Raw genomic sequence first — 42,620 nt, forward strand, 5'->3', positions numbered from 1 at the left:
AAATTGTTTCGCCATCCACAACCGAGTTACACACATTTAGCCTCCTAGAAAGGCATTACGATATCTCGGCGGGCGTTCGTGTCACGGACGCTAATTTCTAAGGGGATAGATGAGATGCTCACCACCAATAGTTTTTCAACAGTATCGGCGCAAAGCAGCCGTTCGTGATCCCATCGCCCTGTTTCGGGCCGAGCATCCAGAGGCGCGAATTCCCACCTGATCCAAAACCGTTTCGCGCCCACCACCGTCACCTCACCGCCAGCGTCCGCGCCGTCAGCTTGTTCCCATCAGGATCGCGCAAATACGCCACAAACGCCCCATTCGGGCGCTCCGAGGGCGGGCTTTCGATCGCCGTGCCGCCATGCGTGCTACCGGCGGCATGCCACGCCAGAACATGCTCCCGGCTCGCAGCACCGATCCCGATCGTCCCGCCGTTGGCTGCCGTTGCCGGCTTGCCGTCGATCGGCGTGGTGATCATCAGCCGTCCGCCCTCATGGGCATAGATCAGCCGCCCTCGCGCATCCATCTCGCCTTGCTTGCCGCCCAAGGCAGCGAAGGTGGCATTGTAAAAGCGTCTGGACCGCTCCAGGTCGTTGCTCCCGATCATGATGTGGGTGAACATGCTTCCTCTCCAGTAAGCTTGCCATTCAGGGCAAATGCGGCTCGGACATAAACCCGCCGCTGCCGATCAGGGCTGCAATCGTTGCCGCAGCTTTGTGGCGCATCTGCGGCCCCTTCACAAGGGCGAGGTATGACGGGCGGCAATGACCATAAAGCTCGCTTTTGTCGCAACGATGCCGAAAACCGAGGCGCCGGCCAGCATGCCCGCAATGGCGTAAGGCCGCAGATTGAAAATCAAGCCAAGAAACCCGGTTATCGCGAGGCCACAGAGGAATTGGCCGGCGAGCAGCGATGCCACGGAGCCCGTTCCGTGCACAAAGAAGAATACCACGACTGACATCGGAACGCCCACAAAGACGGCCAATGCGCTTTTCCACGCTGAGCCGCCAGCGATCTTTCCGCCAAGTGCGCCGCCAAGGAGCACCGCCAGAAAGAAGACGATCGGGATACTGAGTTTCTCTTCCAACGTCATGGGGGCTTTCCGGGGAATGGTTGCTGTCGATGCTCGTTGGCAACCTAAGATGCAGTGGTGCGGTTAAGAAACCGCACTAGTTTCTAGCCACTACCTTACAACGCCGAAACCCTGTTCCGCCCCGAGCGCTTCGACAGATACAACCCCTCATCGGCACGCTTCAGGATATCGCTGGACGACCGGTCCGGCAGGCCGAATTCGGCCACGCCGCCGCTGATCGTCGATTCGTAGCGCAGGCTTTCCCGGAGGGTGGCGGGAATGCGTTCGCGCAGCCGCTCGGCGATCTCCAGCGCGTCGGTCTGGCGGGTGCCGGGCATAACCAACACGAATTCGTCGCCGCCGAAGCGGGCGACCATGTCGTCCTGGCGCAGGTGCTGGCGGCAGAGACGGGCGATCTCGATCAGCGCCGTGTCGCCGGCGTGATGGCCCATCTCGTCGTTGAGCCTCTTGAAATTGTCGAGGTCGAAGACCAGCACCGAGGTCTGGGATTTCTCGCGCTCGAAGACCGTCAGCCGCTGATCCAGCGTCTCGATCAGCTTGCGCCGGTTGTAGAGTCCGGTCAGCGCGTCGGTTTCGCTGAGCTGGCGCAGCTGCTGCTGCACCTCGTTCTTGCCGGTGATATTGCTCGCCACCCAGACGACGGCATCCTCGCCCTCCACCGGGAAGGGCAGCGCCTGGACGCGGCCCTCGAACCAGATCGAATGGCCGGGGCCATCGCCGGCACCTTTCACATCGGCGCCGCTGAGTTCGTATTCGACGATATGCAGCGCGCCGCTTGCAAGCGCCCGCTCGATCTCGGCGGCAAACCAGCGGGCCTTTTCCTCTTTCAGCACGTCATACATGGTGAGCCCGACAAGGCCGCTGCCGTCGTGATAATGCCGGAGATCCTTGCCGCCGAAGATCGCCGCATAGCGGCCGCTGCGGGTGAGAATGAAGGCGGGATCCGGAAGGGAGGACAGGATCGACGTCAATTGCTGCTGCGTAAACACCCTGTCACCTCTCAGACGACGCGCGGGGAGGGCGCCTGTCATCTGCCTGTCAGTCTTTCGTCTGCCCAATCTGGCACAGCCGCATTGCATTTTTCTAAATGGGGGCCTGCGAGAGCTGACCGGGCATTTGTTATCAGCCGTCCGTCTCATCCGCCTTCGGCGATGCGCTGAACAGGTTCTTCAGCGCGTTGGTCTTTGTCTTCTGCACCCTGCTCATCTTCAGCGCCCGGTTGGCGGCCTTGGCCTGTTCCAGCATCATCTCGATCTGGATCTGTTGGATCTCGGTCAGCCGCTCCCATTGCCGGTTCAGGAGGTGATCGACCTTTTCGTGCAGGTGGCGGATTTCGAGCTCCGCCTTGAGGTTGACCTTGTAGTCGTTGAGCGCCCGCAACCGGTCCTTCGATTCCTGGCGGCGCTGGCTCATCATGATGATCGGTGCCTGCAGTGCGGCGATGGTCGAGAGGATGAGGTTGAGGAGAATGAAGGGATAGGCGTCGAAGGCCCGCTGCTCGCCCATCAGGAAGTTGATGCCCATCCAGACGGCAAGGAAGAAGCAGAAGGAGATGATGAAGGTCCAGCTGCCGCCGAAGGTGGCAACGACATCGGCGACGCGATCGCCGATCGAGCGGCGCTCCTCGTAGTCCTCTTCGATGTTTTCGGCCAGCGTATCGTGGCTGCGCAGGCTCTCCACCACCTCGTCCTCGAGGTTGGAAAGTTCGCCGCGCTCGTCGCGCAGGAGCTCGGCGATATACTGGCCGCGATAGTCATCCACGACCTTGCGGTTGATATAGTCGTCCGAGCGCAGCCCCGGATGCTTCTGACGCATGAAATCGGCCAGAGACGGGCGCAGGTCATCGAAGTGGATGGCATCCTTCTTCTTCAGCGTAGCACCGGTGATCGCGTCGACCAGGCGCACGGACTTCGCCTTGGCCTGCGCCAGGCTGTCGCTGTAGTCCTTCATCTCGACGGTGGCGGCCTCGCCATGTCCGGCATCGAAATCCACGATCCCGCCTGCGAAATCCAGGGGCTTTTCTTCTGCCATCCGACGATCCTCTGTGCCGATTTCCTGCGCCTCTAAACGTCAAATCGAACAGGATAGTGACATTGTTCTGCGATCCCGGCGAGGCCATTTGCCGCTGCCAGGATGGCTGCCGGAGCGGGCCGATGGCGGGGACTGGCCATGCGCGATTAACGGCATCAAAAGCTTTTTGCCGTATCGGAACGTCATGATCTCGAGTGGACTTCGAAACATATTTTCGGCGGCCGCTCTGCTCCTGGTGATGCTGCTGCCTGCTGGCGCCGCATCGGCCGGCGAAGCGGAGTCCTTGGGGATTCGCAGTTCCTGCCATGCCTCCGCCACGCTTTCGGAAGACTTGGCCGCCATTGTCAGGAACGAGGCACGCTGGTCCTGCGGCACCCAGGAATACTCCCTCGATGCCGAGCGCGTGCTGCTGCGCTTCGACATTGCCCCCGGCGAGACACTCCCCCGCTATTTCCTCTCCAGGCGCAGCGCGCTTGAGGCTGTGCATCTGCTTGCTATCAACAGCGATCGCGCAATCAGGGAAAACACCATTGCCGCCGCCGCCCTGCAGAGCTCGATGGCCGGCGGCTATTTCAAGGCGCCCCTGCCGGAGCTGACCGGAGAGACCAGGCAGGTCGTCGCCGTCATCGACCTGCCGAGCCACAAGATGACGCTGGAGCGCGCCTATCTCGCCCCGGCGGATGGCGCCGGTGGCGTCAGTGACATGCGCTTCGCGCTGATCCTCGCCGGGCTTGCCGGCATGCTCGTCATGCCGCTGATCTTCAACGCCGCCTTCTACCGGGCGCTGCGCGAAACCTTCGTTCTCTGGCACACGGCGCTGACATTCTCGCTGCTGGCGACCATTCTCGTCACATCCGGCCTGTCGGTCCTGCTGTTCGATCCGCCCGCAATGACGCTGAGCTGGATGACGACGGTGATCTTCGGCATGACGGTCGCATCCGGCGCAATGTTCACCCACAGCTTCGTCGAGCCCGGCCGGATGCATCCGTGGCTGCGCCGCGCGCTGCCCTGGTGCGCCGCCTGGGCGATCGTCCTCAGCGTCTTTCACGCGGCCTTCCCCTTCGTCGCCCGCCCCATCCAGTCGAGCGCCTACACGGCGGCTTTTGCCCCCGTGCTTGCTCTCTTCATGCTGTCGATGATCGATGCCTGGCGCCGCGGCAGCCGCGCCGCCCGCTACCAGGCGATCGGTTACCTGCCGATGGTCGTGGTCGGCCTGATCCGTCTGGTGACCGGCATCGTTCCCTGGCTGCCGAGCACCGATGCGACGCTGCTCTTCTATGCCGGTTGCGTCTGCGAAGTCGTCTTCACCACGCTCGGCGTGGCCGAGCGCTTCGTCACCATGAAGCGCGAGCGCGACCGCGCCCGCAACGAAGCCGAACTGCTGGAACGTCTCTCCGAAACCGACGCCCTGACGGGCTTGCTGAACCGAAGGGCGATCGAACTGCGTTTCGAGCAACTTCGCGCCGAGGGCTTCACGACGCTCGCGATCATCGACCTCGATCATTTCAAGGCGATCAACGACGTCAACGGCCACAGCACCGGAGACGAGGTGCTGAAGGCCGTCGCCAATGCCCTCCAGCCCGGCCCAAGCGTCCGCGCCTACCGCCTCGGCGGCGAGGAATTCGTGCTGCTGCTGCGCGGCGAGGACGCCGGGACCCAGGCCGAACTCCGCCGCCAGGCCATCCCCGCCATCGTCGCCCACACGGTCTCCGGCCTCGAACGGCCGGTCACCGCCAGCATGGGCATCGCCGATCTCCTCAGCGACGAGGATTTCGCGGCCCTCTATGAACGGGCCGACAAGCTGCTCTATGAAGCCAAGAGCGCCGGTAGGAACCGGACGCGGAGTGCGGTGAGGGTGGTTGAGGTGGAGCAGGGGTTCGCGGGTGAGCGGGCGATGAGTGCGTGAGGGGCGGGCTGCGCCTGTCAGGTAGCCCGCCTAACCGTTGCCTTAAACGTAGCCGCTATCGGCTATCGCGTTCACATCATCGGCACAGTAACGATCAGAACGACTGCCAGTCCCGCGAGCAGGACTGATGTTTCGATCATGAAGATGGCGATCTGCCGGCTAGACATTTCAGGAAAAAGGGATTTCATCATTTGCTCCTATTAAAAATATTATTCTAACAGGACCACCGTATCACCAAAGATAATCGAAAAGTTTTTTATTTTCGAATTTGCTAAAATTTTCTTAATGGCTGGTCGCGGCCCGGGTTGCCCGGGGCCGCTCTCCAGCTTGCGAGCGCGTCACAGCGCCCGCGGGATCACCAGGGCAGCACGCCATTGTGGTTGAAGTAGCCCGCTGTCGGCCCGTCCTCGCCGAGCGTCGCCAGCTTCACCGCCACTTCGGCTGCCTCTTCCACCGTCCGGTAGCCGCTATTGCCGTTCATCTCGGTCGCCGTATAGCCGGGGTCGGCGGCGTTGACCTTGATGCCGAAGGGTTCGGCGGCCTTGGCGAGCGAGACGGTGGCGGCGTTGAGTGCCGATTTCGAGCTGTTGTAGCCGAGCGCGTTGACGGCGTAGAATTCGTTGTCGGGGTCGAGCAGCGACTGGATCGAGCCGAGCTCGCTGCTCATCATCACGATCCGTCCCGCACCCGACGCCTTCAGCAGCGGCAGGAAGGCCTGTGTCACGCGGATCGGCCCGAAGACGTTCACCTCGTAGACGTTCTTGGTGATGCCGATCGGCTCATCGAGCGGCGAGATGCCAAAGCCGTCGGCGATCCCGGCATTGTTGACGAGGGCATCGAGCGTGCCGGTCTGTCCGGCAAGCGCCTTTGTGGCGGCCGCCACGCTGCTATCATCGGTGACGTCGAGCTCGAGCCAGTGCGCGTCGAACCCTTCAGCTTTCAGCCTGGCGGCGGCCGCTTCGCCACGGCTCTGGTCGCGGGCACCCAGCCAGACGCGATAGCCTTCCGATGCCAGCCGCCGGGCGATTTCGAAACCGATGCCCTTGTTCGCGCCGGTAACAACTGCAGTCTTGATCCTGGTCATGTCTCACTCCGTTTGTGGAGCCTTAGACATCGTGCCGATCGCGATCGCAGCGTGAGCCGCAAAATCCCGGCTTCTTGCCTAATCCTCCTGACCTGCTGTCCGCAAAGCGCCGCTCTCTTGTCTTGCGTTCGGCGGCCATGCCACCATATGTCCATGATGGAAACGATGGATGAATTGCGCGATCGGGCGCTGAGACATGCGCAGGGGCAGCGCACGCAAACCGCTGTCCCGCGGGTGACGATCACCAAGGATGCGGCGCTGACGGGGATGACACCCGGCATCTATGAGCCGATGGTCTGCCTCGTCCTGCAGGGCGCGAAATGTGCGTTGATCGGCGACAGGCGGCTGCATTACGACCGTGCCAGCTATTTCGTTGCCAGCATCGAGGTTCCCGGCGCCTGCCAGATTGTCGAGGCGCGCCCCGATACACCCTATCTCGCCGTCGCCCTGACGCTCGATATCCCTGTTGTCGCCGAAATCATCATGGACATGCCGGGCCTGCCGCCGATGGCCGATGGTCCCGGTTTCGGCATCAGTCCTGTCACGCCCGATCTTGCCGATGCCTGGCTGCGGCTGATCAAGCTGCTCGACACGCCCTCGGATATCACGATCATGGCGCCGATGCTGGAGCGCGAGATCATCTACCGCGTGCTGCTCGGCCCGCATGGGCCGATGCTGCGCCAGCTGGCCCGCAGCGACAGCCGTCTCGGCCAGATCCGCCGCGCCATCAGCCATATCCGCGACAATTTCGATCAGCCCATCACCATCGAAACGCTCGCCTGCATCGCCGGCATGAGCCCGTCGGTGTTCCACAAGCACTTCAAGGATGTGACGGCGATGAGCCCGATCCAGTATCAGAAGAAGCTGCGGCTGCACGAGGCCCGTCGCCGGCTGCTGGCCGATCCCGGCGATACGGCACGCGTGGCCTTTTCGGTGGGCTATGAAAGCGCCACCCAGTTCAGCCGCGAATATGCCCGCCAATTCGGCGCTCCGCCCGCCCGCGATGCCGGAAGGCTCAGGGAGCGCGGGACGCATCGCCAATTGATCGACGGCTGAAGAAGCGCAGCGAGCGCTACGATTTTGGCTCTGACGTGCGGTACCGATCGAGCTTCCGCAGAATGAAATCCTCTATCTTCCGCAGCTCGGCGAGCTTGCCCCTGACGATATCGAGGCGTTCTTCGAGAAAACTCACGGTCTCCGCGGCGGTGACTTCGCGCTGCCCGTAAGTATCGAGGATCGGCCCGATTTCCTTCAGCGAAAGGCCAAGCTGCTGCGCCTGGCGAACGTGCTCGATCCTCTGGATGGCACTCGCGTCATAGTCCCGGTAGACGCGGCTTCCCGCGTGCCGCTCGGTCGATCGGATCAGGCCGATCTCTTCATAGTGCCGGATCCCGTCCTTCGACATGCCGGAGATGCGGGCGAGTTCGCCGATGAGCATTTTTAAACCGCTTGACTGTGGGGTTTCCCGATAGATTACGAAGGAAACAGTTTCGTTTCAACCGATAAGTCCGAGGTTCAGAATGCCCGCATCGCAAAAGCCCGTCGCCCTCGTCACCGGGGCCTCATCCGGCATGGGAAAGGATTTCGCCATGCGCCTGCTGGCGGAAGGCTATGTGGTCTATGCGGCGGCGCGCCGCCTGGAGCGCATGCAGGATATCGTCGCCAGGGGCGGTCTGGCGATTGCCATGGACGTCACCGATGACGCCTCGATGCTTTCAGGCGTCGAGCAGATCATTGGCGAGCAGGGGCGCATCGACGTCCTCGTCAATTGCGCCGGCTACGGCCAGTATGGCGCCATCGAGGACGTGCCGATCGATCTCGCCCGGCGGCAGATGGAGGTGAACCTCTTCGGGCTTGCCCGGCTGACCCAGCTCTGCCTGCCACATATGCGCGCCCGCAAGTTCGGCCGCATCGTCAATATTTCTTCGATCGGCGGCAAGCTCACCACCCCGCTCGGCGGCTGGTATCACGCATCGAAATTCGCGCTCGAAGGCTGGTCCGACGTGCTGCGCAACGAGGTGCGCGGCTTCGGCATCGACGTCATCGTTATCCAGCCGGGCGGCATCGAAACCGAATGGAGTGATATCGCCACTGGCGAGGCATCCCGCATCTCAGGGTCCGGTCCCTATGGAAAGCTCGTCCAGGCCTTGGTTCGCGGTCAGTCGAGAATGCGCAAGGCGCCGCCGCCATCGGTCATCACCGCGCTGCTCAGCAAGGCGGTCGGCGCAGCCCGGCCGCGCACACGCTATGCCGGTGGCATGCTGGCCAAGCCGCTGCTGCTTCTGCGCCGCTGGTTGCCGGACCGTATGTTCGATCGATTGATCATGTCGGCCTTCCGCTAACCGGCCGCTGTGTTGCCTTCAGGCCGCCGCGCGAACGCGTGCCTCTTCGCGAATGCGGTTGACCATCGAGCGCAGCCCGTTGGAGCGCTGCGCCGAAAGGTTTTCGACGAGGCCGATCTTGGCGAAAGTCTCGAAGGCATCGAGTGCTGCGATCTCGGAGGCGGTCTTGCCGGAATAGGTGGCAAGCACGATGGCGACGAGGCCGCGGACGATATGGGCGTCGGAATCGCCCTCGAAGGTCATCACCGGATTGTCGGGGTTGCCATCGGTATGCGTCACCAGCCACACTTGGCTGGCGCAGCCCATCACCTTGTTGGCGGATGTCTTCTTCTCGTCCGCAAGATCGGGCAGCGCCTTGCCGAGCTCGATCACATAGCGGTAGCGGTCTTCCCAGTCGTCGAGGAAGGAGAAGTCGTCGATGATTTCGTCAAGCGATGCCATGGGAGCGGGGCCTTTCAGTGATGCCCTGCATATAGGGGAAGTGCAGCTCTTTTTGAACCGTTAAAAAAGAAAACGCCGTGAAGGATGGGCATCCTCACGGCGTACAGCAAACTGCTGAAATAAACAGGGCAGGCACGTCAGGCACGGCGGGAATTCCCTGAGGGAGAAGGCCGGTGCAAGCTTTGGGGCGGGAGGCGTCCCGCGGAATTTCAGGAGACCGGGCGCGGTTTCGGCGTCGGGATGACGGACGGAACGGTTCCGGTGACGACGGTGTCGGAGGCGCTCGCATCATCGACCGGCGGGCGGTAAGGCATCGGCTGGTTCAGCGCGGCGGTCTTCTCTTCCTTTGCGGAAGGAACGAGCGCTGCAACCGGGGTGAGGTTGGCAAGCGGTGCGGCGACGGCGCCTGCTGCTTCGGCGATCTTGGCAGACGGCTTGTCCTTCTCGTCGCCGGAAAGCTGGCTGTCGATCAGCTGGTATGCGACACGCGCGCCTTCGCGGGCTCTGTAGCCGAGCGCGGTCAGCGTTTCGCCGCCCTTGCTGCAAACTTCCGGCTTCTCGCCGCACATGCCGGTTATATAGTCATAGGCGCCGCTGACGGCGGTGAAGGCGTCGGAAAATTGAACCTGGGGGTCGTTGGCGAGGCGCGTCGAGCTTTCCGAGCTGAAAAGCGGCAGCAGCACCAGCACAAGTCCGAACCAGAAGCTTCCTTTGATCAGTAGTCTCATTGTCGTTGCCCATCCTGTTTTCCCGTCCGGTCTTGTTGCCGAATCAGGGTCCGTTTCCGGTGTGCTTTCACCCTAGCGCGGAAGTGCGAATGCCACTTTTCGAAACTCCGCGGCATTTGCGGCAAATTTAATTCGAATTTTAAATAAAGGCCGACGTACCGTATTTCAGTCAAATTGTAGCCATCGGCATTAAGCATGGCACGGCCTACCGCCTGTAATTGCAGGGATTCTCAACGATGGCCTCGCCGCAAAAGTTAACACAAAGCTGAAATGCGAGCGAATTCCATCGCTTACCCCCTGTTAACCACGAAAATCAAAGGCCCGTCGCAATGGCTCAAAACGGGACTTTTGCCGCTTTCTGGCTGTGGAGGCGGGTTTTGCCTTATCCTTTCTTTAAGCGCCAAGGGCCTATTGTCCGGGTCTGTTAAAGAGCCTTTTCGGGCGGGTATTGCGTGCGAGTATTGAGTGACATCGGCAACCGGGCGGCAGCCCTCGTGGACCGGGCAGCGGCAAGCTGGCTTTCCCGCACGGGGAGCGGCGAGGCCGTTGCCGAACGCGAGCTTGCCATTCTCCGCCGCCTCGTCTTCCTGTCGTCGGGCGCGCTGATCGCAGCCCCGGCCGGCCTCTCCTTTATAACCAGCCCCGCCGTGGCGCTGCCCGCAGGTGTGGCGACCGTCTGCGCCGCCTTCCTGTTTTCGGCTGTCGGCAGCATCGCGCTGTCGCGCCAGACGCAGGTGGCAACCGCCGTCATTCCGGAGACCGCCGAAGACTTCTTCCTGCAGAACAGCGCGGGCCTGATCCTGTTTCTCGACCCTCAGGGCAACGTCACCTCCGCCGGTGGCCGCGATATCAGCGAGTATCTCGCCTGGATGCGCGAGCCCAAGGGCCGCGGCTTCATCGAGCAGGTGCATGTCTCCGACCGCATTCTCTTCCTGCAGGCGCTCGATCAGCTGCGCCAGGGAGATGATGCGGTCAGCGTCGACCTGAGGCTGGACCGCCCGGGCGTCTCGCGCGATCTGCGCCAGTTCGCCTATCTCCGGATGGATATGACCGCGCGGCGCGACGGCGAGGGCGCACTTGCCGCCGTGGTCGCCCAGCTTCGCGACGTCTCGGTCGAGCAGCAGCTGCGCCTGGATGCCCAGAGCCGCGCCGCCGATGCCGAATCGGCCAACGATGCCAAGTCGCGCTTCCTGGCTGCTGTCAGCCACGAGCTACGCACGCCGCTGAACGCCATTCTCGGCTTCTCCGACATTCTGCTCGGCGAATATTTCGGCAAGTTTGAAAACGACCGCCAGCGCGAATATGTCGGCCTGGTCCGCGATTCCGGCGCCCATCTTCTGTCGGTGGTCAACACCATGCTCGACATGAGCAAGATCGAAGCCGGGCGCTACGAGCTGATGCTCGAGCCCTTCGATATCGGCGCTTCGATCAAGTCGTGCGAGGCGATGCTGACGCTGCAGGCAAAGACCAAGGGTGTGTCGCTGACCAGCCGCATCCAGCGCGATCTCGATGAGGTCGTGGCGGACCAGCGCGCCATCCAGCAGATCCTGATCAATCTCGTCGGCAATGCCGTGAAGTTCACCGAGCAGGGCGGGGCTGTCACCGTAGACGCCTCGGTGCGCGCAGGCGTGCTGCAGCTCAGCGTCAGCGACACCGGCATCGGCATTCCGGCCGACCGGCTGGCGACGCTCGGCCAGCCCTTCGTGCAGATCCAGAACGATTATACCCGTCAATATGAAGGCACCGGCCTCGGCCTGTCGCTGGTCAAGGGGCTCGTGGCGCTACATGGCGGCCACTTCGCCATTGCCAGTGCGCCGGGCGAGGGCACCATCATCACCATATCGATCGCGGCGGATGGTTCCGGCGCACCGGCCGCGGATGCGGCGCGGGATGCGGCCGTCGAATTTCCGCCACGCCTGAAGACGACTGCGGCATCCGTTGCCGGATTGGAAGAGGGGCTGTTCGATGGCCGCGCGCAAGCGAAAATCGCCTAAGGGGAAGAGGGGCCGGCAGCAGCCGGGCCTGCTTCTGACGGGGGCAGCCGCCTTGGGCGGCGTCGGCATGACGGGCGCATCGATGCTCGGCGGCGTCGTTGCGCGCAATCCATCGATCGCCGGCGGAACCGCCGCCTTCGTCGTCATCTTCTCCTTCGTTGCGGCCAATGCGCTCTGGTATCAGCCAGGCACGCATCCGCATCCGTTCTTCCGCACCCGCGATCTCTCCTCGCCATTCTCCATCGGCCGACCCTCGGTCGAGGAGCCGCATCCAAACGACGTCACGACCTTCAAGATCGAACGGCCCGGCGATGAGGGTGCGACCACCAATGCGCTGCCGCCGGCCGCAACCGGTGGCCAGCAGCCGGTTCAGCTGGTCATGGATATCCAGCAACAACTGATCCGCCGCGGCCTCTACAATGGCACTGCGGACGGCGTCATCGGCCCGCGCACCAGCGCTGCCATCCTGTTCTTCGAAGAGACCGTCGGGATGCCGCAGAACGGCGAGGCGACGCCGGAGGTTCTGGCGGCACTGCAGACCGATTCGGCAGGCCCTTCCACGGTGCCCACAGAGAAGCCGCGCGCGGATGTCAGTTCCGCCGCATCCGCCGAGGACCCGGTGGCAGCGGCTATCCGCAGCGCCGAGAAACAGGTGAAGACGGCGCCCGCGGCCCCCAAGCAGGTGACGCCTGGCGAACTCTCCAGCGTCGATCTGGTCTTGAAGATCCAGAAGGGCCTGGCCAACATGGCCTATGCCAATGTCGGCGTCGACGGCGTTGCCGGCGAACAGACCCGCGCCGCCATCCGCCACTTCCAGAAGCACTATAACCTGCCGGAAGATGGCGAGCCCAACGCGGCGGTGCTGAAGAAGCTGAAGGAAATCGGCGCGATTTAGCGTCGAGTCGAAATTCCTCTTTTGATTGCATTAAAGGCGCTCGAACACGCTTTTCGGGACGCTGGGCGCGCGCGGATTGGTACGTATGCGTTCCGCAAATAATGACAGATTGTCGCAGACTATGCCCGCAAAACTACTGGCGGGTGAGGGCGAAAGGCGATTTAAGTCGCTGTAAACATAGGAAAACAGGTAGAAGTCTAGCTCACACCTAGTGTTTCATCGGTCGCTGTATTAGCAACGAATTTATAATGCTCACAAAAATATGATACAAATACTCGGCTCGCTTGGTGCTATTCATCAAGTGCGACCGGGGGGCCAGTCAGGAGCAACGGACTGTGATTAAATTGTCACTTTCTCGCATCTGAAAGATACCAGTCGGATGGTATCTTTCTCTCGTCGCCACGCCGCGGGCATCCCCGCGCCCTCCTTGAACGGGACGGCGCCTTCCCCCGCCAGGATCAAACAAATGTTGCGCGAACCTTCCTATGGCGGGATGGGCGAACTGGACGGCTCCGACCGCGCCATGTATCGCTCCACCGCCTCTATCAATGATCTCGAAAATCCGCGGCTTTACAAAGCCCTCCATGATCATTTCGCGGCGGTGTATCCCGTCACGTCCAAAACCGGCGCATCCGAGTTCCATCTCGGCGGCGGCCAGACCTTCCGTCTCCATCGCGGCGTCAACGATCTCAATTTCGAGATCACCTATTCGGAAATTTCCCGTTTTGCGGCGATCACCCGTTCGCTCAACTCCAGAACGAAGAAATATGCGAAAGACGGCCTGCAGTGGAGCACATCGCGCGTCGCCTCTCCCAAGCAGCTGCTCGCGCTGCCGCGTCCGCTCGACGAACCGCGTTCGCCGGAAGACGTGCTGATGTCGATCTTCCATCTCGATCTCAATGATTCGGCGGAGACCGAACGGCGAATCACGACTTGTATCGCCGCGCTCTATCCGTCCGGTCCGCGCCTCGGCGGCGGTCAGCAGGGCAATGATGCGCAGATGACGATGTCCAATCTTGCCGACTGGCTGTCCTTCCAGGACGTGCGCCAGGTGCTGCAGGTCGATGATGCCGATCATGCCGCGACAATGCTCGTCTCGATGATGTTCGGCGGCTTTGCCTCGCGCATGAGCGCGGGTGAGGGCTTGCCCGACAGGGCTTCTCTCACAGGCTATCTGAAGAGCTGCATCCAGCTTTTCGTCCGCGGTTGCCGCCGTCACGACGCCTGATAATCGTCAAACCGGCCGCCACAGGCGCGGCCGGTTGAGAGCGTTGCTCCGTCACGGGATCGCCATTCTCCGGCCCGATTTCCTTCATCCGAGCCTCTGCTCTAGCGCCTTGCTTTTATTAATTATTTCTTAACGTGCCAGCCTGGTTATGCACAGCAGAACCGCCCCGGACTGCCAAAATGTGGTAAAAATGCCACGAGAAAAACTTCCGGGATAATTTTGGTACGAATACGTTTATTAAATAATTGACGACTCCGGGGCCTCCTGTTCATATCCAGCCCGTGACCGAAGCAAACGTTCGGAAACGCATGGCGGACTGAAATTTCAGGGGACCGCATCCATCGCGCTAAGCAAGAGCCAACCTTGGGGTTGGCCTCTGGAACGGAGACAGAAAATGAACATCAAGAGCCTCCTTCTCGGCTCCGCTGCTGCACTCGCAGTAGTATCCGGTGCACAGGCTGCCGACGCTATCGTCGCCGCCGAACCGGAAGCAGTAGAATACGTCAAGGTTTGCGACGCCTACGGCACCGGCTACTTCTACATCCCGGGCACCGAAACCTGCCTCAAGGTTGCTGGTTACATCCGTTTTGACGTCGGCTTCGGCTTCGGCGATGCATACGACAACAACGGCGGCCAGGATTGGGCCGATCACACCCGCGCTGAACTCTCGTTCGACTCCAAGAGCGACACTGAATACGGCACTCTGACGGGCCGCATCGCCCTCCAGGGCAACTACAACGGCGCAACGATCCCGACGAGTGGCATCACCGGCGGTGCGAGCACGACGATCGGCAGTGCAGGCAACTCCGTCATCATCGACGAAGCCTACCTCGACATCGCCGGCTTCCGCGCTGGTAAGTTTGCAAGCTGGTGGGACAACGACTTCACCGGTGAATCCGACAAGATGTCGAACAACACCAACTTCAACGCTGTCCGCTACACCTACGACGCTGGCGACTTCTACGCTGGTGTTGCTCTTGAAGAGCTCGGCGGCATTAGCGGCCGTACAATCACGCTGCCAAATGGAACAACTTTTGTTTCCCCGGCTTCGAGCCTCGATAACAACAGCCTCGGCATCGACGCTTCGGTTGGCGGCAAGTTCGGTGCGTTCACCTGGCAGGTTTACGGTGGTTACAGCCAGCGTGAAGAAGAAGGCGCCGTTACCGCCCGTATGTCTGCTGACATCGGTCCCGGCACCCTCGAAGGCGCTGTCGTCTGGTCTTCCGGCCTGAACTCGGACACCTTCACCAACAACTACGACCAGACGGGTGAATGGACCTTCGTTGCTGAATACCAGCTCAAGGCAACCGACAAGCTGACGATCACGCCTGAAGTCCAGTACACCTCCAACATTGTTCCGGATGCTGGTGGCAACTGGGATACCGGCCACATGTGGCGCGCTGGTGCAACCATGGACTACAAGATCGTCGACAACCTCTCGACCCGCGTTTCTGCGACCTACGTCAACGAAAACTACGGCAATGCAGGTGGTTCGGCTGATTGGGTTGAAGGCTTCTTCCGCCTGCAGCGCGACTTCTAATCAAACGCTATAAGCCGATTAAGATTGACCTCCAAATCGGTTTCGAAAGGAGAGCCCGGGTTCCCACCGGGCTCTTCTCGTTTTTATGTGATGGGTATTGACTGAAGTGACGCGCCTGAGCGCCGCCGTTAAGGCCGAAGTCCGTTGGCGAAGATCTTCAGGCTGGAGCGCAGATAGGCCTTGGTGCGCTTGGCGCGGACATCGGGATCTGCGCCGCCGCGGTCGATGCTGAGGCTGCCGAAGACGATGCCGATCAGCATCGTGGCCGCCGCATCCGCGTCGATGGCAATGATCAGTCCCTTGTCCGTCAACAGGCGCAGCCAGCTGGCAAGCTCGGCCCGGGCCATGTCGAAATCGAGCCGCAGCTGCGGCACGTATTCGGTGGCTTCCCAGGCGACTTCGATCAGGAAATACTGGCGCATGTTCGCCGGGCTCGGCGCTTCGTTTTCATCGACGAAGAACACACGGCCGAAAAGCTCGTCGAGAGCGATCCCGTCCGTGGCTTCGGGGAAGTAGAAAACAGAGCCTATCTTCGCCTTGATGGCAGCGGAAAGAAGATCGCCCTTGGCTTCGTAGAAGTCGTAGAATGTCCGCTTGGAGATGCCGCATTTCGCCGCGATGATGTCGACGGTTGTATTGGCATAGCCGAGCTCGATAAAGACGTCCGTGCCTGCCTCTATTATGTCGGCCTGCCGCTGGTCTAGATCGATGCTCTTCGGCCGCCCGCGAGGCCGCTTCTGCTTTTCGTCGGTGTTCGAGCTCACATTTCCCCTGCGCGCACGTGATATTTTCATCCCTGCGGCACTGATACATGAAGAGCTGCGGCGGGTACAGCGACTTCAATGTCGCGATTATGTTACAGGCTGTTGACAGGCTGCGGGAAAATCGCAGCATCGAAAATCGTTGCACGCCAAAGGCCAGATGCTAAGCTCGCTGTAGGGAAAACAAGGGAGCAACGCATGATTGTCTCCTCGCCGGGGACAGCATGGAAAGCCCGTACAGACGCCGCAAGCAGCCTGAGCTCGTCAGGCGTAATCTCCTCGACGAAGCGCGCAAGCTTGCCGTCGAGGAAGGCCTCGCCTCCGTCACGATGCAGGCCGTTTCCGAAGCCGCCGGCGTCACCAAGGGCGGCTGCATTCACCACTTCCCAAGCAAGAAGGACCTGATCGAAGCCGTCTTCGACGAGCTGCTACAGGCGATCGACGAGGATATCGAGGCGCGCATCGCCCGCGACCCCGAACCCTACGGCTCCTTCACCCGCGCCTATATCAACTCGGTCTTCGACAAGAACGAGCGGACGAATGGCGGCCACTGGGCGCCGCTGACCATTTCGGCGCTGACCGACCCCCATCTGCGCACCCTGGTGGCTGATTGGGCCAATGCCCGCGCCGAGCGCCACAGCGCCACCGATGGCGACATGCATCTGCGCATCGCCCGCTTTGCCGCCGATGGCATCTGGCTCGCCAATCTCTACCACGTCGATATTGCCGATGCCGAAAAGATCAAGGCGGATCTCCTGGCCGTGACCGAAAGGCCGCGGGTTTCCCTGGCAAGGGCCTAGAGCCGGCGGGGCAGCTCTGGCGCCGCCGCCGCCATCCGCCTATAGAACGTCCATGAGACTTCGCACCGATATTTTCGTTTCCGCGCTGCTGCGCCGCGTCTTCGCCATGGGGGATTTCGCCGCCGTGGAGAAGAAGGGCGCCGAGGAAGCCGGTGCGGTCTTCATCCGCCAGCATTTCCGCGATGGGCTGGAAACGCTTTTCGGCCCGGCGCCGCAAAGCTTTTTCGATGAGGAGGACAGCGGCGACCGGCTGTTCGAGATCCGCATGGAGCGGAAGGAGCCGGAGATGGTCAGGGAGCTGCTGGAGCGCGAACGCAAGTTCGATCCGGATCTCTGGATTGTCGAGCTCGAGACCGGCGATGCGGCAGCGCTTCTGACGCTGGCCGCAGAGAGGAAGAAAAGCCCGTTCTAGCGGCGGCCGACCGTCTTCAGCTCGCGGGCAGGCGGCACTTTGCGCTCCGCAACCGCCGGCTCCGCCTGGCCCTCGCGTTCCGGCATGTAGGTATAGCTGTCGGCACGGCGCCACGCCTCGACCCGTTCGTGGCATTCCTCCGCATCGAGCGCATCCAGCACCATCCAGGCGCGGGTGACGCTGTGCTGCGGCTCGGCCAGATGCGGATAGAGCTTTTCCAGCACGAAGACGGCATCGAGAAAGCCCATGCCCAGGCTCATAAGCGTCGTCGCCAGCTGCTGGCCGGAAAGGTCGAGCATGATGCGCTCGGCAAGCCAGCGGCTGGCAGACAGCGCATCGGCAAGCGTGCTGGCAAAATGGCTGGCCTCGCGGGAGCGGGCGAAGCGAACGAGCAGCGCTTCCTGGATATCGGAAATCGTCCTGAGACCGAGCCGGTCGTCGTCCTTGCGGCCGAGATGGCTGGCAAGCCCGCGGATCTTCTGGCGCATCGCCTCTTCGTTGGCGAGGCGCTCGGCAAAATCGGGATCGACAGCAGGCTCTTCGATAACAGGAACAGCGGCAGCGATCGGAGCGGCTGTCTCCGCGGCCGGCAATTCGGCGAGCGACGGGCGGGCGGTCGCCTGGCGCAGCGCCACCAGCGCATCGATCACCTTCGGCGAAAGATTGTCACGGCTGACGATGGCACGGATATGGGCGGTGCCTTGCGTGCGGGCGATCATGATCAGCGTATCGTCGCTGATCGCCTGCGAGGCGGTGAGAAAGGGTGCTGCGACCGATATCGGCTGATTGCCGATGAACAGGGCAACTGCCTGCGGGATGACGATGCATTGCGACAGGGCGGCAACGGCCTGGCGGCGCGCCTCCTCGGAGGAGGCCTGGAAGAGGGGCGTGAAGAGTTCCGCAAACTGCCGCAGCTCGGATCGCGTCGGATGCGCCAATCCCTCGAAGCTGCTGACAGTCGCCATCAATACCACGTCCTTCTTTCGAATGGCCATCGGCCCTTCTAGGTCTCTAAACCGGTCACGCACAAGAATACCCCGGAAACGCCGATACTGAGGGATCGAATGCGCCGGTTGGACGGAGACCGGACCCATACGAATATGAATAAATCCTACATCGGCAGGGTTAATGCTTGCTGAAGATTTTAATCAAATGCCACACAATAATACACGTAGCGCGTGCGCCGGCATAGGTAGCCGGCCAAACGAAAAGCGCCCCGCTGATACGAGGCGCCGAGCGTTGTCCGGATTGCTCCGGAAGTGTTTTGGAACGTTAAAGTCCCTTGTGGGAGCGCAAGGCCATCAACAGCTTTTCGCCGTTATCATGACCCGACTGATAGAGGTCGAGCGCTGCCGAAGCAGCAAAATGTGCTTCGGGACTTTTGATGTCGAGGCGCTTTTCCGAGCACCACGCGTCGAGTGCGCCGCGCAGCACGTCCAGATCTTCGGGAGAGAATGTCGCATTCACGAATAAAGACATGAATTGCCCTCCGTGTCCTGCGGCAAGAGCGTGTATTGTCTCTCAAGCGGTCATCGCCGTTAAACCTTTGACCGATGGACGGACCATACGCCCATTCAGGGCGACTGCAATTAATATTTTCATGACGTAAATCGGCAACACATCCTTATGACGTAAAGGTGATCGGCGCGCTTTTCGTAAGGTGCTGAATTTATGCGCCTTTCCTAATTAAATCTGACTTATTGCCATGTGAAACTAAAAGCCAGCTCGCCGCGTTTATTGAACGGCCTTACAACAAGGCTTCGCAGTACTGAAATATTAGGAAACTGTTAACTATCCTATGTCTCAATTCGGACAGGAACAGCGCGGTTCGAAGGTTCGTCCGTCAAGATTCCACATCACGGATATCCGCAAAGGTGCCGTGAGAAAGGCGCGAATGCCCGGAGATGCCGGCAACGGTATTGAAGGACGCGCTGGCCCGCGCAGGCGGGCAGGGTGAAATCCGCTTAGCTTCATCCGTCTCGGGCAGTGCATGGAGACGAGAATGGCCACCATAGTCGCATTGGCTGACCGGCGCTCGCAACAGCCGCGCCGCAAGGACCAGGAGCCCGTCGAGGCTCAAATATTGCTGTTCACCGGGGTCCGCTACGAGCGGCTCACCGACGCGCCGAAGCCTCGTCCGGTACCACGCGCGCCGCGTGTGAAGAGCAAGTAGAGATATCAATTGCCGCTGGCGTAGGTTTCGCAGCCCGCCTCGGTCAGGAAGTTCTTTGCCGCGTCGTCGAAGCTTGCCTGTGGGGCAAGCGTGCGCAGCACCGCGTAACCCTCGCTATGGGTCATCTCCACCAGGATGGTCTGCTGCAAGTCGGCAGGCAAAGCCTTGCGCAGCTCCGTCAGCTTGATCGGGCTTGCCGCCAGCACATCCAGCGCCCCGCCGACCGACGTCCTGTCATTCATGCTGAACACCTCGTTCGAAGCGCCGTCATAAACGGCGATCGACCAGAAGGGCACGCTGCCCTTGGCGGTGAAGCGCACCGGTCCGTCCTCCAGATCGAAGGAGCAGACGGCGGTGCGCACGAAGGGATCGCTGTTCGACAGCCCGGCATCGTCATAGATCGACGACAGCAGATAGAAATTGTTCGGATCACCCTCGGCAATCACCCGCGTCTCGGCATCCTTGCCGGTGAAATGCGGCAGCGCCAGGATGATGACCAGATGCAGCAGGGCGGCGCCAAACAGGCCGGTGATGATGGCAAAGACGATCCTAAGCATTGCCGCACCCGGTCTTCTCGAGCTTCGGCATGGCGAGATCGATGACGCCGGAGCTGCCGGCCGTCGGTGTGTCGAACAGCGTCAGCACCAGGCGGAAAGTACCGGCTGCCGGAAGCGCCAGCCAGTTGCCGGGCCGGGCATTGGCGGAAACGTCGATGACGAAGCTGCTGTCGGTCTGGCGCAGCACCGTCCAGGAATTCAGCGCGCCGGGAAGGCCGGGGCGAACCGAGGCGGGATTGCCGCTATTGTCTGATGTATAGAGCGTCCAGAGGCGCGCTGCCGGCGTCTGGCCGCTGATGCGGTAGCTGCATCCGGCATTCAGCCGGTCGCCATGGTCATCGACACCAGCCGTGAATGTCAGCCCCTCGGCGCTGCCATAAAGCAGCTTCCCGGCGCGCGCCCGGTGCGATTTCGCGTAAGGATCGGCATCGGCAGTCTGCAGCTCCGGAAAGGCTTCCCAGGCGCCAAGCTTGATGGCGCCGAACCCCTGCGTCACATCCAGCGCATACCGCGAAACCATGATCCCGCTGCCGAAAGCGACGATCAGCGTAATCGCGATAAATAGCGGGAATCGAAACACTGCCGGCCCTTGAGATCAAATCAGGTGAAAGGGTTAGCACTGATTCTGGCGGGGTGGAATGGTGGAGGGGCAGCGTGCAGGCTTTTCGGCAGATGCCGACAAGAGTCTTTCGCCACGCGGACGCGTGGCTGCTGGATTCCTGTGACGGGCACAGGAATGAGGGTAGGTGGGGTGCGCTTGATGTCATACTGTGCTGTCGAGAGTGTTGTACGCGGCTATGTCTTCAGTACGCTCGGCATCTCGGCTGTCCGCTGCGGCCAAATCAAAACTCCCTCATCCCTGTGCTCGTCACAGGGATCCAGACCACGGCGCGTCTGCGCCGTGAGTAACTCTTGTCAAAGAAGAAAATCAAAACCAATCTTCAACCATGAAGGGTTATGTCTATATCCTTGCATCCCAGCGAAACGGCACGCTTTACACCGGCGTGACGCGAGACCTCTCGACGCGGCTTTTCGAGCACCAGAACGAGCTGACGCCGGGATTTACATCGAAGTATGGCGTGAAAACGTTGGTCTGGTTTGAAGAATACGACCTGCTGACGACGGCGATCACCCGGGAGAAGACGATCAAGAAATGGCCTCGGCAATGGAAGCTCAATCTGATCGAGGCGATGAATCCGGAGTGGGACGATATTTCGGCCTATCTGCATGGGCTGTGAGTCTTTCGCCACGCAGACGCGTGGCTGCTGGATTCCTGTGACGAGCACAGGAATGAGGGGGGTGGGGTTGCGGCCGCGTTTCAATGGCTACGTGTAGAGGATGCAGGTCTTGGGTTTCCGCCATTGGGACGTTGCTCTTTGGCGGCTGAGCTCAGCCCAATTTCCCTCATTCCTGTGCTCGTCACAGGGATCCAGCCACGGCACGTCTGTGCCGTGAATGACTAAAGCGGCTACCCATGTGGTGGAAAGACTCTCCCCGCCGCGCCGACGCGCGGCGACTGGATTCCTGTGACAAGCACAGGAATGAGGGAAGCGGGTGGGGCGGCCTTAGCGAACRCCACGCCCTCACTCCACACTCGCCACTTTCTGCGCTTCCAGCGGCGCCGCGTCCTTCAGCTTTTCGCCGAGGTCCTTGAGGATCTTCGTGCTCTCCGCCGAGAGCATGCGCGGGCGCACCAGCTGGGGGATGCCGTCGGCGGGTTTGGCGGCGGCGGTTTTGGCGGCGTCCTTGGGCGACGGCAGCGGGTTTTCGATGCCGGGGATGGCGCGCAGCACGACGCCCTGGTGGGCGTAGTCCATGGCGCGCTTGAAGGTCATGGCGGGCAACGAGCCGCCGGTCATGTTGTTGGTCGAGGTATAGTCGTCGTTGCCGAACCAGACGGCGGTCGTGTAATTGCCGGTGAAGCCGACGAACCAGGCGTCGCGATAGGCCTGTGTCGTGCCGGTCTTGCCCGCCGTCACGATGCCGTTGTCGAGCGCTGCCTTGCGGGCGGTGCCGACATAGGGGATGCGGCTCAGCATCTGGTTCATCTCGTCATCGGCCTTTTCGGACAGCACCCGCTTGGCCGGCGGCTCGTCGCGGTCGAAGTCGTAGAGCACGTCGCCGTCGTAATCGAGGATCTGGGTGATGCCGTGGCGCCGCGACTGATAGCCGCCGGCCGGGAAGACAGCATAGGCCGTCGCCTGGTCGAGCACGGTGACTTCGGACGTGCCGATCGGGATCGTCACGTCGTCACGCACCGGCGATTCCACGCCCATCGCTTTCGCCATGGCACGGATCGGCTGGATGCCGAGCTTTTCCTTGGCGAGACGCACCGGAATGGTGTTGATCGACTGGGCGATCGCCGTTTCCAGCGTCACGCGGCCGGCATAGCGGTTTTCGTAATTGTGTGGACTCCAGTTGCCCCAGCTGATCGGTGCGTCGATGATCGTCGTCTTCGGGGTCATGCCGCTCTCCATGGCCACCGAATAGGTATAGACCTTGAAGGACGAGCCCGGCTGGCGCAGCGCCTTGGTGGCGCGGTTGAACTGGCTTTCGCCATAATCCCGGCCGCCGACCATGGCGCGCACGGCGCCGCCGTTTTCGATCATCACCATCGCGCCCTGCTTGGCGTGATAGCTCTCGCCATATTCGCGCAGCGACGTCTCGACCGAATCCTCGGCCGCCTGCTGGATGCCCATGTCGATGGTGGTGCGGACAACCAGCGAATGCTGGTGGAAGCGCGAGGCCAGCCGCTGCACCTCGTCGAAGGCCCAGTCGAGGAAGAAATCAGGCGCTTCCTGCTCGTTGCGGTCGATGGCGGTGGCCGGATTGCGCCGCGCTGCAATCACCTGTCCCTCGGTCATCAACCCGCTCTGGACGAGATTGGTCAGCACCTCGTTGGCGCGGGCGCGCGCCGCCGGAAGATTGACATGCGGGGCGTATTTCGCCGGCGCCTTGAAGAGACCGGCGAGCATGGCGCTTTCGGCCAGATTCACATCGGTGATGCTCTTGCCGAAATAGAACTGCGAGGCCGCAGCAGCACCGAACGTGCCGCCACCCATATAGGCGCGGTCGAGATAGGTGGAGAGGATTTCCTTCTTGGAGAGATTGGCCTCCAGCCACAGCGCCAGGAAGGCTTCGGTGATCTTGCGGTCGATCGAGCGCTCGTTGGACAGGAACAGGTTCTTTGCCAGCTGCTGCGTCAGCGTCGAGCCGCCCTGCACGACTTCGCCGGCCTGCGCATTGGTGACCAGCGCCCGGAACAGGCCGATGACGTCGATGCCGAAATGGTCGAAGAAGCGGCGGTCTTCGGTGGCCAGCACCGACTTGATCAGGCTGTCGGGCAGCTCGTCGATCGGCACCGAGTTCTGGTGGATGACGCCGCGATGGCCGATGACATTGCCGTAGCGGTCGGTGAAGGTGACGGCGAAATCGCCGCGATTGCGCCAGTCTTCCTTGGTCGCCTCGAAGGCGGGTTGGGCGAGCGCCAGCATCAGCACTGCGCCGACGGACCCCAGCGTCAGGCCTTCGCCACCGAGTTCGAAAACGATGCGCTTCCAGCCGCGCACCCGGAAGCGGCGGAAGAAGATGGTGATGTCTTCCCAGATTTCGGCAGAGCGGAAACCGGCGTTCCAGACCGTCGAATCGATCCAGGAATCGATCTTCAGCAGAAGGTGCCTGCTCTTCTTCGGCTTCTTTTCCGGAGTATCAGGATCCTGCACGTTCTTCACTTCCCGCCCGATCGCGCTTGACGGCTGGCCCCCCAGGCGTCAGAGCAACAGCCTAACTTGGCATTGCGCTCTTCGATAAACGAAGCATGCTGAATGTTTGATTGATTTGCCCGGTGATAACAAGAGACGCAGCCCGCCTCACGCGAATTTGCGGGGCCGCTGTTGCAGAAACGAAATGATGGAAGACACACCCTTCTGGAAGCGCAAGACGCTACCCGAGATGACCAAGGCGGAATGGGAAAGCATCTGCGATGGATGCGGGCTCTGTTGTCTCAACAAGCTCGAGGAGTGGGACTCGGGCGACATCTATTTCACTTCGGTCGCCTGCAAGCTGCTGGATGGCGAGAGCTGTCGGTGCTCGAACTACGAGAAGCGCTGGGACTTCGTGCCTGACTGCGTGCAGCTGACCAAGGAAAACGTCCCTGAGATCGCCTGGCTGCCGCCGACCTGCGGCTACCGGCTGATCAATGAGGGCGAGGACCTCTACTGGTGGCACCCGCTGGTCTCGGGCGACCCCGAGACCGTGCACCAGGCCGGCATTTCCGCCAGGGGACGGACGATCAGCGAGACGGAGATCGACCCCGAGGCGCTGGAGGATTACGTGGTCGACTGGCCGCTGACGGTGGGCAACGACGCGAAGGAGCGGCCGGAATAGGCTCCGGCCGCACCGCTTTTCTATTTGGCCGTATAAGGCTTTAGCGCTTCGAGCAGTTTCAGCCCCGCTTCTGCGCGCGCCGTGTTGGGATAGTTGCGGTTGGCGATCACCACGAGCGCCGTCCGGGTCTCGGGGACCAGCATGACATAGGTGCCAAAGCCGTTGGTTGCGCCTGTTTTGTTGAGCAGGATAGCGCTTTGCGGCCCAAGCGGCTTCGCCAGTTGCTTCACCGGCTGGCTGTTCATGACCATCTCAGGGGCATTGCCTGCCAAGAGACGGTCGAGCTTCACTGGCCACGGATATTGTTCCCATATCATATCCTGCGTGAACGAGGCGGTTTCGAAATAACCGGTATGGGTCTTGCGGATGGCCGTGGCGAGATCAGGGGTAAGGGCGGCCTGATCGAGGTTCAGTTCGAGCATGTGCAGCATGTCGCGCGGCGTCGATTTGATGCCGTAGGCTTCCTCGTCGAGGACGCCGGGATTGACGCGGATCGGGCGGTTGTCCTTCGAATAGCCGAAGGCGTAGCGGTCTGCGGCGGTTTCGGGAACAGAGATGAAGGTGCTCTTCAGGCCGAGCGCCGGGAAGAGGTCTTTTTCGGCCGCCTGCCTGTAGCTGCCTTCGAGACGCTGACCGGCGATCCGGCCGAGCAAGCCGATGCTGACATTCGAATAGGAGCGCATCGTGCCCGGCTTATAGGGTGGCTTCCAGCTCTTGAGATAGGCCGTCAGCTCCGCATCGTTGGTGACGCTGTCAGGAACCTGCAGCGGCAGGCCGCCTGATGTGTGGGTGGCGAGATTGACGAGGGTGATCTTGTCGAAGGCGCTGCCCTTCAGCTCCGGCAGATAGGTGGAAACAGGTTGCGAAAGCGAAATGACACCGCGCTGTTCGGCGAGCGCTGCCAGCGTCACATTAAAAATTTTGCTGACCGAGCCGAGTTCGAAGATCGTATCCGGCGTGACCGGCGTCTTCGCCTCGCGCGAGGCCTCGCCATAGCTGTAATAGAACTGCTTTCCGTTGACCGAAACGCCGATGGCGAGCCCCGGAATATCAAATTGCTTGATGATGGGCTGGAAAGCGTCGTCTGCCAGCGTCTGAAAGGCTTTGTCCGTCAATTCCGCGGCATGAAGCGGGGTTGCCGATAGGGAAAGTGCGATAAGGCAGTGTCTCATATTCACGGGGGCGGCTCCTTGATATGCGCCGGCAAAATGGTCCGGCACGGGTCGATAGCGCGGCCGGACGCATCGTCACAAACGATAAGAACTCGCAGGAGACCCTAGATAAATTTGGGCATGGGTCGCCGTCAGGCGCAGATCTCGCGAACGCAGCCGCGCAGCCAGCGATGCGCCGGATCGGCATCCATCCTGGGATGCCAGAGCAGCGAGATGGTGATCTCCGGCGCTGCGAAGGGAAGCGCGAAGCTGTGGAGACCGGCGCGCAGGTTGCCGGTATAGCGTTCGGGCACGCTGGCGATCAGATCCGAGGCGCGCGCCAGTGCCAGTGCTTCGGAAAAGCTGCCGACGGCGGTGACGATCTCGCGTGCCAGCCCGGTCGCCCGGAGCGCCGTATCGACCGGTCCGCCCTCCAGCCCGCGGCGGGAAATCTGGATATGGCGGCCTGCCGTATAGCGGGCGGCGGTCATCGCACCTTTCGCAAGCGGGTGATCCGCCCCGACGACGCCGATGAAGCGATCGTGAAACAATGCCTGGGCGCGGATTTCCGGGCCGGTCGTCTCGCCGATGACGCCGGTTTCGAGATCGGCCTCGCCGTCGCGCAGGGAGGTGCTGTCCTTGTCCTGCTTCGGCAGGAAGCGCAGCCGGACGCCGGGGGCGCGCTCTGCGGCGAGGCGGATCAGGGCCGGGCCGAAATTCTCGACGAAACCATCGCGGTTGCGCAGCACGAAGGTGCGCTTGAGTTGCGACAGGTCGAAGGCTTCGGCCGGCCGCAGCAGCGTCTCGGCCTCTTCACGCAGATGGCTGACCCGCTCGCGCAGCTCGAGCGCCCGCGGCGTCGGCACCAGACCGCGCCCGGCGCGCACGAGAAGCGGATCGCCGACGGTTTCGCGAAGCCGCGCCAGCGCCCGGCTCATCGCCGAAGGACTGAGCCGCAGCCGCCGGGCGGCGCGCGCCACACTGCCTTCGGCCAGCAGAACATCGAGCGTATAGAGGAGGTTGAGATCGGGCTTGGTCATGGTGCCTCCGGTTGGCGATCGCAATGATATGGCGTTCTGTGCACGAATGAAATGCAAATGATGCGCATTCCGCCATATATCCGGTGGCGATAGGCTTCTCTCGGCTGCTCTTCAGGAGCATTTGAGAACGGAGTGCTTTGCATGACCATCCCCCTTCGACCCACCACCTCCGATGTGGCGCCAATCGCTGCGGCGCCGGTGCGGGGAGCGCTGGCGAGCCTGTCGCTCGCGCTGCTTCTTTCCTCGCTCGGCACCAGCATTGCCAATGTCGGTCTGCCGGTGCTGGCGCAGGCGTTTTCAGCCAGTTTCCAGCAGGTTCAGTGGGTGGTGATCGCCTATTTGCTGGCGATGACGGCGCTGATCGTCAGCGCCGGACGGCTCGGCGACCTGATCGGGCGGCGCCGCCTGCTGATGGCGGGCATCCTGCTTTTCACCGCGGCATCGGCGCTTTGCGGACTGGCGCCGGCGCTCTGGGTTCTGATCGCCGCCCGGATGCTGCAGGGGCTGGGCGCAGCGGTGATGATGGCGCTTGCCATTGCCATGGTGGGCGAGGCGGTGCCGAAGGAAAAGACCGGCCGGGCGATGGGGCTGCTCGGGACCATGTCGGCGATCGGGACGGCGCTGGGGCCTTCACTTGGCGGTGTGCTGATTGCGCTGGCCGGCTGGCGGGCGATCTTTCTCGTCACCGTGCCGCTCGGCTTGCTGGCCTTCCTGCTCGCCCGCCATTGCCTGCGGGACGCGGAGAAAAGCAGTCCGGCGCCGCGCCAGGGCTTCGATCTGGCCGGTACGCTGCTTCTGGCACTGGTACTGGTTGCCTATGCGCTGGCGATGACCATCGGCCGCGGCAGCTTCGGCATGTTGCAGGCCTGCCTACTGGCGGCGGCCGCGGCTGGAACGGGTGCGTTCCTGTTGGCCGAAGCGAGGGTAAAGTCGCCGCTGTTTCGGCCAGTGATGCTGCGCGATCCGGTGCTGGCGCCGAGCCTTGCAATCAATCTCTGCGTGGCGACGGTGATGATGACGACGCTGGTGGTCGGGCCGTTCTACCTGTCGCGCGGGCTGGGGCTCGATACGGCGATGACGGGGGTGGTCATGTCGATCGGCCCGCTGATCTCGACGGTGAGCGGCGTTCTGGCCGGGCGGATCGTCGATCGCTTCGGTGCCGGAAACATGGTGATAGCAGGGTTGGCGGCGATGGCAGCCGGGGCACTGGCGCTCTGCGCTCTGCCGGGTCTTGCCGGCTACATTGCCGGGATCGCGGTGCTGACGCCGGGCTATCAGCTGTTTCAGGCGGCGAACAACACGATGGTGATAACCGGTGTGGCAGCGGGGCAGCGTGGCGTCATCTCCGGCATGCTGGGTCTCTCGCGCAATCTCGGCCTGATCACCGGCGCATCGGTGATGGGGGCGATCTTTGCCGCAGCGCTTGGCGGTGCGGATGCCGCGGCGGCGGCGCCGGATGCCATTGCAGCCGGCATGCGGCTGACATTTGCCGTCGCCGCAGGCTTGATCATCGCCGCCATCGCCATTGCCGGAGTGGCGCGGTTTGCCGGCGCGCGGCGTGCCGATGCGGCAGGCGAGATGTGACGATCAGACTGGCGCTTTCAGATCAAGCGCGCCGAGAAACAGCCGCAGCTCCCGCTCCACATAATCGGCGGCACGGCCTTCGGCGGTGAAGCCCCACCAGAGCAGCGAGCCCTGCCATTGCGACAGCATCAGCCGGGCCGAGGTTGCGGGATCCGGCGCGGCGGAGAGGCATTCGGCGAGTGCCTCCGTCAGCGCCTTGGCCCAGGCTGCACCCCGGGCACGGAGCAGCGGATCGCGGAAATCTTCGCGCAGCACGAGGAGGCCCTGGGCATAGGCGGCAGCGTCCTCGCCGTAATCCTGCGACAGGCCGGCGAGCAGGGCGACGGCGCCGTCAGGGGCCTTTTCCGAAGACGCGGCAAGCCTTGCCGTCTGGGCATCCAGCCCATCCCAGGCATGCATGAGTGCCGCCCGCAGCATCGCCGCCTTGGTGCCGAAGCGCTGGACGAGGGTGGAGCCCGAGAGGCCGCTGACCTTGGCCACCGCGCCGAAGCTGGCAGCATCCGGCCCCTCGGCATGGATGAGGGCGAGAACCATCTCCAGAAGCTGCTCGTCCTGAAGCGTGCGGGTGCGCGGCATTGCATTTCCTCTTGCGTTCGACATAAATATGAACGAACGTTCGTTTATAATCAATCGTCCGCCTGGAGATGCGGGCGGATTTTGGTTCTAGCGTGGAGGATTTGGTTATGACAGCGGATCTGACAGGAAAGGTGGCGCTGGTGGCCGGCGGAACGCGCGGCGCCGGGCGGGGGATTGCCGTCGAGCTTGGTGCTGCCGGGGCGACTGTCTATGTGACCGGCCGCTCCACGCGAAAGCAGCGCTCGGAATACGACCGGCCGGAGACGATCGAGGAGACGGCGGAGATGGTGACGGCAGCGGGCGGCAGAGGGATCGCCCTGCGCGTCGACCATCTGGTGGCGTCTGAGGTGGAGGCGCTGGTGGGGCGGATCCGCACGGACGAGGGCAGACTGGATATTCTCGTCAACGATATCTGGGGCGGCGAGAACCTGACGGAATGGGACAAGCCGGTCTGGGAACACTCGCTGGAAAACGGCCTGCGCATGCTGCGGCTGGCGATCGACACGCATTTCATCACCGCCCGCTACGCCCTGCCGCTGATGATCGAAAGGCCTGGCGGCCTGCTGGTGGAGATGACCGACGGCACGGCCGAGTACAACGCGACGCATTACCGGCTGAACCCCTATTACGACCTCGTCAAGACAGGCGTGATCCGCATGGCCTGGGCGCATGCCAAGGACCTGGAAAAGCACCGCTGCACCGCCGTTTCGATGACGCCGGGCTGGATGCGCTCCGAGATGATGCTGGAGATTTTCGGGGTGACCGAGGAGACTTGGCGGGACAGTACAATTGCGCCGCCGCATTTCGTCATCTCCGAAACCCCACGCTTCGTGGGGCGCGCGGTGGCGGCGCTGGCTGCCGATAGCGACAGGGCGCGGTTCAACGGGCAGTCGCTGTCGAGCGGCGGGCTGGCGAAGCTCTATGGCTTCGACGATGTGGATGGATCGCGGCCGGACTGCTGGCGGTATATGGACGAGGTGGTGGAGGCGGGGAAGGGGGCGGATGCGGCTGGGTACCGGTGAGGTCAGGTCGCATCCTGCGGATCGAGCAGGTTGATCTCGGGAAAGACTGCGAAGTGCCTGGTATTCCGGGTGACGACCGTCAATTGATGCAGCTTGGCGGTTCCGGCGATCAGGGCGTCGGCCATCCCCGGGTTATGGCCATTCCGCTGGGCGGCGGCCTCCAGCGCGCCGGAGGCCAAGGCAACCTTGGCATCGACGGCGAGAATTCTGTCGCCGAACGTCGCCTCTAGCGAGGCAAGCCATGCGCGGTAGCCCTCGGCTTTTGCGGTTGCACCCTTGCCGATCAAGAGATGGATGCCGCGCTCGACCTCGTGGACGGTGACGGCGGACAGGAACAACCGGTCGTGGCGATCCTGCGCGTCCAGCCAGCGGCTGAAGCGCGGCGGACCGCTGCGCCCGGGCGAGAGCAGCGAGATGGTATCAGTGTCCAGCAGGTAGCCGTTCAAAGCTCGATATCCCGCGAGGGGCTGCTGTTGCGTTCAAACACGGCGTCGTCGCCCGGGAAAGTCTGGAGGAACGCCGAAAAGCTCGGGCGGTTCGGCCGCATCGCGGCCTTCGCGATTTCGGCGGCTTCGACACTGACGAGCACGGCGGTCGGCTTGCCATGGCGGGTGATGGTGATGAACTCACCATGAAGCGCCGCTTCGACATAGTCTGAAAATCCTGCTTTCGCATCTTTAAGGCTGATGGTCGTCATCTCGATGGCCTCAAGTGGTCATATGTGACCAATTTAGCGCGTACGATGACGCGCTGCAAGCCCTAGACACCTAGCAGCCCATGCAACCCCTTCGGCGCCACGTTGCGCCAGGCCTTGCGCACGAGGTCTTCGGTCAGCGCATCGCTGGCGAGCATGTGGTAGAGGCGGGTTGAGCCGCGTTCGCCCCAGCCGCCGGGGACGGCGAGCGTCTCGTCCGAGGCGATTTCGAGGGTGAGTTTCTGCTGGTCGGGGGTGAGGCGGACGACGCAATAATCCTGGTCGGGAAAGGTCAGGAAAATCTTGCCGCGCACGCGAAAATCGCGTGTGCCCATATGGGCGCTTTCGGCCGTTTCCGGCAGGGAAAGCGCGAAGGCTGCCAAGTGTTCCCGGTCCATGGCGGATTATAGCACGGCAGTGGCATGGGCCGGAAGCGAGGCGGTCAGGCAGCCGCCTTCTTCTCGATGGCGGCGCGGTCGAGCGCCCGCTCGAGTGCTTCGATACAGACGGGATCGTGGCTCTGGCCGGCCCCTTCCCAGAGGATCGACAGCGCCTTCGAAATCGGCATTGCGGAACGGTAGGGGCGGTCGGCGGTGAGCGCGTCGAAGACGTCGGCGGTGGAGACGATGCGGACCTCCATCGGGATGGCTTCGGCGGTCAACCCGCGCGGATAGCCCTTGCCGTCGAGCCGCTCGTGATGGGCGCCGCCGATGACGGCGGCATCGGAAAAGGCATGGATTCGCGACAGGATGAGCTCGGAAAATTCCGAATGGCGCTTCATCTGCACCCACTCCTCGCCTTCCAGCTTGCCCGGCTTGTCGAGCACGGAATTGGAAACGCCGAGCTTGCCGATATCGTGAAGCAGGGCGGCGCGCTTCAGGAAGCGGCGCCCCTCGGTATCGATGCCCATCTCTTCGGCGATCAGATCGGTGAACAGCGCTACGCGATCGCTATGGCCGGAGGTATAGGGGCTTTTCGCGTCGATCACCTTGGCGAAGGCGGCGGCGATATCGTCGAGATAATTGTCGTCGGCCATGATCGCCTGCTGGCCGGGCTCGCTGCTGAGCACGACCTCTTCCAACTGATCGGAGGAAAGCACCTGCCAGAAGTCAGGGCGGGCGGCAACGTGGGCAAAGGCGGTGCAGAGATCGGGATCGAACCAGGTGCCGGACCGTTTGGCGATCTCGGCCTTGGAGGCCTCCGGGCCGCCGCTGGCCTGGAAGATATCGGCGATCTGCGAGAGGAGCGCGATGCGCGAGAAGAGCGGGATTTCGCTGCCCGAGAGGCCGATCGGCCGGCCGCCGCCATTCCAGTGTTCGTCGAGGCCGAGAATGCCGTTGGCGACATCTTCGGAAAATCGCATCATCCGGGCGATCTCGGCGCCGCGCTGGCAGCGCGTCTGGATCAGGTCCGTGACGATCTCGCCGCCATTCTGCAGGATATTCAGGATGCCGCGGAAACGCTCGGCAAGGCCGGCCTGCATGCCGGTATGACCGATGACGAAGCGCAGCACCTGGCCGAGACTGCCGTCGACGAGCTTGAAGTCGCGCTTGAAGGCGAGATCGTCGGCCAGATAGATCTCGCAGATACGCGCCGCATTGCTGCTGCAGCCGAGGTCTTTCAGGAGCAGCGTGTAATAGAGATCCTGCAGGGCGCTGTCGGGCAGACCGAGCTCGCGGCCGATATGGGTGCCGATATAGCAGGCGCGGATGCAATGGCCGGGCGGCTGCCCCTCCGTCAGATCGAGCGCCTTGCTGAGCGCTTCGATGATTTCCGCAAGCCGGATCTGGATGCCGCTCATGATGGTGCCGCCTGAATAGGTTCGGTTCAGTTGGCGCCGGGGGAGGTTGAGGAAGGGTTCAGGAAGGTGGTTAAGATCGGGGATTATGGAGGGATTTCAGTGTATTAGATTATGCGAATGAAGCTTTTGCGGGATGTGGGTACGATTCTCCGTAACTGTGGGTTGCGCTTGGATTCGCGGGTCGGCAACGAGTCAATGGTGTATATTAGCGATTGTCGAAAACCCGGAGATTCTACCTTGCGCCTGAACACCCCCTGTGAGGCATTGAGGTTAGGGAAGTGCCTTGAGTTGCGCTACGATGGCTACGTGCGCGTTGTCGAGGTCCATGCCGTGGGAACAACAAAAGACGGCAATGGCATAATGCGTGTTTGGCAGCCGCGGAGGAAGCAACAGTGGCGAGCGCCAAGGTTGGAAGCTGATGCGGCTTGACGAAACATTTTCGACCCATGTGATTAACGAGAGTTCCAAAGCGCCCCGAGCAGGATACACGCGTGGCGATAGAGTCATGAGCGCCATACGCTGTGAACTCTAAAACGTCGGAAATAGGAAAATAATCCTTGACGGCGTGACGGTGGTTTGCTAGGGTTATGGCATAGTCGGAAAGTTGCGGCGACGCGGCTGGCTTTCATAGTTGCGAGGCCTGCCACTCCCTCATTCCTGTGCTTGTCACAGGAATCCAGTGCGCCCATGTCCATGGGCGCGGGAGACTTCTTCTTGATAAGGCAAAGAGTCATTCACCGCGCAGACGCGCGGTGGCTGGATTCCTGTGACAAGCACAGGAATGAGGGATGTGGGTGGGGTTGTCGTTGGGGTTTCAGCCGGGTTTCGACCCGGTTTTTATATGTCCGCAGTTTGAGCGGGGCGGAGATTTTCCGATGATCGGTGAGGGTTTTGTGGCGGAGCTTTGCGGCTTCTGGCCGGAGAGGCGTGTCTATTCGGGGGCGCAGTCTGTGGAGGCCGGTAGCGGCTGGAGCGATGAGCGGGTGCGTGACGCGGTGGCGGCCTATCGGTTGGAGATCAAGTCGGAGCTGCTGCCGGGTGATGAGCTCCGGGTGATGCTGAACCAGATGACGGCGGAGATGCGCGAGCAGTTTGCGGCCTTCGTCGAGCTGCGCAAGGGCGCCGAAATTGCCGCCGACGGTGGCGACGAGGCGGCGGGCAAGCTGGCACGGGCCGATCTGAAGGCGGCTGTTGATGCCATGGGGCTGATCGTCCGTACGCTGGAAAAGATCGACCAGCTGCAGCGCCAGCTGGCCCGCGACCGGGAGATCGAGATGGAGGGGCGCGAACAGGCCGAAGGCTATGCGGCGGCCAGGGGGCAGCTGCTGGAGATCGTCGAGCAGCGGGCCGACGAGAAGGCGGCTTTAATCGTCGCGGCCAGGATAAAGGACTTGCAGGCGGGCGGGGAGGCGAACCGGGATGACGGGATTTCCGCGGCCAGGGCAGACGGTGCGGATGGCCTCGGCGCGGCAGAAACGCCGGGCGGAGGAAAAACGGCTGAAGGCGGCGATGGCCGATGCGATGTCGGCGGGCGAGCGGCTGCACCGCGGCTTGGTGGTGCTTGGCGCGGAGCATGAGGCAGCGCGGGAGACTATTGGTGCCGGGCGGCTGGCTGCTGCCGGTGTAAGCGGCAATGCGGAGATGCCTGCGTACCGCGCGGTGACCACGGCAGAGGCTCCCTCGGGCAGTTCTGACGGTGCTGTAGCCGCAAAAATGGAGACCTGGCCGATGGAGCTCGATGCCGGTCTTTCGGCGTTGCAGAAACTCGATTGCATCGGCGGGCCGCTGATATCGGGCTTTCCCGGAGCACTCAGGGATTGGCAGCTGACGGGGCGGCTGGAGCAGAGGCCGCCGGAGGGCGATTGGCGGACGTGGCTGCTGCTTGGCGGGCGCGGTTCCGGCAAGACGCGGGCGGGCGCCGAATGGGTGCATGGGCTGGCGAGCGCGGGGCAGCGTTCCGATCTCAGGATTGCGCTGGTGGCCGAGACGCTGGGCGATGCGCGCGAGGTGATGATCGACGGCATTTCCGGGATCTGCAGGATCGCCCGGCGCAACCGGCCGGAATTCGAGATTTCGAGGCGGCGGCTAATCTGGCCGAATGGCGCGGTGGCGCAGGTGTTTTCTTCGGAGGATCCGGAGAGTTTGCGCGGGCCGCAGTTTCACATGGCCTGGTGCGACGAGCTGGCGAAATGGAAGCACGGGCAGGAGACCTTCGACATGCTGCAGTTCGGCCTGCGGCTGGGCGCAGCACCACGGCAGCTGGTGACGACGACGCCGCGGCCGGTGCCGCTACTGAAGGCGCTGATGGCAGACGAGGGGACGCGGCTGACGCGGATCAGCACGCTTGCCAACCGCGCCAATCTGGCGCCCGGTTTCATCGACGCGCTTGCGGCGCGCTACGGCGGCACGCGGCTCGGGCGCCAGGAACTCGATGGCGAGCTGATCGAGGATCGCGACGACGGGCTCTGGAAACGCGGGCAGATCGAGGCGCTGGTAACGCGCCTGACCGGCGCTCTGCGGCGCATCGTCGTCGCGGTCGATCCGCCGGCAGCGGCCGGTCCGGCCTCCTGTTGCGGCATTGTCGTGGCGGGAGTGGAGGTTTCCGGGCGGGCGGTGGTACTGGCCGATTGTTCGGTCGAGGGCGCGAGCCCGGCGGGCTGGGCGGGTGCGGTAGTGCGCGCCTATCACCGCTTCGGCGCCGACCGGGTGATCGCCGAGATCAACCAGGGTGGCGATATGGTCCAGGCGATCCTGAAGAGCATCGACGCGACGCTGCCGGTTTCGACGGTGCGGGCGACGCGCGGAAAGTTTTTGCGGGCGGAGCCGGTGGCGGCCCTCTACGAGCAGGGAAGGGTGGTCCATGCCGGGCGCTTTACGGCGCTGGAGGACCAGATGTGTGATTTCGGCCCGGATGGGCTTTCGAACGGCCGCTCGCCCGACCGGCTGGATGCGCTTGTCTGGGCGCTGACGGCGCTGATGCTCGAAGGCGGCGGCGAACCGCGGGTCAGGGGTATATGACGCTTCGCCGCTCGCCTTTCGCGCCGCGGCGGTTTATCGCTGCTTCGGCGGCTCGGCCGGACGCGGTGGCTCGCGAGTCGGCCGGATCTGGCGCCACTCGTTTTCCATCTGGTCGACGAGGTGCTGGGGAATGGTGGTCTGGGTGTTGGCGGGCGTCTGCATCGGTCTCCTCTCCGGCTGCACAGGCAATATGAGGAATGCATGACACAGCTCAAATAGGCTGTAAATCAGGGGCTTAAACGCTTTAAACGATTGAAATTATTTTAATCGATTAGGGCCGGGACGATTTTCAGGGTTATCCACATGGACCGCAGGATTTTCTTCGACGAGGTGCGCGCCAGCCTGTTCAAGGGCACGCTGCAGCAGCCGCAGGTAGAGGGCATGAGCGCAATCCTCGACTATTGGCAGGCGCGCCATGCACGGGACGACGGGCGCTGGCTGGCCTATATTCTGGCGACCGCCTTTCACGAGACGGCCTACACGATGCAGCCGGTGCGCGAAACGCTGGCCGGAAGCGACCAAAAGGCGATCGAAATTCTCGACCGGGCCTATGCGGCGGGCAAGCTTTCCTGGGTCAAGACGGTCTACTGGCTGCCCGACGAGGACGGCAAGAGCTGGCTGGGGCGCGGGCTGGTGCAGCTGACGCACAAACGGAACTACGAGGCGATGAGCCTTTTGACCGGCATCGATCTGGTGGCCGCACCTGACAAGGCGATGGAGATGGGCACGGCGGTGAAGATCCTCGTCGAGGGGATGATCGCAGGCAGCTTCACCAAGCACCGGCTGGCCGACCATCTGAACGGCGAAAAGGACGACTGGGTGAACGCCAGGCGCATCGTCAACGGCACCGATAGGGCGGAAAAGCTCGGCGATTACGGCAGGCTTTTCGATGCGGCCTTGCGCCGCGCGAAGCCTGAGGGCCTCTGGCAGCGGTTGAAGGCCTGCCTTTCGCGTGTTATCGCCCGGCTCTCTTAAAGACCGAGCAAGGAGTGCGCCCCGTGATCCGCCATATCGTTTTCTTCACCGTGCCGGAAGAAAACCGCGAGGCGGTGCGCAAGGGCCTGTCGGTGCTGACGGGCATCCCGCATGCGCTGACGCTGGAGATCGGCGAGAACGTCAAGACAGACCAGTGGGGCAACGCTGTTGATTTCGTCGTCTATGGCGAGTTTGCCGACGAGGCGGCACTGGCGGCCTATAAGGCGCATCCGGATTACGAGCTTTCGACAACGACGGTGAAGCCGCTGCGCGACACCCGGGTGGCGGCGGATTTTGATAGCGGGTTGGCGGTGAAGGTGCCGATGGGCGGCTGACTCTCTTCGAGGGAGTGTGTTGATGCCTTCGATGCCATATGCTATAAATAGCATATGGCGCCTGCGACATTGATCTACGATCGAAAGCTGCTTCTGCCCGATGGCATTATTCTGCAGATCAGGATCTGGCGGTTGCCGCAGGCGAATGCCGAGCGGCCGCATGGGCTGAAATATTCTCTGTTCTACGGCCGGCCGGGCGAGCGCATCATCGGCTATGACAATGAAGCGGGCAAGGGCGATCACCGGCATTATCGCGACCGCGAGGAACCCTATGTGTTCGAGACGATGGACAAGCTGATCGCCGACTTCGAGGCAGACGTGAGAAGGGAGATCGGGCATGAGTGAAGTGAAACTGCAGATCACCGGCCTCGACGACTTCTTCTCTAAGGCACGGGACACGGCCCGCGAGATCGATGCCGGCGATTTGCGCGAGCGTCCTGCGGCGATCGGTTTCGAAAGCATGGAGCTGCTGCTCAAGGTGCTGACGGCCAATCGCTGGCAGCTGCTGCGGAGATTGAAGCAAACGGGCGAAAGCTCGATCCGGCAATTGGCCGTGGCGCTGGGGCGGGATTACCGCGGCGTTCATGCCGACGTGCATGCGCTGATCGCTGCCGGGCTGATTGCCCGCGACGGCAAGGGGCTGGTCTCCGTGCCCTGGGACAAGATCACGGCCGAAATGGCAATCGATATCGCGGCGTAGGGTATTCCTTACTCCATCAAGGATAGACTGCGCCCACAGAGCCTGATGAGTAGGCGGAGAGCGCAACCTTTCTACGCCTGCGACGGTTCCTTTTCTCCTGTTGGCAGCAGAACGTGCCTGGCACAGGAATCCAGTGCGCCCAAGTCCTTGGGCGCGGGAGACTATTTCCAATAGGCATCCGAGTTACTCACCGCGCGGACGCGCGGTGGCTGGATTCCTGTGACGAGCACAGGAATGAGGGAGGGTGGGGTGGCCGTTGCCCTCTCATCTCCAGCCTTTCAACAAGGGACATCATCATGAACATCCGGTCTTTCCTGCCGTGGGGCTTCACGGCGGGCCGTAATGCTGTGGCCGAGAAGAAGGCGGCGTCGGGGTTTCTGTCGCTGGCGGCGCAGGGGCAGGCGAGCTGGACGGGGCGGTCTTATGCGGCGCTGTCGCGCGAGGGGTTCATGAAGAACCCGGTGGCGCATCGCTGTGTCAGGCTGGTGGCGGAGGCTGCGGCCTGCGTGCCGTTTCTGATTTATGAGGGCGAGCGGGAGCGGCCGGAGCATCCGGCGGCGGCGCTGCTCAGGCAGCCGAACGGGCGGATGGGCGGGCCGGATTTTTTCGAGGCGCTCTATGGGCATTTGCTGCTCTCTGGCAATGCTTATGTCGAGCCGCTGATGGTCGGGGCGGGGCTGCGCGAGCTGCATCTCTTGCGGCCCGACAGGATCAGTGTCGTCGAGGGGCGGGACGGGTGGCCGGAGGCTTATGACTACAGAGCCGGAGGATCGGTCCGGCGCTTTGCGGTGGAGGCCGAGAGAATGGCGCTGCTGCATCTCAAACTCTTTCATCCGCTCGACGATCACCTGGGTTTTCCGCCGCTGGCAGCAGCGCAGGTGGCGCTCGATCTCTCCAACGCGGCGGCAACCTGGAACAAGGCGCTGCTCGACAATTCGGCCCGTCCTTCCGGCGCGCTGGTCTACCAGCCGAAGGAGGGCGGCAATCTTTCGCCGGATCAATATGAGCGGCTGCGCCAGGAGCTGGACGACGGTTATTCCGGGCCGATGCGCGCCGGGCGGCCGCTGCTGCTGGAAGGCGGGCTGGACTGGAAGGCGATGGGACTGTCGCCGAAGGACATGGATTTCGTCGAGGCCCGCAATGGCGCGGCCCGCGACATCGCGCTCGCCTTCGGTGTGCCGCCGATGCTGCTCGGCATTCCCGGTGACAATACCTTTGCCAACTATCAGGAGGCCAACCGGGCCTTCTATCGCCTCACGGTGCTGCCGATGTTGACGCGGACGGCGGCTTCGCTTTCGGCCTGGCTGGGTGGGGCTTACGGCGAGGGGCTGCGGCTGGAGCCGGATCTGGACAAGGTGGCGGGGCTCTCGGCCGAGCGCGGGGAGCTGTGGGCGCGGGTGGGGGCGGCGGGGTTTCTAACGGATGAGGAGAAGCGGGAGGCGGTGGGGTATTGAGATTGAGGTGCGCGGGGTAATTTGTTATACGTCGTATTACAAATTGGAGATGCCGCCATGCCGAAGCCTGTTCTTTCCGATCCGATCGCGTTGCGCCTTCCCGAGGACATGCTGAAGGATATCGAGACGATCGCCAAGGCGACGGATCGCACGCGCAGCTGGGTGATCGTGCGGGCGCTGAAATATTATCTGCAGGCGGAGGGGAAGGATGTTCTCGACGTGCTGCACGGCGAGGCACAGATCCGCGATGGCGAATTCGAGGATGCCGAGCGTCTGATGAACGAACTGGTCGCGGCATCGAGGCCTGACGCGGCGTAGATGAAAGTCATAATCTCCAAAAATGCTGCCGACTATCTCCGGCGCGAGCGGGCCTATATCGCCGAGCACGATCCGCGTGCGGCAGAGAGCGTGATGCGCCAGATCCAGGCGGCGATCCGGACGCTTGGTGCTTATCCCAATGCGGGCGTGGCCGCTCTGCCGCTCGCCGGCCGGCGCCGGTTTGTCGTCGCACCCTATGTCACCGATTACAGCATCATGGAGCACGCCGTGCATATCGTTGCCGTCCGCCATGGACGGCAGAACGGTACGAGCATGGAAATAGACGGCGACGGTGATTTCGAGGCGGATGGCGAATGACTATTCAAGCGCGATTGCCTGTCGGCGCGACCTATGTACCCGAGTTTTTCGGCGGCGAAGAGGCCGCATGGCTTGCTGCAGCGCTCGATGCCGGTTCCTGGGACACGACGTTGAAGCGGCGGGTGCAGCATTTCGGTTACCGCTATGACTATCGGGCCCGGGCTGTGACCGGCGATGCCTATCTCGGGCCGCTGCCGGACTGGCTTTCTGGTGTCTGCGGGCGGCTTGCCGGCGAAGGTTATTTCGAACGTCTGCCGGATCAGGTGATCGCCAATGAATATCTGCCGGGGCAGGGGATCAGCGCGCATGTCGATTGCGTGCCGTGTTTCGCGGACCGGATCGCCTCGCTCAGCCTGCTTTCGGCCTGCGAGATGGTCTTCCGGCATTCGGCAGGCGGCGAGCGCTGCAGCCTGATGCTGGAGCCGGGGTCGCTGCTCGTGATGGAGGGCGCGGCGCGATATGACTGGACGCATGAGATACCGGCGCGGTCGGCCGATGTCGTCGACGGCGAGAAGCGGCCTCGCGGGCGGCGGTTGTCGCTGACCTTTCGCAATGTGATCCGGAGCCTTTGAACGGCCGGATACGGATGCGTTGAAGCGGCTGATCCAGCCTGCCAGCAAGACTGTGCAAGCGATTCATAAGATTCGTTGAAACGCGATTGGCGGCGACGCCGGTCCGCATTGGCCGTGGGCCTTTGTGGGCCATCCGCGTGCTCATCCTCAAAGGGGAGTTTGACGATGGCTGACTTTTCCAATGATGGCGGGCTCTGGGCCAGCCGGGCGCTGGGGGCATCGGCAGGGGCGGCGGTGTCGCTGATCTATCTTTTGCCGAAGAGCAGGCGGGAGGCGGCGAGCCGGTTCTTTTCGGGGCTCTCCTGCGGGCTGATCTTCGGCGGGCCGACGGGGATCTGGCTGGTGGAGCGGCTGGGGATCGCCGATCGTCTTTCTGCTTCCGAAGTCATGCTGTCCGGCTCGGCTGCGGCCAGCCTCTGCGCCTGGTGGGTGCTGGGGGTTTTGGCGCGGGTGGCGCAGCGGTGGCGAGCGAATAGCGAGTAGCGAATAGCGAATAGTTTTGGGCTTGCGATCCGGCCGTGGCGGGCGGCATTCGCCGCTATTCGCTATTCGCTCCCCCAAACATTTTCACATCCACAATCAGGAGCACCAACCATGACCGCATCGCTCATGGGCGCGGAGACGCGCAAGTTTGCCAATCTGGAATTGCGCCATCTCAAGCGCGACGGGACGTTTTCGGGTTATGCGAGCGTCTTCGGCGAGGTCGATCTCGGCAAGGACCAGGTGGAGCGCGGGGCGTTTCGCAAGTCGTTGTCCGAACGTGGGGCCGAGGGGGTCAGGATGCTGTTTCAGCATGACCCTTCCGAGCCGATCGGTGCCTGGAAGACGATCCGGGAGGATAGCCGCGGGCTTTATGTCGAGGGCGTGCTGGCCGACGGTGTGGCCCGCGCCGGCGAGGTGCGGCAGCTGATCAGGAACGGGGCGCTGGACGGGCTGTCGATCGGGTTCAGGACCGTCCGGGCGCGCACCGATGCCAAGAGTGGTGTCAGGCGGATACTGGAGGCGGATCTCTGGGAGATCTCGATCGTCACCTTTCCGATGCTGCCTTCGGCGCGGGTGCAGAACATTAAGAATGCGCGGTGGTTCCGCGACAAGGAGACCGAGCTCGTCCGCGCCATGCGCCGGGCGGCAAGGGCGATGCTGACCGAAACCTTCAGATAGGATCGACATATGAGCGACATGACTGCGAAGACGGCGCCGGAGATCAAGGCGGTGCCGGAGACGATGACGGCTGCCTTCGACGATTTCATGGAGGCCTTCGAGGCCTTCAAGGACACCAATGACCGGCGCCTTGGCGAGATCGAGGCGAAGTTCACCGACGATGTCGTCACCCGCGACAAGATGGACCGCATCAACCGCGCCATGGACGAGCAGAAGAAGCTGCTTGACCAGCTGGTGCTGAAGAAGGCGCGCCCGCCGCTGGGGCGTACCGGCGCCGGCGGGCCTGATACGGCCGAGCACAAGGCGGCTTTCGAAAACTATATCCGCCGCGGCGACGAGGCGGGGCTGCGCGAGATCGAGGCGAAGGCGATGTCATCGGGGACGGGCGCCGATGGCGGCTATCTGGTGCCGCCGGAGACCGATACCGAGATCGGCCGCAGGCTTTCGGTGGTGTCGCCGATCCGGGCGCTGGCGACGGTGCGGCAAGTCTCGGGATCGGTGCTGAAGAAGCCGTTCTCGACCTCCGGCATGGCATCCGGCTGGGTTTCCGAAACGGCGGCACGGCCGCAGACGGGCAATGCCCAGCTTGCCGAACTGACCTTTCCGACGATGGAGCTCTACGCCATGCCGGCGGCGACCCAGGCGTTGCTCGACGATGCGGCTGTCGATATCGAGGCCTGGATTTCGGGCGAGGTCGATACCGTCTTTGCCGAGCAGGAGGGCACGGCCTTCGTCTCCGGCGACGGCACCAACAAGCCGAAGGGGTTTCTGGCCTATACGGCGGTGGCCGACAGCGGCTGGAGCTGGGGCAATCTCGGCTATATCCCGACCGGGGCTGCGGGCGCTTTCGCCTCCAGCGGCGCTTCGGATGTGCTTGTCGATGCCGTCTACGCGCTGAAGGCAGGCTACCGGCAGAACGCCAATTTCGTGATGAACCGCAAGACGCAAGCGACGGTGCGCAAGCTGAAGGATGCCGATGGCCGCTACATGTGGCAGCCGCCGGCAACGGCCGGGCAGGCGGCGACGCTGATGGGCTTTCCGGTGGCCGAGGCCGAGGACATGCCCGACATTGCGGCAGGGGCGATGGCGATCGCCTTCGGGGATTTCCGGGCGGGGTATCTGGTGGTGGATCGCACCGGGGTCAGGGTGCTGCGCGATCCCTATTCGGCGAAGCCTTATGTGCTGTTTTACACGACGAAGCGCGTGGGTGGCGGGGTGCAGAACTTCGAGGCGATCAAGCTGGTGAAGTTTGCGGTGAGTTGAGTGGGGGGTAGTGAGTAGCGAATAGTTGGCTTGGCGCGGTGGGTGTGGCCCCCTCATCCGCCCTGCCGGGCACCTTCTCCCCGAGGGGAGAAGGGACTTTGCCGCAACGTCTCCGATCCCTTCTCCCCAGCGGGGAGAGCGACTGTCTTCGGCGTCAAGCGTTTTGCCATGGTTTTGCGTCCCGGATGATAGCGTTGAGGATGGTGAGGAGCTTTCGCATGGTTGCGACGAGGGCGACGATCTTCGGCTTGCCGGCTGCGACGAGCC

General features: G+C 62.7%; 49 protein-coding genes and 1 pseudogene. 27 read left to right on the plus strand and 23 right to left on the minus strand.

Annotation, left to right across the window (positions count from 1 at the left end; genetic code table 11):
* Nucleotides 1-247: 247 nt before the first annotated feature.
* The 4 genes from AC1DIJ_RS29950 to AC1DIJ_RS29965 form a co-directional block, all read right to left on the minus strand.
* The gene (locus AC1DIJ_RS29950; protein WP_112390927.1) at nucleotides 248-622 is read right to left on the minus strand and encodes a VOC family protein; all 375 of its coding nucleotides are present in this window, start codon (nucleotides 620-622) and stop codon (nucleotides 248-250) included.
* Nucleotides 623-736: 114 nt separating this feature from the next.
* Entirely contained in the window at nucleotides 737-1,093 is a 357-nt protein-coding gene (locus tag AC1DIJ_RS29955) for a hypothetical protein (protein ID WP_112390926.1), read from the minus strand.
* Between the two features lie 95 nt (nucleotides 1,094-1,188).
* Entirely contained in the window at nucleotides 1,189-2,082 is an 894-nt protein-coding gene (locus AC1DIJ_RS29960; RefSeq protein ID WP_162706094.1) for a sensor domain-containing diguanylate cyclase, read from the minus strand.
* 133 nt (nucleotides 2,083-2,215) lie between these two features.
* Nucleotides 2,216-3,124 carry a DUF1003 domain-containing protein gene (locus AC1DIJ_RS29965; RefSeq protein ID WP_112390924.1) on the minus strand — a complete coding sequence of 303 codons (909 nt, stop codon included), beginning with the start codon at nucleotides 3,122-3,124 and terminating at the stop codon, nucleotides 2,216-2,218.
* 184 nt (nucleotides 3,125-3,308) lie between these two features.
* Between AC1DIJ_RS29965 and AC1DIJ_RS29970 the strand changes: the two genes are divergently transcribed.
* Nucleotides 3,309-5,030: a sensor domain-containing diguanylate cyclase gene (locus AC1DIJ_RS29970; RefSeq protein WP_477831747.1), complete on the plus strand. Its 1,722-nt coding sequence runs from the start codon at nucleotides 3,309-3,311 to the stop codon at nucleotides 5,028-5,030.
* Nucleotides 5,031-5,385: 355 nt separating this feature from the next.
* Here the strand turns inward: AC1DIJ_RS29970 and AC1DIJ_RS29975 are convergent, their stop codons facing one another.
* Nucleotides 5,386-6,114: an SDR family oxidoreductase gene (locus AC1DIJ_RS29975; RefSeq protein WP_112390923.1), complete on the minus strand. Its 729-nt coding sequence runs from the start codon at nucleotides 6,112-6,114 to the stop codon at nucleotides 5,386-5,388.
* Nucleotides 6,115-6,279: 165 nt separating this feature from the next.
* Here AC1DIJ_RS29975 and AC1DIJ_RS29980 point away from each other — a divergent pair, with 165 nt between their 5' ends.
* Nucleotides 6,280-7,170, plus strand: a complete 891-nt coding sequence (locus AC1DIJ_RS29980) for an AraC family transcriptional regulator (protein ID WP_477831748.1) — start codon at nucleotides 6,280-6,282, stop codon at nucleotides 7,168-7,170.
* 16 nt (nucleotides 7,171-7,186) lie between these two features.
* Here the strand turns inward: AC1DIJ_RS29980 and AC1DIJ_RS29985 are convergent, their stop codons facing one another.
* Nucleotides 7,187-7,552: a MerR family transcriptional regulator gene (locus AC1DIJ_RS29985; RefSeq protein ID WP_112390922.1), complete on the minus strand. Its 366-nt coding sequence runs from the start codon at nucleotides 7,550-7,552 to the stop codon at nucleotides 7,187-7,189.
* An 82-nt stretch (nucleotides 7,553-7,634) separates the two neighbouring features.
* Here AC1DIJ_RS29985 and AC1DIJ_RS29990 point away from each other — a divergent pair, with 82 nt between their 5' ends.
* On the plus strand, nucleotides 7,635-8,456 hold the full coding sequence (locus tag AC1DIJ_RS29990; RefSeq protein WP_112390921.1) for an oxidoreductase: 822 nt from the start codon (nucleotides 7,635-7,637) through the stop codon (nucleotides 8,454-8,456).
* An 18-nt stretch (nucleotides 8,457-8,474) separates the two neighbouring features.
* On the opposite strand, the gene AC1DIJ_RS29995 is transcribed toward AC1DIJ_RS29990, so the two are convergent.
* Both AC1DIJ_RS29995 and AC1DIJ_RS30000 read right to left on the minus strand, forming a co-directional pair.
* Entirely contained in the window at nucleotides 8,475-8,897 is a 423-nt protein-coding gene (locus tag AC1DIJ_RS29995; RefSeq protein ID WP_112390920.1) for a SufE family protein, read from the minus strand.
* 209 nt (nucleotides 8,898-9,106) lie between these two features.
* Complete coding sequence (locus AC1DIJ_RS30000; RefSeq protein ID WP_112390919.1) at nucleotides 9,107-9,625, minus strand: DUF5330 domain-containing protein; 519 nt, start codon at nucleotides 9,623-9,625, stop codon at nucleotides 9,107-9,109.
* Nucleotides 9,626-10,077: 452 nt separating this feature from the next.
* On the opposite strand from AC1DIJ_RS30000, the gene AC1DIJ_RS30005 reads away from it, so the two are divergent.
* The 4 genes from AC1DIJ_RS30005 to AC1DIJ_RS30020 all read left to right on the plus strand — a co-directional run bounded on the left by AC1DIJ_RS30005 (nucleotide 10,078) and on the right by AC1DIJ_RS30020 (nucleotide 15,282).
* Nucleotides 10,078-11,619, plus strand: coding sequence for a sensor histidine kinase (locus AC1DIJ_RS30005; RefSeq protein WP_112390918.1), 1,542 nt, complete (start codon nucleotides 10,078-10,080; stop codon nucleotides 11,617-11,619).
* Nucleotides 11,591-12,514: a peptidoglycan-binding domain-containing protein gene (locus tag AC1DIJ_RS30010; protein ID WP_112390917.1), complete on the plus strand. Its 924-nt coding sequence runs from the start codon at nucleotides 11,591-11,593 to the stop codon at nucleotides 12,512-12,514. Before AC1DIJ_RS30005 ends, AC1DIJ_RS30010 begins: the two co-directional genes overlap by 29 nt.
* A 466-nt stretch (nucleotides 12,515-12,980) precedes the next feature.
* On the plus strand, nucleotides 12,981-13,742 hold the full coding sequence (locus AC1DIJ_RS30015) for a hypothetical protein (RefSeq protein ID WP_112446029.1): 762 nt from the start codon (nucleotides 12,981-12,983) through the stop codon (nucleotides 13,740-13,742).
* 394 nt (nucleotides 13,743-14,136) lie between these two features.
* Complete coding sequence (locus AC1DIJ_RS30020; protein ID WP_112390915.1) at nucleotides 14,137-15,282, plus strand: porin; 1,146 nt, start codon at nucleotides 14,137-14,139, stop codon at nucleotides 15,280-15,282.
* A gap of 128 nt (nucleotides 15,283-15,410) precedes the next feature.
* Here the strand turns inward: AC1DIJ_RS30020 and AC1DIJ_RS30025 are convergent, their stop codons facing one another.
* Nucleotides 15,411-16,046 (minus strand): TetR/AcrR family transcriptional regulator, encoded by a 636-nt coding sequence (locus AC1DIJ_RS30025; protein ID WP_162702796.1) that lies wholly within the window; start codon nucleotides 16,044-16,046, stop codon nucleotides 15,411-15,413.
* Nucleotides 16,047-16,267: 221 nt separating this feature from the next.
* Between AC1DIJ_RS30025 and AC1DIJ_RS30030 the strand changes: the two genes are divergently transcribed.
* Both AC1DIJ_RS30030 and AC1DIJ_RS30035 read left to right on the plus strand, forming a co-directional pair.
* Nucleotides 16,268-16,843, plus strand: a complete 576-nt coding sequence (locus AC1DIJ_RS30030) for a TetR/AcrR family transcriptional regulator (protein WP_112390913.1) — start codon at nucleotides 16,268-16,270, stop codon at nucleotides 16,841-16,843.
* A gap of 52 nt (nucleotides 16,844-16,895) precedes the next feature.
* Nucleotides 16,896-17,255 (plus strand): DUF1491 family protein, encoded by a 360-nt coding sequence (locus AC1DIJ_RS30035; RefSeq protein WP_112390912.1) that lies wholly within the window; start codon nucleotides 16,896-16,898, stop codon nucleotides 17,253-17,255.
* Here AC1DIJ_RS30035 and AC1DIJ_RS30040 read toward each other — a convergent pair.
* A complete protein-coding gene (locus AC1DIJ_RS30040; RefSeq protein ID WP_477831749.1) occupies nucleotides 17,252-18,250 on the minus strand; it encodes a DUF2336 domain-containing protein in 999 nt (332 codons plus the stop codon). The two genes, AC1DIJ_RS30035 and AC1DIJ_RS30040, sit on opposite strands and share 4 nt — an antisense overlap.
* A 277-nt stretch (nucleotides 18,251-18,527) precedes the next feature.
* Nucleotides 18,528-18,734, minus strand: coding sequence for a hypothetical protein (locus AC1DIJ_RS30045; protein WP_112390911.1), 207 nt, complete (start codon nucleotides 18,732-18,734; stop codon nucleotides 18,528-18,530).
* A 523-nt stretch (nucleotides 18,735-19,257) separates the two neighbouring features.
* Between AC1DIJ_RS30045 and AC1DIJ_RS30050 the strand changes: the two genes are divergently transcribed.
* Nucleotides 19,258-19,428, plus strand: coding sequence for a hypothetical protein (locus tag AC1DIJ_RS30050; protein WP_310297669.1), 171 nt, complete (start codon nucleotides 19,258-19,260; stop codon nucleotides 19,426-19,428).
* A 5-nt stretch (nucleotides 19,429-19,433) separates the two neighbouring features.
* Here AC1DIJ_RS30050 and AC1DIJ_RS30055 read toward each other — a convergent pair whose 3' ends face one another.
* Nucleotides 19,434-19,985 carry a DUF1254 domain-containing protein gene (locus tag AC1DIJ_RS30055; RefSeq protein ID WP_112390910.1) on the minus strand — a complete coding sequence of 184 codons (552 nt, stop codon included), beginning with the start codon at nucleotides 19,983-19,985 and terminating at the stop codon, nucleotides 19,434-19,436.
* Entirely contained in the window at nucleotides 19,978-20,565 is a 588-nt protein-coding gene (locus AC1DIJ_RS30060) for a DUF1214 domain-containing protein (protein WP_112390909.1), read from the minus strand. Before AC1DIJ_RS30060 ends, AC1DIJ_RS30055 begins: the two co-directional genes overlap by 8 nt.
* Before the next feature lie 367 nt (nucleotides 20,566-20,932).
* Between AC1DIJ_RS30060 and AC1DIJ_RS30065 the strand changes: the two genes are divergently transcribed.
* Complete coding sequence (locus AC1DIJ_RS30065) at nucleotides 20,933-21,223, plus strand: GIY-YIG nuclease family protein (protein ID WP_112390908.1); 291 nt, start codon at nucleotides 20,933-20,935, stop codon at nucleotides 21,221-21,223.
* A 345-nt stretch (nucleotides 21,224-21,568) separates the two neighbouring features.
* On the opposite strand, the gene AC1DIJ_RS30070 is transcribed toward AC1DIJ_RS30065, so the two are convergent.
* A complete protein-coding gene (locus AC1DIJ_RS30070; RefSeq protein ID WP_310297681.1) occupies nucleotides 21,569-23,707 on the minus strand; it encodes a transglycosylase domain-containing protein in 2,139 nt (712 codons plus the stop codon).
* 187 nt (nucleotides 23,708-23,894) lie between these two features.
* On the opposite strand from AC1DIJ_RS30070, the gene AC1DIJ_RS30075 reads away from it, so the two are divergent.
* Nucleotides 23,895-24,371 (plus strand): YcgN family cysteine cluster protein, encoded by a 477-nt coding sequence (locus AC1DIJ_RS30075; RefSeq protein WP_112390929.1) that lies wholly within the window; start codon nucleotides 23,895-23,897, stop codon nucleotides 24,369-24,371.
* A gap of 20 nt (nucleotides 24,372-24,391) precedes the next feature.
* On the opposite strand, the gene ampC is transcribed toward AC1DIJ_RS30075, so the two are convergent.
* Together ampC and AC1DIJ_RS30085 are read right to left on the minus strand one after the other, a co-directional pair.
* A complete protein-coding gene (gene ampC / locus AC1DIJ_RS30080; RefSeq protein ID WP_162706095.1) occupies nucleotides 24,392-25,543 on the minus strand; it encodes a class C beta-lactamase in 1,152 nt (383 codons plus the stop codon).
* A gap of 131 nt (nucleotides 25,544-25,674) precedes the next feature.
* The gene (locus tag AC1DIJ_RS30085; RefSeq protein WP_112390905.1) at nucleotides 25,675-26,562 is read right to left on the minus strand and encodes a LysR family transcriptional regulator; all 888 of its coding nucleotides are present in this window, start codon (nucleotides 26,560-26,562) and stop codon (nucleotides 25,675-25,677) included.
* Between the two features lie 141 nt (nucleotides 26,563-26,703).
* On the opposite strand from AC1DIJ_RS30085, the gene AC1DIJ_RS30090 reads away from it, so the two are divergent.
* On the plus strand, nucleotides 26,704-28,146 hold the full coding sequence (locus tag AC1DIJ_RS30090; RefSeq protein WP_112390904.1) for an MFS transporter: 1,443 nt from the start codon (nucleotides 26,704-26,706) through the stop codon (nucleotides 28,144-28,146).
* Between the two features lie 3 nt (nucleotides 28,147-28,149).
* Here the strand turns inward: AC1DIJ_RS30090 and AC1DIJ_RS30095 are convergent, their stop codons facing one another.
* Nucleotides 28,150-28,722: a TetR family transcriptional regulator gene (locus AC1DIJ_RS30095; protein ID WP_112390903.1), complete on the minus strand. Its 573-nt coding sequence runs from the start codon at nucleotides 28,720-28,722 to the stop codon at nucleotides 28,150-28,152.
* A gap of 107 nt (nucleotides 28,723-28,829) precedes the next feature.
* On the opposite strand from AC1DIJ_RS30095, the gene AC1DIJ_RS30100 reads away from it, so the two are divergent.
* Nucleotides 28,830-29,744, plus strand: coding sequence for an SDR family oxidoreductase (locus AC1DIJ_RS30100; protein WP_112390902.1), 915 nt, complete (start codon nucleotides 28,830-28,832; stop codon nucleotides 29,742-29,744).
* A 2-nt stretch (nucleotides 29,745-29,746) separates the two neighbouring features.
* On the opposite strand, the gene AC1DIJ_RS30105 is transcribed toward AC1DIJ_RS30100, so the two are convergent.
* The 4 genes from AC1DIJ_RS30105 to AC1DIJ_RS30120 form a co-directional block, all read right to left on the minus strand.
* The gene (locus AC1DIJ_RS30105) at nucleotides 29,747-30,190 is read right to left on the minus strand and encodes a type II toxin-antitoxin system VapC family toxin (RefSeq protein WP_112390901.1); all 444 of its coding nucleotides are present in this window, start codon (nucleotides 30,188-30,190) and stop codon (nucleotides 29,747-29,749) included.
* Nucleotides 30,187-30,441: a type II toxin-antitoxin system Phd/YefM family antitoxin gene (locus AC1DIJ_RS30110; protein ID WP_112390900.1), complete on the minus strand. Its 255-nt coding sequence runs from the start codon at nucleotides 30,439-30,441 to the stop codon at nucleotides 30,187-30,189. The genes AC1DIJ_RS30105 and AC1DIJ_RS30110 overlap by 4 nt, the downstream gene beginning before the upstream one ends.
* Nucleotides 30,442-30,503: 62 nt before the next feature.
* Nucleotides 30,504-30,836, minus strand: coding sequence for an MmcQ/YjbR family DNA-binding protein (locus tag AC1DIJ_RS30115; protein ID WP_112390899.1), 333 nt, complete (start codon nucleotides 30,834-30,836; stop codon nucleotides 30,504-30,506).
* A gap of 44 nt (nucleotides 30,837-30,880) precedes the next feature.
* On the minus strand, nucleotides 30,881-32,239 hold the full coding sequence (locus AC1DIJ_RS30120; RefSeq protein ID WP_112390898.1) for an HD-GYP domain-containing protein: 1,359 nt from the start codon (nucleotides 32,237-32,239) through the stop codon (nucleotides 30,881-30,883).
* Between the two features lie 875 nt (nucleotides 32,240-33,114).
* Here AC1DIJ_RS30120 and AC1DIJ_RS30125 point away from each other — a divergent pair.
* Together AC1DIJ_RS30125 and AC1DIJ_RS30130 are read left to right on the plus strand one after the other, a co-directional pair.
* Nucleotides 33,115-33,816, plus strand: a complete 702-nt coding sequence (locus AC1DIJ_RS30125; RefSeq protein WP_112390897.1) for a hypothetical protein — start codon at nucleotides 33,115-33,117, stop codon at nucleotides 33,814-33,816.
* Nucleotides 33,749-35,257 (plus strand): DNA-packaging protein, encoded by a 1,509-nt coding sequence (locus AC1DIJ_RS30130; protein WP_477831750.1) that lies wholly within the window; start codon nucleotides 33,749-33,751, stop codon nucleotides 35,255-35,257. Before AC1DIJ_RS30125 ends, AC1DIJ_RS30130 begins: the two co-directional genes overlap by 68 nt.
* Before the next feature lie 33 nt (nucleotides 35,258-35,290).
* Here AC1DIJ_RS30130 and AC1DIJ_RS30135 read toward each other — a convergent pair whose 3' ends face one another.
* A complete protein-coding gene (locus AC1DIJ_RS30135; RefSeq protein ID WP_442208846.1) occupies nucleotides 35,291-35,419 on the minus strand; it encodes a hypothetical protein in 129 nt (42 codons plus the stop codon).
* 141 nt (nucleotides 35,420-35,560) lie between these two features.
* Between AC1DIJ_RS30135 and AC1DIJ_RS30140 the strand changes: the two genes are divergently transcribed.
* The 11 genes from AC1DIJ_RS30140 (at nucleotide 35,561) to AC1DIJ_RS30190 (ending at nucleotide 42,353) form a co-directional block, all read left to right on the plus strand.
* Nucleotides 35,561-36,232, plus strand: coding sequence for a lysozyme family protein (locus tag AC1DIJ_RS30140; protein WP_112390896.1), 672 nt, complete (start codon nucleotides 35,561-35,563; stop codon nucleotides 36,230-36,232).
* A 23-nt stretch (nucleotides 36,233-36,255) separates the two neighbouring features.
* Nucleotides 36,256-36,567 (plus strand): Dabb family protein, encoded by a 312-nt coding sequence (locus AC1DIJ_RS30145; protein ID WP_112390895.1) that lies wholly within the window; start codon nucleotides 36,256-36,258, stop codon nucleotides 36,565-36,567.
* A gap of 54 nt (nucleotides 36,568-36,621) precedes the next feature.
* Nucleotides 36,622-36,912 carry a toxin-antitoxin system TumE family protein gene (locus AC1DIJ_RS30150; protein ID WP_112390894.1) on the plus strand — a complete coding sequence of 97 codons (291 nt, stop codon included), beginning with the start codon at nucleotides 36,622-36,624 and terminating at the stop codon, nucleotides 36,910-36,912.
* Nucleotides 36,905-37,267, plus strand: coding sequence for an HVO_A0114 family putative DNA-binding protein (locus AC1DIJ_RS30155; protein ID WP_112390893.1), 363 nt, complete (start codon nucleotides 36,905-36,907; stop codon nucleotides 37,265-37,267). Before AC1DIJ_RS30150 ends, AC1DIJ_RS30155 begins: the two co-directional genes overlap by 8 nt.
* Nucleotides 37,268-37,563: 296 nt before the next feature.
* Nucleotides 37,564-38,721 (plus strand): phage portal protein, encoded by a 1,158-nt coding sequence (locus AC1DIJ_RS30160; RefSeq protein ID WP_477831751.1) that lies wholly within the window; start codon nucleotides 37,564-37,566, stop codon nucleotides 38,719-38,721.
* A gap of 57 nt (nucleotides 38,722-38,778) precedes the next feature.
* Entirely contained in the window at nucleotides 38,779-39,039 is a 261-nt protein-coding gene (locus tag AC1DIJ_RS30165; protein ID WP_112390964.1) for a CopG family ribbon-helix-helix protein, read from the plus strand.
* Nucleotides 39,040-39,357, plus strand: a complete 318-nt coding sequence (locus AC1DIJ_RS30170; RefSeq protein WP_112390963.1) for a type II toxin-antitoxin system RelE/ParE family toxin — start codon at nucleotides 39,040-39,042, stop codon at nucleotides 39,355-39,357.
* On the plus strand, nucleotides 39,354-39,929 hold the full coding sequence (locus AC1DIJ_RS30175; RefSeq protein WP_112390962.1) for an alpha-ketoglutarate-dependent dioxygenase AlkB family protein: 576 nt from the start codon (nucleotides 39,354-39,356) through the stop codon (nucleotides 39,927-39,929). Before AC1DIJ_RS30170 ends, AC1DIJ_RS30175 begins: the two co-directional genes overlap by 4 nt.
* A gap of 165 nt (nucleotides 39,930-40,094) precedes the next feature.
* Complete coding sequence (locus tag AC1DIJ_RS30180) at nucleotides 40,095-40,412, plus strand: DUF6107 family protein (RefSeq protein WP_112390961.1); 318 nt, start codon at nucleotides 40,095-40,097, stop codon at nucleotides 40,410-40,412.
* A gap of 111 nt (nucleotides 40,413-40,523) precedes the next feature.
* On the plus strand, nucleotides 40,524-41,090 hold the full coding sequence (locus AC1DIJ_RS30185) for an HK97 family phage prohead protease (protein WP_112390960.1): 567 nt from the start codon (nucleotides 40,524-40,526) through the stop codon (nucleotides 41,088-41,090).
* Nucleotides 41,091-41,099: 9 nt separating this feature from the next.
* Nucleotides 41,100-42,353, plus strand: coding sequence for a phage major capsid protein (locus tag AC1DIJ_RS30190; RefSeq protein WP_112390959.1), 1,254 nt, complete (start codon nucleotides 41,100-41,102; stop codon nucleotides 42,351-42,353).
* 154 nt (nucleotides 42,354-42,507) lie between these two features.
* On the opposite strand, the pseudogene AC1DIJ_RS30195 reads toward AC1DIJ_RS30190, so the two are convergent.
* Nucleotides 42,508-42,620, minus strand: a pseudogene (locus AC1DIJ_RS30195) (IS110 family transposase); the annotation flags it as partial.

This window comes from Rhizobium sp. 10N427 (assembly GCF_056394605.1).

Bases quoted from the DNA above. Each gene is read 5' to 3' on its own strand.
- AC1DIJ_RS30185 (WP_112390960.1), top strand. From the start codon at position 40,524: ATGACCGCATCGCTCATGGGCGCGGAGACGCGCAAGTTTGCCAATCTG.
- AC1DIJ_RS30095 (WP_112390903.1), bottom strand. From the start codon at position 28,722: ATGCCGCGCACCCGCACGCTTCAGGACGAGCAGCTTCTGGAGATGGTT.
- AC1DIJ_RS30135 (WP_442208846.1), bottom strand. From the start codon at position 35,419: ATGCAGACGCCCGCCAACACCCAGACCACCATTCCCCAGCACCTCGTC.
- AC1DIJ_RS29985 (WP_112390922.1), bottom strand. From the start codon at position 7,552: ATGCTCATCGGCGAACTCGCCCGCATCTCCGGCATGTCGAAGGACGGG.
- AC1DIJ_RS30085 (WP_112390905.1), bottom strand. From the start codon at position 26,562: ATGACCAAGCCCGATCTCAACCTCCTCTATACGCTCGATGTTCTGCTG.
- AC1DIJ_RS30075 (WP_112390929.1), top strand. From the start codon at position 23,895: ATGGAAGACACACCCTTCTGGAAGCGCAAGACGCTACCCGAGATGACC.
- AC1DIJ_RS30015 (WP_112446029.1), top strand. From the start codon at position 12,981: ATGTTGCGCGAACCTTCCTATGGCGGGATGGGCGAACTGGACGGCTCC.
- AC1DIJ_RS30000 (WP_112390919.1), bottom strand. From the start codon at position 9,625: ATGAGACTACTGATCAAAGGAAGCTTCTGGTTCGGACTTGTGCTGGTG.
- AC1DIJ_RS30110 (WP_112390900.1), bottom strand. From the start codon at position 30,441: ATGACGACCATCAGCCTTAAAGATGCGAAAGCAGGATTTTCAGACTAT.
- AC1DIJ_RS30100 (WP_112390902.1), top strand. From the start codon at position 28,830: ATGACAGCGGATCTGACAGGAAAGGTGGCGCTGGTGGCCGGCGGAACG.
- AC1DIJ_RS30140 (WP_112390896.1), top strand. From the start codon at position 35,561: ATGGACCGCAGGATTTTCTTCGACGAGGTGCGCGCCAGCCTGTTCAAG.
- AC1DIJ_RS30175 (WP_112390962.1), top strand. From the start codon at position 39,354: ATGACTATTCAAGCGCGATTGCCTGTCGGCGCGACCTATGTACCCGAG.
- AC1DIJ_RS29970 (WP_477831747.1), top strand. From the start codon at position 3,309: ATGATCTCGAGTGGACTTCGAAACATATTTTCGGCGGCCGCTCTGCTC.
- AC1DIJ_RS30040 (WP_477831749.1), bottom strand. From the start codon at position 18,250: ATGGCCATTCGAAAGAAGGACGTGGTATTGATGGCGACTGTCAGCAGC.
- AC1DIJ_RS29975 (WP_112390923.1), bottom strand. From the start codon at position 6,114: ATGACCAGGATCAAGACTGCAGTTGTTACCGGCGCGAACAAGGGCATC.
- AC1DIJ_RS30125 (WP_112390897.1), top strand. From the start codon at position 33,115: ATGATCGGTGAGGGTTTTGTGGCGGAGCTTTGCGGCTTCTGGCCGGAG.
- AC1DIJ_RS30020 (WP_112390915.1), top strand. From the start codon at position 14,137: ATGAACATCAAGAGCCTCCTTCTCGGCTCCGCTGCTGCACTCGCAGTA.
- AC1DIJ_RS29955 (WP_112390926.1), bottom strand. From the start codon at position 1,093: ATGACGTTGGAAGAGAAACTCAGTATCCCGATCGTCTTCTTTCTGGCG.
- AC1DIJ_RS30030 (WP_112390913.1), top strand. From the start codon at position 16,268: ATGGAAAGCCCGTACAGACGCCGCAAGCAGCCTGAGCTCGTCAGGCGT.
- AC1DIJ_RS29965 (WP_112390924.1), bottom strand. From the start codon at position 3,124: ATGGCAGAAGAAAAGCCCCTGGATTTCGCAGGCGGGATCGTGGATTTC.
- AC1DIJ_RS30160 (WP_477831751.1), top strand. From the start codon at position 37,564: ATGAACATCCGGTCTTTCCTGCCGTGGGGCTTCACGGCGGGCCGTAAT.
- AC1DIJ_RS30130 (WP_477831750.1), top strand. From the start codon at position 33,749: ATGGCCGATGCGATGTCGGCGGGCGAGCGGCTGCACCGCGGCTTGGTG.
- AC1DIJ_RS29990 (WP_112390921.1), top strand. From the start codon at position 7,635: ATGCCCGCATCGCAAAAGCCCGTCGCCCTCGTCACCGGGGCCTCATCC.
- AC1DIJ_RS30120 (WP_112390898.1), bottom strand. From the start codon at position 32,239: ATGAGCGGCATCCAGATCCGGCTTGCGGAAATCATCGAAGCGCTCAGC.
- AC1DIJ_RS29950 (WP_112390927.1), bottom strand. From the start codon at position 622: ATGTTCACCCACATCATGATCGGGAGCAACGACCTGGAGCGGTCCAGA.
- AC1DIJ_RS30035 (WP_112390912.1), top strand. From the start codon at position 16,896: ATGAGACTTCGCACCGATATTTTCGTTTCCGCGCTGCTGCGCCGCGTC.
- AC1DIJ_RS30090 (WP_112390904.1), top strand. From the start codon at position 26,704: ATGACCATCCCCCTTCGACCCACCACCTCCGATGTGGCGCCAATCGCT.
- AC1DIJ_RS29980 (WP_477831748.1), top strand. From the start codon at position 6,280: ATGGATGAATTGCGCGATCGGGCGCTGAGACATGCGCAGGGGCAGCGC.
- AC1DIJ_RS29995 (WP_112390920.1), bottom strand. From the start codon at position 8,897: ATGGCATCGCTTGACGAAATCATCGACGACTTCTCCTTCCTCGACGAC.
- AC1DIJ_RS30050 (WP_310297669.1), top strand. From the start codon at position 19,258: ATGGCCACCATAGTCGCATTGGCTGACCGGCGCTCGCAACAGCCGCGC.
- AC1DIJ_RS30155 (WP_112390893.1), top strand. From the start codon at position 36,905: ATGAGTGAAGTGAAACTGCAGATCACCGGCCTCGACGACTTCTTCTCT.
- ampC (WP_162706095.1), bottom strand. From the start codon at position 25,543: ATGAGACACTGCCTTATCGCACTTTCCCTATCGGCAACCCCGCTTCAT.
- AC1DIJ_RS30065 (WP_112390908.1), top strand. From the start codon at position 20,933: ATGAAGGGTTATGTCTATATCCTTGCATCCCAGCGAAACGGCACGCTT.
- AC1DIJ_RS30150 (WP_112390894.1), top strand. From the start codon at position 36,622: ATGGCGCCTGCGACATTGATCTACGATCGAAAGCTGCTTCTGCCCGAT.
- AC1DIJ_RS30190 (WP_112390959.1), top strand. From the start codon at position 41,100: ATGAGCGACATGACTGCGAAGACGGCGCCGGAGATCAAGGCGGTGCCG.
- AC1DIJ_RS30115 (WP_112390899.1), bottom strand. From the start codon at position 30,836: ATGGACCGGGAACACTTGGCAGCCTTCGCGCTTTCCCTGCCGGAAACG.
- AC1DIJ_RS30010 (WP_112390917.1), top strand. From the start codon at position 11,591: ATGGCCGCGCGCAAGCGAAAATCGCCTAAGGGGAAGAGGGGCCGGCAG.
- AC1DIJ_RS30045 (WP_112390911.1), bottom strand. From the start codon at position 18,734: ATGTCTTTATTCGTGAATGCGACATTCTCTCCCGAAGATCTGGACGTG.
- AC1DIJ_RS30055 (WP_112390910.1), bottom strand. From the start codon at position 19,985: ATGCTTAGGATCGTCTTTGCCATCATCACCGGCCTGTTTGGCGCCGCC.
- AC1DIJ_RS30165 (WP_112390964.1), top strand. From the start codon at position 38,779: ATGCCGAAGCCTGTTCTTTCCGATCCGATCGCGTTGCGCCTTCCCGAG.
- AC1DIJ_RS30180 (WP_112390961.1), top strand. From the start codon at position 40,095: ATGGCTGACTTTTCCAATGATGGCGGGCTCTGGGCCAGCCGGGCGCTG.
- AC1DIJ_RS30170 (WP_112390963.1), top strand. From the start codon at position 39,040: ATGAAAGTCATAATCTCCAAAAATGCTGCCGACTATCTCCGGCGCGAG.